The organism is Chryseobacterium elymi (assembly GCF_003385495.1).
Lineage (GTDB): Bacteria > Bacteroidota > Bacteroidia > Flavobacteriales > Weeksellaceae > Chryseobacterium > Chryseobacterium elymi.
The window spans coordinates 115343-173013 of the sequence record NZ_QNUH01000003.1 but is presented as its reverse complement, the minus strand read 5'-3'; the positions used below and the strand labels follow the sequence as shown (position 1 = coordinate 173013).

The window sequence follows — 57671 nt, the reverse complement described above, 5'->3', positions numbered from 1 at the left end:
TGATCTGGAATCTCAGCTTGAATTGACAAATGCATTGATCAATTTTATGGGTAAGCAGAATAACAGTCAGGTTTTGCCTACAAATATTGGTCTAAATAATACTACTGCCACTGCTAATATTTCCGCATATAATCAGTTGGTATTGGAAAGAAACCGATTGTTAGAAAATGCAACTCCTCAGAACCCACTGATTATAGATCTTAATAAGCAAATTTCATCTTTAAAAGGCTCTGTAATGGAAAGCCTGATTAAAAATAAAACTGGGATTCAGTTAGCTAAAAACCAATACGAAGGAGAACAAAATAAGATTAGTTCAAAAATCACAAAGATTCCTGCTCAGGAAAAAATGTTTAGAAGCATTGAGCGTCAGCAACAGATAAAAGAAAACCTTTATCTGTTATTGTTACAGAAACGAGAAGAGATAGCTATTTCCTTAGCTGTAACAGCTAATAAAGCAAGAATTGTTGATTATGCTTATGCTTCCCCTAAACCGGTTGCCCCGAAAAAGCTTCTTTTTTTGGGAGCAGCATTAGTATTGGGACTTCTCTTGCCTTTTATTGTTATTTATCTTAAAGAATTATTTAATAATAAAGTTAAAACTAAACATGATTTAGAAAAACTTTCTCATGGAAAATCTGTAATAGGTGAAATTCCAAGCTTAGAGAAAGGCGAAGATGAACTTATAAAAGTTAATGATCTTTCACCAATAGCAGAATCTTTCAGAATTCTTATCACCAACATGAATTTTATGTTACCGAAAAAGAAAGATGCGAAAATCGTTTTTGTTACATCTACAGTGAAAGGAGAAGGAAAGACTTTTGTATCAGTTAATTTGGCACTTACTCTAGCTACTCCAAGCAAAAAAGTAATTATCATTGGTTCTGATATCAGAAACCCACAACTTCAAAGATATAATCCTGCCAGAAAAGGTTTACTAGGACTTACAGAGTATTTATACGAACCAAAAACCCAGTTGAAGGATATTGTTCATGTATCTACATTTAATCCTTATTTGGATGTTATTTATTCTGGTAGTATCCCCCCAAACCCTACCGAGCTTTTAACGAATGGGAGATACGAAACCCTGTTGGAAGAACTGAAGGGTAAATATGATTACATTATTTTAGATACAGCACCATTAATGTTGGTGACTGACACATTCCTTTTTGCAGAAGCTGCCGATGTTACTTTATACGTAACAAGATCAGGATACACAGAAAAAACACTAATAGATTTTGCTAACAGTAGTATAGACTCTGGAAAAATCAGAAACGTAGGTTTTGTTTTAAATGATGTGAATAAAGATTATTTTGCATACGGAAACAAATACGGTTATGGTTACGGAGCCCATACAAAAAGTTGGTTTGAAAAAATGAAAGAAAAATTATAATGTCAAGAATCGTTAATGTAATTTTATCAGGAGGCGTTGGTAGCCGTCTTTGGCCGTTGTCACGAAAAAATAAGCCTAAACAGTATTTAAATATTTTTGGTAATAAATCTTTATTTCAACTTACAGCACTTAGAAATAAAAATCTGTCTAATGATATTTTAATACTTGGTAATATTGATAATTGTCTCCTGTCGCAAACAGCACTTTCAGAAATTGACATTGATCAGTATCAGCAGATTATCGAGGCAACACCCAGAAATACTGCTGCTGCAATAGCATTGGCTGCATTTGCGGCAGACGATGAAGATATTTTATTGATTACCCCGTCAGATCACTTGATTGAAAACCAAGTAGAGTATGAAAAATCAATCAATGAAGCGATACAATTAGCCAAAGAGGGTTACCTGATTACTTTCGGATTGGTTCCTACGCGACCGGAAACTGGTTTTGGCTATATTCAGGTGAAGGGGAATGATGTGGTAAGCTTTAGAGAGAAACCAAATTTAGAAACGGCTCAGGAATTTCTCGATAGTGGAAATTTTCTTTGGAATTCCGGAATGTTCTGCTTTAAGGCTAAAGTATTCTTAGAAGAGCTGAAAAAATATCAACCAATGGTTTTTGATACCTCAAAAAAAGCATTTGAAAAATTACATGATAATCAGCTTCCTCTGGAAGAAAGCAAGGAAATTCCCTCAATATCTGTAGACTATGCCGTGATGGAAAAAACAACCCGGTTAAAAGTTGTAAAATCTGACTTCAATTGGTCAGATATGGGGTCCTTTGAGTCTCTTTATGATTATCTGAAGGCTAATGGAAAGCCAATAGATAAACATGGTAATATGGTAATTGGCACAGATATTCACACAGAATTTTTAGGAATAAAAAAAAGTATTCTTATCATTACAAGTGATGCAATATTGATTTTGAAAAAAGATAAATCGCAAAAAGTAAAAGACGTGTATGAGCAATTATTTGTTGATAAAATAGAGCTTTTATAAAATTAAAATTTCTCAATGACTGTTTTTAAAAACTATATTTTCAATTTTTTGCTTCTTACAAGCCAATTATTGTTTCCATTAATTGTAATGCCCTATACAAATAGAATTCTGGGCCCTAAAACAGTTGGTATATTTAATCTTGTTGATAATTTTGCTCAATATTTTATCACAATTGCCGCGTTAGGAATTTCTGTTTATGGAGTTCGAGAAATCTCAAAAGCGAAGTTTGTTTCAAAACAAAATCTAAATGAAACTTTCTCAGAACTTATAAGTATCAATAGTATTTTGACTGTTTTCGTTTTAATTGTATACTTTTTTTTTGTTTTTTTTAATCCAACTGTTAAGGCTAATCAAACTTATTATTTAATAGGGAGTATTCAGGTGTTGGTTGGCGTTTTCTCATTAGAATGGTTCTTTCAAGGCACAGAAAATTTTAAATTTATAGCAGTTAGAACACTTATAGTAAAGATTCTCAGTATAGTAGCTGTTTTTCTTTTTGTAAAAGATGCTTCTGATGGTCTTATTTATTACTTTATTACAGTTTTAACATTTGTCTTAACATCAATTTTAAATATTATTTTTATCAATAAGACAATTGAGTATAGACTACCTTCAATAAAAAATCTTAAGAAGCATTTATCTCCATTACTTACTTTCTTTACTACTAAATTTATGATTAGTATTTATGTTACTATGACTACTATTTTATTGGGTTTTTTAAGTACTGAACAAGGTGTGGGATATTTTTCTTTAGCTTTTAGGGTTTTTAATATAGTTGTAATTTTGGTATCATCACTTACAACTGTTGTATTATCAAAAACAGCAATTATGGTAACTGAGGATAGAAAAGCTTTCCAAGACCTAATTAGTAAAATTGTTATTTTTAATATTTTTATGGGTTTACCGGCTGCAATTTTGGTTAATTTATATGCCAAAGAATTTATAGATGTTTTAGGAGGGAAATCATTTGAACCTGCTGTTTTTTCTTTAAAATTTTTTTCTGTTCTTATTTTTGTAATTCCATTTAGTAATTTATTTGCATTAAACATTTTAACGCCTTTAAAAAAAGAAAATGATTTTCTGAAAGCAACTATTATAGGAACTATTATAAGTCTAATCCTCAATTTTTCTTTAATTCCTTCGAAAGGTTATTTAGGGGCGACATATGCATTTTTAACTACAGAAATAATTGTTTCACTATCATTGTTCTATTTTGCTTATAGGAGACAAAAATTTAATTTACATTTATCTTTTCTATTTAAAACTTTTGTGGCTAGTAGTTTTTTTATCCCCATATATTATTTTCTCCCAGATATTAATACATTACAACGGTTACTATTAGGTATGTTTATATCAGGTGTATTTTATTTATTGTTTCAAATATTTATTATTAAGGATTCAATTATTATTTATTACATCAAGCCATTTTTGAAAATAAAACTAAATCAAAATGAGAAAAAATAATAATACTTATATATCTGTTGTTATTCCCTGTTATAACGTAGAACGTTTTCTCCATACGGCATTAGATTCAATTCTCAATCAAACTTATCCATATTTTGAGGTTATATGTATTGATGATTATTCAAGTGATAAAACATTAGAGATTTTAAAACTCTATGCAGAAAAAGATGAGAGAATAAAGGTATTTGCAAATAAAGAAAACTTAGGTGTAACCACTACAAGAAATTTGCTTATTAATTATTCACAATATGAATATGTTTTATTTATGGATTCGGATGATGTATCTGATATTCAGCGTATTCAAAAGCTAGTAGAAGAGAAGGACAAGTATAATGCCGACATTGTTTCGTCTAATTATACCTTTATTGATGAGAATGGTAGTCCACTTAAAACGAATGGGTTAGATCTATTGAAAACTAAGTTAGGAATAAAATTTGTAACTTTTTTCAATTCCCCAATTCCTCATGCACCCTCACTAGTTAGAAAAAAACTACTCACAGATAATAATTATAATGAGAATTATAAAGCTGCTGAAGACTATAAACTATTTTCAGATTTAATTTGTAATGAAGAGCTAAATGTTAGAATTCTTGACGAATCATTATATCTATATAGGATAAATCAAATGGGCATGTCAATGTCAAACAATCATTCACAAATAGAAAGTCATATTAGAATTGCTACAGAATTTATTTGTAAAGAGTTTGGGAAGTGTGATAATTATGATTTTTGGAGACTTTCTAAATTTGATATATCTTTGGAAGTATTATCTCGAAGTCACATAATATCTTCCTTGAAACAAATTAATCAAATTAGAGTATTATATCTAAACAAATATAACCTCTCAAAACAAGAGAGGGAAGAAGTAAATAGATATACGGCCCAGTATTATATTTTCAGCTATTATAGTTTGCTTAAACAAGCATTTAAAAATAAAAAAATTATCAAAGCTTTAAGTTGTATTTCTATAAGTTTTATAAACAATATTAATATACTAATAAATGTTAAAAATATAAAATGGATGATCAAGAAAATATAAAATTATCAATAGTAATACCCACAGTGGGTCGTACAGAAGAATTAGATAATCTATTGGGATCAATAGAAAAAGCTAAGCTGGATTTTCGATATGAGATAATCATTATTGATCAAAATGATAAGTGTTTTTTAGATAATATAATAAATAAATACAATAAAAGGCTACCAATTATTCATGAAATAGTTTCTTTTAAAGGGTTATCTAAAGCAAAAAACCAAGGAGTTAAGTTAGCCTCGGGAAAATTTATAAGTTTTCCAGATGATGATAGCAAAATTTTACACGATACATACCAAAATGCTTTTGTAGAAATTGAAAATAATAATCTTGATATGGTATTTGGAAAATGTATTGATGAGAAAGGAATAGATAGTGTTTTAAATTTCAAAAAAGAATCAACTTTTCTTAATCAACGAAATATGTTAGGAGGTTTTGTTGAAGCTACTGTAATAAGTAAGATAGATATATTGAAAAAATGGAATTTTGATGAAAATATGGGAGCTGGGTGTTTCTTTGGAGCAGAAGAAGGATATGATTGGTTGTACAGAATTCTCACAGAAGATACTTCCTTGAATATAATGTATTCGCCGAGAATTCAATTTTTTCATCCTCAGGTACTTTTATCTAAAGGTGATGAAAATTCTTTAAATCGTGTATTTAAATATCGATGTGGAACTGCATATCTTTGTGTAAAACATGATTTTAGACTTAAATTAAAAAAAAGAATTTGGCTTAGCCGTATTGCTTCTTTTATCTATTATCCACTGAATAGAAAAAAAGCAAGTTACTATAATGTAGAAAAAAATGCATTGCAACTAGGTAAAGAATTTGCTAAACTAAAACTAAATAAATGATACTATTCAAAAAGCTACTTTCATCCTTTGGGATATTTCAGTACTTTGTATTAATAATATGCTATTTGTTTTTAGTTGTATATAAAAATGATACATTATTAATTCTAGCATTTTTTTATAGTTTGTTTTTGGGTTTTTTTGTCATTAAAAATAGAGTTGATTATTTATTAGCAAATGGAAATGCATTAATATTTCTTATATTTCTCTTTTTGTATGGAATTTTTCAGGCTATGATAGAGAAAATACTAAATGGTGAAATATCAGATAACGTTTATATATCCAGTATAATTTATGCTTCAGCAATTCCAGCCTATATAATAGGTTGGTCTTTTAATAAAAAAGAACAATATGATAAATTGTACGAGTCTAATATTAAGGAATATAAAAATAATAATGGATATAATCTTTTTCTTATAATTATACTACTTATTCTAATTGGTTATGTTACGTATTTTTTCTATTCTATAGGGGCTCTTTTTAATCCATCGGTATTGGAAAAAGATCGTTCAACTTTATTCGAAGAAAGAGGAATGGGGAGCATTGTGATTGGATTGCTCATCTCGGGTATATTTTTACATTTTATTTACTATTTTAAGAAAATCCCAAAAAAAATTCGATATTTTGTTATAGCAATTTTGATATATTATATTTTGTTACAACTTAGTGCAGGAAATAGAAGAGATTTTATGCCAATGATTTTAGGTATTTTTTGGGTGGTTGTCAATATTCGTAAAATAAAATTTACATTTTCTTTGTTAGTTGGTCTCTTAATAGCAATATCAGTTTTTCAGTACCTAGGTACAATTCGAAGTAATTTATCCTCGGGATTAACGAATGTTTCAAATGAACAGAATATCATTAATACTTTACAAAGTAACGAATTTGTTTATCCATTTTACACATTAAGTTTTGATGTTAAAAATTATCAAAATAATCAATTAGATTTAAAATATGGTGAATCCTATTTATATCCCATAATTTTTTTTATTCCTAGAAATATTTATCCTGAAAAACCATATTCTCTTGCTGATCAATTTATCAAAAGAAATTTTGGAAGTAGATATACAATGGGATTTGCATACACTCCTGTAACGGAAGCATTTGTAAACTTTGGATATGTAGGTCCATTTTTCTTTTATTTATTTTTAGGCTTTTTAATTAATAAGGTTGCGAATAAAAAGAATCAGGTTTTAAATTTTATTTTTTTTACCATGATTCTTGATCTAAGTAGGGGAGAATCAGGCACGTTTTTCTATCAATTTTTTTTCGTTTCATTATTTTTGCTTATAATACCAGGTATAATAAAATTAATTCAAATGAGATGAAAATCGTATTCGATAATATCATATATTCACTTCAAAACTCTGGAGGAGGCTCGGTTTATTGGACTGAACTTATAAAAAGGTTCAGTGCGGACAAAAGATTGGATGCTGTATTTTATGAACAAAAAGAGCCCAATAATAATATTTTTAGAAGAGAACTTTCACTTCATAATGTAGAAAAAGAAACTTTTCTAAGTTTAAAGATTAGGAGATATTTAAACTTTACGAAGTCAATACAGGAAAAGAGTATATTTCATTCCAGTTATTTTAGGATTTCAGGATCAAAATATGCGATCAATGTAACAACGATACACGATTTTACAACTGAAAAATTTAGAACCGGTTTAGCCCGTTGGGTGAATTTGCAACAAAAAAAACATGCCGTTTTGAACTCTGATGGTATTATTTGTATTTCGGAAAATACCAAAAAAGATCTTTTGCATTTTGTTCCGAATTTAGATCCCAAAAAAATTAGAGTTATTTACAATGGTGTGAGTAATGACTTTTTCAAAATAAATGAGAATTTTGAAATTTCGCAGAAAACCCCAAAATTCGCGATTCTTGAAAATTATAAATATTTACTCTACATAGGCCACAGAACAGAGTATAAAAATTTTCCTATAGCAGTTAAAACTGCTGCGAAAGTTAAGGATAAATATAAACTAGTAATTATAGGAGAGCCATTTAATGATGATGAAAAATTGTACGTTGAATCTTTATTGGGAACACAATATATTCAGGTTTCTAGACTAAATAATGAGGATCTGAATTTTTTATATAATAAAGCCTTCGTGCTTCTATATCCATCATCATACGAAGGATTTGGTATTCCGCTAGTGGAGGCTATGAAAACACATTGCCCGGTTATTGCAAGTAAAAACTCTTCAATACCGGAAGTCGTTGGAGATGCAGCCGTATTGTATGATGATATCAATGAGAATTTGATGGCTGATGGTATTTTGAAATTAGAGGATGAATTATTTAGAAGAGAATTAATTCAAAAAGGAATTTTGCAATTTCCTAAATTTGACTGGGATAAAACTTATTTGAAATATTTGGAATTTTATAAAGAATTGTATGATGGGAGGTAAGCTGACACAATACGGTTTTTGGGGATTATGCAAAATGACTTTGAATCTGATTAGAACTAAATTTACCTTTTCAGATGCTCGTATCGTTCGTTTCCCAATCGATATTCGTGGTAAAAAGTTTATTAAAGTTTCAAAAGGTTTTACAACAGGTGTAGGATGCAGGATAGAGGCATATCCGGAAAATAAGCAACCCACTTTATTCTTTGGCGAGAATTTTCAGATGAACGATTATGTTCATATAACAGCAATGGAAAAAGTGGAAATAGGGAACAATGTCTTATTTGCGAGTAAAATTTATGTGTCAGACTGTTCACATGGAAGCTATGCGGGAAATGAAAATGATTCTTCTCCAGATTCAATTCCGCATGATAGAAAATTATTTTCAAAACCAGTTATCATTGAAGATAATGTTTGGTTAGGTGAATTTGTTTCTGTCTTACCCGGAGTAGTTATAGGAAAGGGTACAATTGTAGGAGCCAACTCGGTAGTTTCAAAAAGTTTACCTGCAAATGTTATTGCGGTGGGGACTCCTGCGAAACCAATAAAAAAATATAATTTTGAAACTCAACGTTGGGAAAAATATAATGATTAATAAATACAAATTATGAAAAATATATTAATTACAGGTGGAGCCGGTTTTATAGGCTCTAATTTAGCGTTAAAACTGATTGATAAAGGTTATAATATTACGGTTTTGGATAACCTTTCGCCGCAAATACATGGTGATAATCCTGCCGAAACTTCCCCTTTGTATCTTAGCATTAAAGATAAGGTTAAATTTATTTTAGGTTCAGTAACCAGTGAGGAAGATTGGAAAAAAGCTTTAGAAGGTCAGGATGCTATCATCCATTATGCTGCCGAAACCGGTACGGGACAATCTATGTACGAAGTAAAAAAATATATTGATGTTAATATTGGTGGAACTGCTATTCTTTTAGATTTATTGGTCAATACAAAACATAATATTAAAAAAGTAGTGGTGGCTTCTTCCCGTTCTATTTATGGAGAAGGTAAGTACATCAGTCAAGAGCTCGGTGCAGTCTATCCGACACAGCGTACTGCAGATTATATGGATAAAGGTGATTTCGAAGTGAAATATCCTGGTTCTTCTGCTCTTACTTTGGTAGGAACAGATGAAACTTCAAAAATTCATCCTTCATCTGTTTATGGTATTACAAAACAAAACCAGGAACAGATGGTGCTTACAGTTTGTCCTACAATTGGTATTGCTGGTGTTGCATTCCGTTACCAAAATGTTTATGGGCCTGGCCAATCTTTGAAAAACCCATATACAGGAATTCTTTCTATTTTTTCGACTCAAATTAAAAACGGTAACGGGATCAACATTTTCGAAGACGGAAAAGAAACCAGAGATTTTGTTTTTATTGATGATGTGGTAGATGCTACTATTTTAGGTTTGGAGAAAGAGGAAGCTGACAATCATGTTTTCAATGTAGGAACTGGTGTTGCAACTAATGTTCTGGAAGTGGCCAATGGTCTAATCAAAAACTACGGTGTTGATGTTCCGATAACGGTTTCAGGAAATTATCGTTTAGGAGATATTCGTCACAATTACGCTGATTTAACGAAAATTAATTCTTTATTAGGATTTGAGCCGAAGGTAAGTTTTGAGGAAGGGCTAAAGAAATTCACAGAATGGGTAAATACTCAGGAAGTGCAGGAAGACCAATACCAAAAGTCAATTGATGAGATGAAAGCTAAAGGTTTATATAAATAGATTATTTTGAAAACAATTGCCTTAATTCTTATTTTATTTTTAAATTCAATAGGATTATCCGGACAAATTTTGTCGGTGAAAGAATTTAATGCCAAGGGAGATGGTGTTACTGATGATACTAAAGCTATCCAGAGTGCATTAAATAGTGGTAAGCCAATACGTTTTGAACAAGGAGTTTATTTAGTGAGAACTTTAGTTGTTCCTTATAACTTTAAAGGTTTAAGTATGGAAGGTGTTGGTTTTAATCATTGGCACAATGATGTAGGAACAGTACTAAAATCAATAGGAAATGAGCCTATATTGAAGTTTGTAGACGGGTGTGATTGGGTGAAAATTTCTAATTTACGGTTCGATGGCAATAATATAGGGGGAATGGGTATTGATGGAACATTTGGTGGGGGATTGATTATTGATAATGTTGGCTTCTACAATTTCCAAACTATTGGTCTGAAATCGCGGCAAGGTTTGCTCAGGATTAGTAATTCGTTTTTTTATAAAAATAAAGTTGGTGTAGAGTTATTCTCAGACAGCACTATTACTAATACTGAAATTACTGGAGGAGATGTTTGTCTTAAAATCGTTGCAGGTGGAAACAGACTCTCCAATATTTGGCTAAATAGTGCAAGTGAATGTTTACTTCTTTTAAAACCATTAGATGAAAAAACAGGACATCAAAATACATCTATTACAAATGCATATATTGGGGAACTATTTAATAATAATGGTCGGGAAGCTTACCAGATAAGAATTGAAGGCAACACAATTAAAAGAGTTCAGCAGATTCAGATTACAAATTCTTTTTTTGTGCATGCGACAGATACAAAAAGTATTAATAGTTTCTTTTATTTAAATAATTGCGATGAAATTATTATTAGTAATTCAAATTTTCTTGGCCGCTATACCTATTATAATAAAAATTCTTATACAAAAAACTTCGTTGTAGGTGAGAACAGCAATAATATCAAGATAATTGGTAATATTGTTAAAGGAATAAATCAGGAAGCTGTAATAATTAAAAATGGAGCTTACGACTGGAGTATATTAAATAATGATTTTATAGATTGTGCAGGCCTTAATAACGTAAATGCCGTAATAAAGGTGATCCCTAATTCTAGATCAATTATTACAAATAATAAATTTTTAGATTATAGAAATACACCAAACGTAGTAGCATTGCAAGTTGATAAATCAGGAGGTATGCTTTTTAAAGATAATTATATTTATTATCCAAATAAGAGTATTATTGTTGATTCTAAGAATATAGAAATTCCACAAACTAATAATTATAGATAAATGAATTTAAAAGGAAAAAACATACTTTTAATTTCGGTTAAATTTTTTAATTACGAAGTTCTCATCAAGCATAAGCTTGAAAAAATGAGTGCTTCTGTGAGCTTGTTTGATGAACGGCCTTCCAATTCATTTTTCAGCAAAGCGATTATCCGTATAAAAAAAGAAATGTATTCCGTTAAAATCAATCAGTATTTTAACGAGGTCATTGAAAAGATAAGAGATGAAAAGTATGACTATTTCCTTTTGATAAAAGGAGAAGCCACACCAAAGTTTTTTCTTGATTTTTTAAAGGCCAATAATCCGGGGATCAAATTTATTTTTTATACCTATGACTCATTCAAGAATAATTCGAATGGATTGGATATTTTAAGTTATTTTGATGCTAAATTTACTTTTGACAGTCAGGATGCAGTTCAGTATCAAATGAATTTCAGGCCTTTGTTTTTTGCACAGGACTATGGAAATCTATACGGAAAGAATAAAGAGTTTCAGAATGATCTGGCTTTTATTGGAACGGCACACTCAGACCGTTATTTAATTAGTGAAAAAGCTAAATCATGGTGTAATGGACATCAATTAAAAATGTTTACATTTTACTATTCTCCCAGCAAGCTTCTTTTTAAATATAAAAAAGCAACAGATAAGAATTTTAAAAACTTCGATTATAAAGATATATCATTCAATAGTCTTTCTCATAACGAAATTATTGATGTTTACAGGAATACAAAAGTGATTTTGGATATCAACCATCCGGGACAGGACGGTCTTACAATGAGAACCTTTGAAACATTAGGTGCCGGTAGAAAATTAATTACCACCAATCCTAAAATAAAAAAATATCCTTTTTATGATCCGCAGAATATCTATATCATAGAAAGAGAAGCAATAAAATTTGACATAAGTTTTTTCCTGACCGATTTTAAAGAAATGAATTCTGAAATTAGAGAAAGCATGTCTTTAAGGGGATGGATAAATGAAGTATTCGGTCTTTCATCTATTAAACACTGGGAGCAGGTTTTAGAACAATGATTATGAATGTAGCCGTTTTTGGAGGTTCCGGTTTTGTAGGAAAAAATCTCATGAAATCAAGATTGATTGATGCAGAAATTAAGGCTGTCTCATTAAGGGATATTTCTTGGAGGGAAGATGTAGGCTTGGTGGATATTATGATTAATCTTGTGGGCAAGGCACATGATCATAAAGGAACTGCGTCTGAAGAAGATTATTTTTTTGCCAATGTGGAATTGGTAAAAGAAATATTTGATATTTTTTTTAAATCGGATGCCAGACTGCTTATTCATGTGAGCTCTATTGCTGTTGTAGAAGAATTTGAATCTGAAAAACCATTGGAAGAGGAATCTATCTGTAATCCGTTTTCCATATATGGTAAGACTAAAAGGCAGGCAGAGGAATGGCTGTTAAAACAAATACTTCCAAAAAATAAAAAAGTGATTATCTTGAGACCTCCAATGATTCATGGTCCTGGAGATAAAGGCAACTTAGGATTACTTTATAAAATAATTTCGAAAGGACTTCCATATCCGCTGGCATCTTTTGAGAACAGTAGATCGTTTTTGTCCGTTGATAATTTCAATTTTTTTATATCGGAAATTATTAAAAACGAAAATGAAATTGAAACGGGAATTTATCATATCTGTGATAATGAACCTGTTTCAACCAAGGATATCATAAGCATTATAAAAAAGGTCACAAATAAAAAAACACTCAATTTATCTGTCCCTAAAATATTTATACAAGGAATTGCAAAAGCCGGAGATATTGTACCTCTTCCAATTAATACGAAACGATTGAAAAAGATGACAGGCAGTCTTTTGGTTTCAAATGAAAAGATAAAAAACATATTAAAAATTACAGATCTTCCTGTTTCATCACAGCAAGGCCTTGAAAAAACAATAAAAAGCTTCAGTTAAAGTAATGGAATATATTCTTGTCACTGTCATCCTCCTTATTTCAATACTGATATATTTCAGAATTGCGGATCAATATAATATCATTGATAAGCCCAACCATAGAAGTGCACATACACAGGTTACTCTAAGAGGAGGGGGAATTATCTTTCCTATTGCATTTATTGTTTTTTGCTGCTTTAATATGCATATGGTTGCTGAGCATTATTGGTCTTTCGGCCTGGGACTTCTTGCAATCTGTACGATTAGTTTTATTGATGACGTAATAACCTTATCTAATAAAATCAGGCTTTCTGTTCATTTTATTTCCGTTATGCTTCTTTTATATTTTACGGGTGCTTTTATTCTAATGCCGTTTTGGATCTGGCCGATTTTATTTGTTTTAATAATTGGAACTCTTAATGCCTACAATTTTATGGATGGAATTAATGGTATGACAGGTGTATATAGCCTTGTTACTCTTTTATCTCTGGCTTATATCAATAAAGCCATTGTTGAGTTTACAGATATGGATTTTATTATGTATCCCGTTTTAGCCTGTCTTGTTTTTCTTTTTTTCAATTTTAGAAAAAAAGCAAAATGTTTTGCAGGGGATGTTGGGAGTATGGGAATCGGCTTTTGGGTAATAGGTCTCATTACTCTCCTTATCATGAGAACAGGAGAGTATAAATACATTCTGTTACTTTCAATTTATGGAATGGAAGTAGTCCTTACAATTATAGAAAGGATATTGTTGAAAGAGAATATTTTTGAAGCCCATAGAAGACACCTATATCAGCTTTTTGCTAACGAAAAGAAAGTTTCACACTTAGTAATAAGCTCTGTGTATGCTGCCTGTCAATTATTAATTAATATATTTTTAATGTATTCACAACTTCCAATTTGGTTTATAATTTTGATTATATTTATTCCCTTAGGAGGAATCTATCTGGGACTAAAATGGAAACTTAAAAAAGAACATAATTTATAAAAATACAAAAATGAAAATTAAAGAAACATCTTTAAAAGATTGTTATATTATAGAACCGACTATCTTCGAAGATGAAAGAGGATACTTCTTTGAAAAATTCAATGAAAAGAAATTTGAGGAACTAACGGGAATGAACGGTCATTTTGTTCAGGATAACATTTCAAAATCTTCATATGGTGTGCTCAGAGGAGTCCATTTACAGAAAGGAGAACATGCCCAGGCCAAACTGGTGTCATGCCTGGAAGGAAGAGTTTTTGATGTGGCAGTTGATCTGAGAAAAGATTCGGCAACATTTGGAGAATGGTTCGGAGTTGAACTTACACCGGAGAATAAGCTTCAGCTTTATGTACCCCGTGGTTTCGGACATGGCTTTTCGGTTTTAAGTGAAACGGCTATTTTCTCATATAAATGCGATAACTTTTACAATAAAGATTCTGAGGGAAGCGTTATATGGAACGATCCTGATTTAAATATCGATTGGAAATTGCCAGTTGAAGCAATTATTCTCTCTGAAAAAGATAAATTGTTACCCAAATTCTCTGAACGGAATTTTTAAATAAAGCTTTGAAAACCAATTTCCTAAGTTGGTTTTTATTTTTTGAGCCTAACTCTTTTATTATTTTGTATCTTTGCACACTCAAAATCAAAACGATGCGCACAAAATCTGTAGGGAAGAAGAAAATCAATGTGGTTACGCTAGGATGCTCCAAGAATGTATATGATTCTGAAGTATTAATGAGCCAGCTGAAAGCAAATGGAAAAGAAGTGGTTCACGAAGACCGCGGAGATATTGTAGTGATCAATACATGCGGATTTATTGATAATGCCAAAGAAGAATCGATTAATACAATTCTTGATTATGTAGACGCAAAAAACAGAGGTGAAGTCGAAAAAGTTTTTGTTACAGGTTGTCTGTCCGAAAGATACAAGCCGGATCTTATTAAAGAAATTCCGGATGTAGATCAGTATTTCGGAACAAGAGATCTCCCTATTCTCCTAAAGCACCTTGGTGCAGATTACAAACACGAACTGGTAGGAGAGAGACTCACAACAACTCCCAAACATTATGCATACCTGAAGATTTCAGAAGGCTGTGACCGGCCATGTTCTTTCTGTGCAATTCCTTTAATGAGAGGTGGGCACATATCTACACCTATCGAAAAACTGGTTTTGGAAGCTCAAAAACTAGCAAAAAAGGGAACAAAGGAGATCATCCTTATTGCCCAGGACCTTACTTATTATGGTCTTGATCTTTATAAAAAACGAGCGCTTGGAGAACTTTTAAAAGAATTGGCGAAAGTTGAAGGTATAGAGTGGATTCGTCTTCATTATGCTTTCCCAAGCGGTTTTCCAGAAGATGTTCTTGATATTATCCGTGAAGAACCTAAAGTCTGCAATTATATTGATATTCCTCTTCAGCATATTAACTCTGATCTTTTGAAATCAATGAAACGAGGAACTACCCATGAAAAAACCAATGCATTATTAGCTAAGTTTAGAGAAAAAGTTCCGGATATGGCTGTTAGGACTACTTTGATTGTAGGATATCCAGGAGAAACTGAAGAAAGGTTCCAGGAACTGAAAGATTGGGTAAGAGAGCAAAAGTTTGACAGGCTTGGATGCTTTACCTATTCTCATGAAGAAAATACTGGAGCTTATGTATTGGAGGATGATATTCCTCAGGAAGTAAAAGAAGCCAGGGTAGAAGAGATCATGGAGCTCCAATCACAGATTTCTTGGGAGAAGAACCAGGAGAAGATCGGGAAAACATTCAGATGTATATTTGATAGAAAAGAAGGGAATTTTTTCATCGGTAGGACAGAGTTTGATTCACCCGATGTAGATAATACAGTTTTAGTCTCAGCAGATGAAACTTACATTTCTATAGGAGAATTTGCTGAAGTGAAAATTACTTCAGCAGAAGAATTTGACCTGTATGCAGAATTAATCTAACAATCTGTTTCTATTGAAATTATAATTATATAGTTTTCGTATATAATTAAAAATATTAATAAAATTTAACACTCTTAAAAAAAGTTATTAATTTGTTTATTTGTTTGATTTTCAGATGTTTGTGGTTTTGTTAAGAAAAACTCTTTTATTTTTTTATATTAAATGAATAAAATTTGAAAATTATATCTTAAATTTGCGCAATAAGCAATGTTTTAAAATCAAATGCTTCAATAAGTTGACTATCTAATAAAGCTAAAATAGGTAACTTTGACGATTGGCACAAGTTGGGATGTATGTCCCATTGCAAATATTGATGGAAAATAATGTAATTTAAAATCTTTAAAAACTTATGAAAAAATTTTTATTAACAGCGACAATGCTCGTTGGCCTTTCGGCCGTTTCCAAGGCTCAGACAACGGGGCGTGTAGGTATTAACACAACCACACCAGCCGCAACATTGGATGTAGAAGCTAATACTACTGACAATGCTAGACCTGATGCCTTATTAGTCCCTCGTATGTCAAGAGCTCAGTTAGCAGCTAAAGACGCAGCTTATGCAGCCGCTCAAAATGGAGCCCTTACCTTTGTTACCACTTTAGATGGTACTGCAGCTGGTAAGACAGTAAATGTAATTGGAACTGGCTTCTATTACTATGATGCTCCAAATTCTGTTTGGGTTGCTGTAGGTGGTGGTGGTTCAACACCTACAAACTTCCAGATTCAGAAAGGTAGACTTCACTCTGTAAATGCTCCTATTACATGGGCACCGGATGATTATTCTGTCGTTACTACTGCTATGGGATCAACTAGCCAGCTATTATTGCCTGCAGCCACGTCACTGCCATTACACTCAGTAAGATGTGTATCTGCGAATGGCCCAGGTAACGTGGGTTGGGATCCGGCAGCGGTTCCAGGTATCACTAGAGGAATGAATAATATACCATCAACGATAACTTCAGGTGGATCTTTCTGCTTTATTGTAGTGAGTAATGCTGGTGTAAATAACTGGGGTATTCTTTCAGGTAGATAATAACAATCATTAAATTTTAGACAGATGAAAAAAATCATATTAGCACTGTTTGTATCACTAGGTACATTGGCAAGTGCACAGGCTTTATCTAACGGTGCGATTGCAAACACTTTCCCTAATGAAAACATCTTCTTAGATGCTTCAACAAATAACAATGCTGCAGTAAATGACGGTAAAGGTCTATTGTTTCCTACAACAGATCTAACGGCTTTTACATTTAAAGTAGCTAGTTTAGATGGTATTAACTTCCCTTCTGCTTATGATGGCATGATAGTTTTTAATATTGGTGTTGGTAATACGCTTACAAATGATGGTGTTGTTTCTACGCCAGTAAGCCGCGGTTTCTATTATTTTGATAACCCTAATAAAAGTACTGATGTTACCGGAGGTAGATGGCTACCAATAGGAGGAGGTAATGCAAAATTTGACGTAACCACTGCTGAAACAGCTACAAATACATTAGTAGCAAGCAAGCAGGTTTACGCTATTAAAGGAACATTTACTGCAACAGGTAATTCAACAGCTGTAAATATCCCATCTCCGGCAGGGATGACTGCTTTATATGGTATCACTATCTATAGAGCAGGTACAAACACTGTTTATGACAGAAGCTTGTATTCTTATACAATTGCAACTACTGCAGGGAATGCAATTACAGGTTCGCCAAGTATGTCAGTTGTATATCCTAATGGAACATATGACTATGTAATAGAATACTTAAAATAAGATTAATACAATACTTATTTATATATATAAACCAATGAGCAATCATTGGTTTATATTTTTATAAGAATGAATAGATCAATGGAGGGAATTTTAGTATTCAAAAAGCTTATCTGGTATTTAATTTGAATATAATGAAGAAGAATGTTCAAAAGGAAGATCAATAATTAGCCTGAGTTCGGGATAAGAAATTTTTGTATTGAACAAAGTAATGGAACCTGAAGCTGGAAGTGAGAAGTTTTTGAGGTTCTAAAAAAATAACTATCCCTCAGTTTTTATTAATCTTTTTAAGACTAATTAATTCAATTTTAAGAAACTATCTGCCCAATAGTAACTTCCAGCACCCCTCTTCCAGCACTCCAATCTTAATTTTCTTATCCCGAACTCTCAGGTTAATTACAACTTTTAAATAATAGAATTGATGCTCAATCCATTCTCCTGTTAAAAAACCATTGTTAAAATAAATATAGAGTGATATACACTATGGTCTTATTGGCTTCTATTAAACAGTTCTTTTCATTTAAGATCATAAAATTTTTGTTTTTTAAACAACTAGAGATGATATATTAATTATTTTAGTGAATATTTAAATTACTGATTATCAATATATTATTTAATTTACGTTTTGATTTTTTTTGAGAAAAAGTTAATTATGTTAACTTTTGAGTGTTTTTTTTAACGTTTTTTAACAGTACTACTTAAAACCCCTAATAATAGATACTTACAGCTCTTGTTAACATATAATTTTGTTTTGGTTAACGGTTTTTAACATATGGAATAGGGACTTTACAACATTCCTTATACTTTTGCTCCGTCAAAACCAATAAAATTCAAGATGATGAAAAGATTCATTCTCGTAATCATAATGATGATTTCAACCCTAGGTGTTTATTCTTTTACAAATAGCACTTTAGATGCGAAGAAAACAAGTTATGCATCGTACTACCACGATAAGTTTAATGGTAGAAAAACAGCAAGCGGAGAGATCTTTAGTAATTCAAAGTTCACTGCTGCAAACAGAACGCTTCCGTTTGGAACTAATGTTAGAGTTACCAATCTGAACAATGGAAAACAGGTGATAGTGAAGATCAATGATAGAGGACCTTTCCATGCATCAAGAGCGTTAGATATTTCTAAAGCTGCGTTCGATGAAATCGGGGATATCCGTCGTGGTACCATTCCGGTTGAATATGAAATTGTCGACTAAATTTATGATTTAAATTTATAAAAGCCAGCTAGTACAGCTGGCTTTTGTTATTCTAAATGTTTACTTCCAATAAAGCTGGGCAATGATCAGAATGTACAGCTTCTTTCAGAATGACAGCTCGTGAGAGCTTATCTTTTAAAGTATAAGTTGCGAAATTATAATCCAGTCTCCAGCCTTTGTTTTTAGCTCTTGAGTTTTGTCTGTAGCTCCACCATGTGTAATTATCAGGTTCATTATTGAAAAAACGGAAACTGTCTATCAGCTCACATTCTTCAATAAAACTGGTCATCCATTCCCTTTCCATCGGAAGGAAGCCGGAAACATTCTTTAAACGGACCGGATCATGAATATCAATAGCCTGATGGCATATATTGAAATCGCCGGAAATAACAAGGTTAGGAATCGTTTTTCTTAACTCCTTTATATAAGACAGGAAGTCATGGCAGAACTGCATTTTGAAATCCAGCCTTTCAATATTACTGGCAGACGGAACATATACCGAAATTACAGAGTATCCGTCAAAATCTGCACGGATGATTCTGCCTTCATTATCATAGCTTTCGATACCACATCCATATTCAATATGATTAGGTTTAATTTTAGACGCAATTCCGACGCCGCTGTAGCCTTTTCTTACAGCAGAATGCCAATAGCTGTGATAACCAACTTTTTCGAGACTTTCAATGTCTATCTGATCGTTTCCTGCTTTACTTTCCTGAATACAGACAATATCCGGATCAGCAGTTTTCAGCCATCCCAAAAAATCCTTAGTAAAGGCAGCTCTGATTCCGTTAACATTATAAGTGATTAATTTCATTAGTCTTCTATAAAAAGTTTAAAATTTTCATTGTATTTCGAAGGGATAGATTTAGTGACCTCATAGTCAGCAATCTGATGAATATAAAAAGGATCTTCAGAAATGATCTGTTCAATCTCCTTTTAGATGCTGCTTTTGCAATGATGATTCCACCTGTTCCGGATTCTTTTCTTCCTGAGGTAATAAACCTCCCGGATTCATAATGCTTGTTGAGGAAAATAGTATGTTGGGAATAAGTTTTTCTACATCTTCAATAGAACTCTTATAAGTAAGCGAAATAATAAACATGATTTATTTTTTACGAAGATATGAACTATAAAAAAGAAGCGAAAATAAAAAAGCCGGTTTTGAATTTCAAAGCCGGCTTGAGTAAGTGATTTTATTTTTTAAAAACTGTTTTACCGTCTTTCGTCAGTTCTATTTCTTCGCCTTTTCCTCTCAGTTCATAATGATCATTCTTATACCATATTCCTGATGCTGGCTTTTGTCCCTGTAATTCGATTGTTTCATTATTGAAAACTACAGTAGCTATATTTTTAGTGTTATTGAAAGTCATGTCCAACGTTTTTCCGCTGCTGTCCTTTGAAGTACTTTTTACAATTTCATCCTGAGTACCGGAAACAGCTGCTGAATCAGACGGCTTGGAAGCAACACTGTCTACAGGAGCAGGAGTGGAATCTGTTGTTTTCTTTTCTTTATTACATGAAGTTAAAAATAATGCTGCGAATGCTGCTGCAATAAAAATGTGTTTTTTCATAAATATATATTTAAGGTTGTCTTCTGATATGCAAAATGAGTGCCTTTAAACCCAAAATTAAATAAACTACTTGGGTTCTAAAATACTGATAGGAATAATACACTCTTCCAGTGAAATCCCTCCATGTTGGTAAGTCTCTTTATAGTAATTTACAAAGTGATTGTAATTCTTTGGATAGGCCAGGAAAATATTGTTTTTTGCAAAAATATATTTTGAGCTTAAATTACCTTTCGGCAGAAACAGTTTTTCAGGGTTGGTAACGGCCCATACATCACTGTCATCATAGGTTAAACTCTTTCCGGTTTTATAACGGATATTGGTTGATGTCTCACGGTCTCCAACTACTTTACTAGGTTTTTTAACGTATACCGTTCCGTGGTCTGTAGTGATCACAAGTTTATACCCGCTTTCTGCAGCCGCTTTAATAATCTTCAGCAATGATGAATTCTCAAACCAGTTAAGCGTAAGAGATCTGAATGTTTTATCGTCGCGGATCAGCTGGTCTACAATATGATTATCTGTTTTAGCGTGAGAAAGAATATCAATAAAGTTGTAAACAATTACCAGAAGGTCATTATTTTTATGCTGGTTGAAATCATCGTAAATCTTTCGCTCAAAATCCGCATTCAAAACTTTAAGATACTTCATAGATTTAGACCCTAAACCAATTCTTTTCATTTGATCTTCAAGGAAATCACGCTCAAACTCATTCTTATTTCCTTCTTCATTGTCATTGAACCATTTATCAGGAAAACGCTTCTCAATTTCAGAAGGCATCAGTCCGGCAAAGAAAGAGTTTCTAGCGTACTGAGTAGCCGTAGGAAGAATACTGTAATAATAATCTTCTGATATTTTATTGTAATATTTTGTGAATAATGGCTCAATAACCCTCCATTGATCAAAACGGAGATTATCCACCATAAGAAGAAGAACCTTTTCTTTCTCTACCTCAGGCTTTACTTTTTCTTTAAAAAGTGTATGGCTCATTAAGGGTTTATCAGGATCTGTAAGCCAGCTTTCGTAATTTTTTTCAATGAATTTGGCAAACTGGATATTGGCTTCCTCTTTCTGTGATTGCAGAAGATCAGAAAATTCATTATCCGCTACCTTATCAAATTTAATCTCCCAGCTCAGGATCTTCTTATAATATTCTGCCCATTCCTGATAAGTTCTGATATAAGAAAGTTCCATAGACAGGTTTCTGAACTCCTGTTGGTACTGGAGAATTGTTTTCTGCTCTACAAGATTATCCTCCTGAAGGTTCTTTTTTAACGATAATAAAATCTGATTAGGGTTTACCGGCTTTAGAATGTAATCAGCAATCTGAGATCCGATGGCTTCTTCCATAATATGTTCCTCCTCACTTTTTGTTACCATCACAATCTTTAAAGAATTATCTTTTTCCTTAATCATGGGAATGGCTTCCAATCCCGAAATACCGGGCATATTTTCATCAATAAGCGTTAATGCGAATTTCTCCGAATCCATTAGTTCCAGAGCTTCATTCACATTATTAACAGGGGTTACCTGGTAACCTTTTTTTTCTAAAAATACGATATGGGGCTTGAGTAAATCTATTTCATCATCTATCCATAATATCTTTTCCGACATATATTTATTTTTTACATGGTTATTGCATCAAAATGTTGACCAATTCCTTTTAAATTCTCACAAATTAGAGATAACAAAAGTTAAATATTAGTTAAATGAAAATTATGCTCATCATTACTGATATTCAATTCGTTTAAAAACCGGTCTTTATATAATTTAAAGCTCTTTCCAGAACTTCATCTTTTCCCTTCTTAACGCCTTTCACGGTGGGTTTTATGACAATGTCAGGGATAATTCCTATCCTCTGTGTTTCTCTTCCGTCAGGGTAATACGCTCCAAGTCCTGTAAAGCAGGTATCCAGATCCGCAATTTTAAATCTGATGATATCACCGTTAGCCCCTGAAGTATTACTCCCGATCAGTTTAGCTTTTGGGTGCTGCTTAAACATCATAGCGGTGGTTTCTGCCTGACTTTGTGTATTTTCATCTACTAAGACGATCACATTCCCTTTATAGTAATCCCGATTCTTTCTGCCGATACTGTTTTTTGCGATATAAAATTTACTCAAATAATCGGTCTCCGGGAAATTAAATTGATAATAAATTGATTTTTCAGGAAGAATCATCCTGCTTAAAGGAAAAATGGTTTGTTTAGGATAATTTCTTAAATCGAAAATAATAGACGCTGTAGATTTTAGATCCTTGTACATATCGTCCAGATCACTTTTTTCAATACTACCCATATTTACATACCCTGTCTTTTTGTCAGCATCAAGAAATTTCCACTTTTGCTGAACGATTGACTTTTCCCTGATAATATCCTGGAGAAGGTAAGTTTTAGCCGTTACGGCCAGGTTCTGTCCGTCCCGTTCAATTTTTAGAGTAAGAGAATCATTAGCGCTGAAAAGAAACAGGTTTTTCACCTTGGTAATCTTCCCCCAGGAATTCGAAGCCGGAATATATTTTCCAAAGCTGTTGACCATCTGAGGAATTGTCTTGCCATTGACGTCGTAAATTACATCACCAATTTTCAGAGGCATCTCTTCATCCAATTTATTTTTAATGATCTTGGTCACGACCAGTTTTCCTTCCGCATAAATATATTCTGCCGGAACCTTTCTCTTTCCGTATAGATTGGCATTGATTAAAGGCGAATATAAAAAAGCATGGGAGTCATCAATTTTTGCGACCAGTTCAGCAAGCGTGAGATGGTAACTTTCATCATTGCCGATTTTAAAGAATTTAGGGATCATCTCCGTTAAAACATTATTCCAGTTCTGATCTGTCAGATATTTGTATGGGAAAAAATATTCTACCAGATTCCAATACCTGAAGAGCTCCAAAAGACCTATTTTTTTGGATGTGAATTTTGAACCGTATGAATGTTCATTCCTAAAGTAAACTTTTTTCCCGCTTTTTCCGAAATAATAACTGCTGCCTATATTTCTGTTACTTTGAATGTAAAGAAGTTGCCCGGTTACGTTTTTATCGAATATCTGTTTATTCTCAATCCAGCTCAGATCAAAATTTCTCAGAAAATAAATTTTTTTATCTTCCTTCAGGCAGTCTTTACATTCATCAACTTTTCCAAGGCTGCTGATCCAATTGGAATAGAATTCGTTCAACTGATCTTTATCACAGATAGTATCAAGCTCATCAATTTTCTCAAAAAGCTGCTTGTCCCAATCAAGATCCCCTTTTGCAACATGAGGATGATAATATTTTAGAAATCCCCAGACCTTACAGAGTGATTCCAGCTTTTGGGTTTCCGATAAAGACTGTGCAGAGAAATGTAAGCTGTAAAAAAATAAGATGAAAAGAGAAATTTTTCCCATTAAATGTGAAGCGTTATTTATGATCAAAGATATATGTTTAAAACAAAATATGGTAAAAACATAGGTGGAAATTAGTGGAATTGTCGTTGAAAAATCAAAACAAAAATCTCACAAAACCCCCAATAATTATTTCACGGACAAAGCGTATAGTCTGTTTTGGTGGGTTTGAATCCTTTAATAGCAATTTAATCATGCTTAAAATTTAAAATCCCTAACTTTGTTTACTAATACCAAAGTTTCAATGCAGAATAAGCTAAAGATCATCAACGATCCCGTTCATGGTTTCATCAGAATCCCACACGAAATTTTATTTGACGTTATAGAACATCCTTATTTCCAGAGATTGCGCAGGATCGGGCAGACCGGGCTTCTGAATCTGATCTTTCCGGGAGCTACCCATACAAGATTTCATCACGCTTTGGGAGCGATGCATCTGATGTTTACGGCATTGGAAACCTTACGTCAGAAAGGAGTTAAAATCACAGAGGAAGAAGAGAAAGGAGCAATGCTTGCCATTCTGATGCATGATATCGGACATGGGCCATTCTCTCATGCCTTAGAAAATATGCTTATGGATGACTGGCACCACGAGAAACTTTCGCTACTGTTAATGAATAAGCTGAATGAGGAGTTTGAAGGACAGCTTTCTGTAGCTATCGAAATGTTTCAGGGAAAATACCATAGAAAATTTTTTAATCAGCTTATTTCCTCACAGCTTGATGTTGACAGGCTTGATTACCTGAACAGAGACAGCTTTTTCACAGGCGTTTCTGAAGGAAACATCAATACCCAAAGAATCATTTCCATGATGAATGTCTGCAGCGAGGGCGAATTAGTTATTGATGCCAAAGGAGTCTATTCTATTGAAAACTTTCTGACAGCCAGAATGTTCATGTATTGGCAGGTATACTATCATAAAACATCCGCATTGGCAGAGTTTCTTTTAGTTAAGATACTGGAAAGAGCAAAATATCTGATTTCCGAAGGGATGGATCTGCCTGCGGGGGAAAACCTGAAATATTTTCTGAATCGTGGAAAAAGTTCAGCCACTGATGAAGATATTTATAGATTTACGCAACTTGATGACAATGATATAATTCATGCGATGAAATCCTGGCAGGATTCGGAAGACTTTATTCTTTCCTATTGGTGCAGATGTGTGATCCAGAGAAACCTTCCGAAAACGGTTATTTCAACACGTCCTTTCAAACGGAAATTTATTGAGGAAAAAATAAATAAAACCAATGAATTTTTCGGAATCAATAATGGAAAAGAGCTTGTACACGAGATTAAAAGAAAATTACTGCCTTATGATACCAAAAAGCAGCCGATTTATTTACTCCAGAAAAATGGTAAAAAGATCAGGTTGGAAGAATCACAGGACCAGTTATTGTCTGGGCTTATGGTACACAAGACCGCCCGGTATATTCTTACCTTTCCAAGAGATATTTCCCACATAATATCTTAAATAATCTTAAAATTCACGTTCCTAAAATCAAAAAATGTTTGCGAATTACAGAATTTCTTATCTTTGCAGAATATGGAATTTACAGCTTCGCAAATTGCAAGTTTTATTGACGGACAAATAATAGGCGACGAAAGTACGGTTATTACAGGGGTTTCACCAATTGAGAATGGTGAATCAGGACATCTTTCTTTTATAGCACAGGATCGATTTTCACATTTTTTAAATACCTCAAAATGCTCCGTTATTATTGTTTCGGAAAAACTTATAGATAAAGTTAATTATAATCCTACCTTAATTGTTGTAAAGGATGCCTACCTTTCTTTTCAGGTTTTAATGAATCTGTACCAGGAAATGCAGGGAAGAAAAGAAGGAATCGAAACAGGTTCTTCTATTCATGAGACTGCAATGATCGGAGAAAGGGCTTATATCGGAGCATTTACCTATGTTTCCGAGAAAGCTAAGATTGGAGAAGGTTCGCAGATCTATCCGCAGGTCTATATCGGTAAAGGAGTTAAGATTGGTAAAAATTGTAAAATCGACAGTGGCGCCAGAATCTATGACTACTGCATTATCGGGGATAACTGTGTGATCCATTCCAATACAGTTGTAGGTGGTGATGGATTCGGGTTTCAGCCTACTGCAGAAGGATTCAAAAAAATTCCTCAGTTAGGCAATGTGATTATCGAAGACGATGTAGAGATCGGTTCAAACTGTAGTATCGATAGAGCAACCATTGGTTCCACTATTATAGGAAAAGGTACGAAGATCGACAACCTGATCCAGATTGCACATAATGTGAAGATCGGGCAGAATAATGTGATTGCGGCACAGGCCGGAATTGCTGGGTCTACGACAATTGGAGACTGGAACCAGATCGGTGGACAGGTAGGAGTCGTTGGCCATATCAAAATTGGGAATCAGGTGAAAATTCAGGCACAGAGTGGCGTGAATTCCAGTGTTAATGATAAAGAAACATTGTATGGATCCCCGGCGATAAGCTACAATGACTATCTTAGAAATTATGTCCATTTCAGAAATTTCACTGAAATTGTAAAGAGAATAAATAATCTTGAGGATATCTCAAAAGATAAAACTAATGAGTGATATGCAAAAAACACTCCAGGAAGAAGTAACACTTTCTGGAATTGGCCTTCATACCGGTAAAGAAGTAAAACTTACCATTAAACCCGCAAAAGAAAATACAGGTTTTGTGTTCGTAAGAACAGATCTGGAGGGACATCCCCAGGTAGAAGCTGATGTTAATTATGTAGTAGCAACAGAAAGAGGAACAACATTAGAGAAATTAGGCGTAAAAATTACTACTTGCGAGCACCTTTTAGCTGCATTGGTAGGATGTGATATTGATAATGCCATTCTTGAAATGGATGCTTCCGAGCCGCCAATTTTAGATGGATCTTCCAAATTCTTTGTAGAAGCTATTGAAAGTGTAGGAATTGCAGAACAGGGGATTGCCAGAGAATACCTGGTCATCAAAGAAGTACTGAGCTATGCAGACCCTGCATCAGGATCAGAAATTACCATTATTCCTTCGGATACCTATGAAGTGACTACCATGGTAGATTTTGGAACCAAAGTTTTGGGAACTCAAAATGCTACCCTTAAAAATATTTCAGAATTTAAGGACGAGATCTCTTCTGCAAGAACATTCAGCTTTTTGCATGAATTGGAAATGCTTCTAGATCACGGTTTGATCAGAGGCGGAGATATCTCAAACGCTATTGTATATGTGGATAAGGATCTTACACCTGACACCACAGAAAAATTGAAAAAAGCATTCGGAAAAGATAACGTTTCTATCAGACCGAATGGTATTCTTGATAATCTTACGTTAAACTATCCTAACGAAGCTGCAAGACACAAATTACTCGATGTAATTGGTGACCTGGCATTGGCAGGAGTAAAAATAAAAGGTAAAGTAATTGCGAACAAACCGGGACACTATGTGAACACCCAGTTTGCTAAAAAACTGAACCGACAGTGGAAATTGCAAAAGAAAAAAAATGTTCCGGATTTTGATTTAACCAAAGAGCCGGTTTTTGATATCAACGGGATCATGCGTCTTATGCCGCACAGACCACCGTTCTTATTGATCGATAAAATTCTTGAACTTTCAGATTCCCACGTGGTAGGCCTGAAAAATGTTACCATGAATGAGCCTTTCTTTGTAGGGCATTTCCCCAAAGAGCCTGTAATGCCAGGCGTATTACAAGTGGAAGCTTTGGCACAGACAGGAGGTATCCTTGTATTGGCCAGCGTTCCGGATCCTGAAAATTACTCCACTTATTTTATTAAAATAGATAAAGTAAAATTCAAGAGAAAAGTAGTTCCCGGAGATACTATGATTTTCAAAATTGAACTGATAGAACCTATCAGAAGAGGAATTGTACATATGCAGGGTTATGGATATGTGGGAGATACAGTGGCTGTAGAAGCAGAGTTAATGGCTCAAGTTGCAAAAAATAAAGTTGATTAAATGATTCATCAATTAGCCGCCGTAGATAAACGGGCGAAAATCAGCAAAAATGTTATTGTAGAACCGTTTACTACAATTGCAGGGGACGTGGAGATCGGAGAAGGAACTTGGATTGGTCCTAATGTTACCATCATGGATGGAGCAAGAATAGGTAAAAACTGCAGAATTTTTCCCGGAACGGTAATTTCTGCAATCCCTCAGGATTTAAAGTTTGATGGTGAAGATACCCAGGTAATTATCGGTGATGAAACAACAATCAGAGAATGTGTTACCGTAAACAGAGGGACAAAAGCTCTTGGATTTACTAAAATCGGTAAAAACTGCCTTATCATGGCAACTTCCCATATTGCACACGATTGTGTTATCGGAGATCACGTTATTATTGTAAACGGTTGCGGTATTGCAGGACACGTAGAAATTGGTGACTATACTGTAATGGGAGGTCTTAGTGCAGTGCATCAATTCGGGAAAATCGGGAAACATGTCATGATTTCCGGAGGAACTTTGGTAAGAAAAGATATTCCACCTTATGTAAAGGTTGCGAGAGAACCAATGTCTTACGCAGGAATCAATTCAGTTGGCTTGAGAAGAAGAGGATTTACTAATGAGAAAATTTTCGAGATTCAAAAGATCTACAGAACAATTTTTCAAATGAAGATGAACGTTTCTCAGGCTGTAACTTACATTGAAAAAGAAATGCTTCCAACAGCTGAAAGAGATGAGATCCTTCAGTTTATCCAAAATTCACCAAGAGGTATTGTAAAAGGATACGGAACAACCAAGGAAAGTAATTAAACTTTACCTGAAATAAAAAACTAAAATAAAAAGATAACATAAATTAATGGCAACAAGCAACGATATCAGAAAGGGACTTTGTATTGAGTACAGTAACGATATTTTTAAAGTAATAGAATTTCTTCACGTAAAACCGGGGAAAGGACCCGCTTTCGTAAGAACAAAATTAAAGTCAGTAACTAACGGGAAAGTGATTGATAATACTTTCTCTGCAGGACATAAAATTGACGAAGTAAAAGTAATCACAAGAAAGTTCCAGTATCTTTATGATGATGAGAACGGATTCCACTTTATGAATAATGATGATTTCTCTCAATTATACTTAAATAAAGAAATGATTGAAAATTCACAGTTCATGAAAGCAGGAGAAGAAGTAACGATCATTCTGAAAGAAGCTGACGAAACGCCACTTTCTGCCGAACTTCCTCAATCTGTTTATCTGGAAGTAGTTGAAGCTGATCCGGGAGTAAAAGGAAATACAGCAACCAACGCTCTTAAGAACGCAATCGTTGAAACCGGAGCTAGAGTAATGGTTCCTTTATTCATCGAGCCGGGAGACAAAATTAAAGTAAGTACAGAAGACGGCAGCTACTTAGAAAGAGTAAAATAATAATTAAATTTACATAAATTCGGTTTGCACCAGCAGTCCGAATTTTGTTTTTATAAGAAAACCAATTGTTATGAGATTCCACTCTCCACAAAAGCTCAAAACTATTGCCGATTTAATAGGCTCAGAATTTGTTGGTCCCGAAGACTTTGAAATCCTGGGTACCAATGAAATCCACATGGTTAAACCTGGTGACATCGTTTTTGTCAACCATCCGAAATATTACGATAAAGCATTAAATTCTGCAGCTACGATTATTCTGATCGACAAAAAGGTAGAATGTCCGGAAGGAAAAGCACTTCTGGTTTCTGATGATCCTTTCAGAGACTTCAATAAAATCAATACTCATTTTACAAGAATATATAATTTCACCGAAGAACTTCATGACGTAGAAATCGGAGAGGGAACAAAAATCCATCGTACGGCTGTTATCGGAAATAATGTTGTAATCGGAAAAAATACTTTAATTTTTCCAAACGTTGTTATTGGAGACAGAACGGTAATTGGTGATAATGTTGTCATTCAGTCAAACACGGTTTTAGGAGGTGATGCATTTTATTATAGAAAGCTGAATGGAAATTTTGACCGCCTTATTTCGGTTGGAAATGTAGTCATCGAAAACAATGTAGAAATTGGAAATGGTTGTACGATCGACAGAGGCGTTACAGATTCTACCGTAATAGGGGAGGGGTCTGTTTTAGATAATCAGATACAGATTGGGCACGACACCGTTATAGGAAAAAAATGTCTTATTGCATCACAAGTGGGAATTGCAGGCTGCTGTGTCATAGGAGATGAAGTAACGCTTTGGGGGCAGGTAGGTATCGCTTCCGGGAATAAAATTGAAGACGGATCTGTTATTCTTGGTAAAACAGGAGTCAACAGAGACCTTAAAAAAGGGACCTATATCGGAATGTTTGCAGAAGATTTCAAAGGCTATTTGAAAAAAGAAGTAAAGCTGAGAAATCTCAAATAAACTATTCACTTGGTTTTGTCTAAAATCAAAGAAAAATAAGTAAATTTGTGAGCATTAATAAAATATTTAAATAAATTAAAACATCAATAAAATGTCAATTTTAGTAAACAAAGATTCTAAAGTAATTGTACAAGGATTTACAGGGAACGAAGGTACTTTCCACGCGGGCCAGATGATTGAATACGGAACCAACGTAGTAGGAGGAGTTACTCCCGGAAAAGGAGGATCTGAGCACTTAGGAAAGCCTGTATTCAATACAGTAGCTGATGCCGTTCAAAAAGCTGGAGCCAACGTGAGTATCATTTTCGTACCACCTGCATTCGCTGCTGATGCGATCATGGAGGCTGCTGAAGCAGGTATCAAAGTTATCGTATGTATTACTGAAGGTATTCCTGTAGCGGATATGGTGAAAGTAAAATCTTACATCGCTGACAGAGACTGCAGATTAATCGGTCCAAACTGTCCGGGAATCATTACTTCTGAAGAAGCTAAAATTGGTATTATGCCAGGATTCGTTTTCAAGAAAGGTAAAGTAGGTATCGTTTCAAAATCTGGTACACTTACTTACGAAGCTGCTGATCAGGTTGTAAAAGCTGGTTACGGTGTTTCTACAGCAATCGGTATTGGTGGTGACCCAATCATTGGAACTACTACAAGAGAAGCTTTGGAACTATTCATTAACGACCCTGAAACTGAAGCGGTAGTAATGATCGGTGAGATTGGTGGTGGATTAGAAGCTGAAGCTGCAAGATGGTATAAAGCCAGTGGATCTACTAAGCCGGTTGTAGGATTTATCGCTGGACAGACTGCTCCTAAAGGAAGAACTATGGGACACGCTGGTGCTATTGTAGGTGGTGATGAAGATACAGCTCAGGCAAAAATGCAGATCATGAGAGAAAACGGAATCAACGTTGTAGATTCTCCTGCAGATATTGGTGTTACAGTTGCTAAAGTTCTAGGATAAGACATACAAAAACAAAACATATGAAAAAACTTTTATTAACCTCAGCATTGGCCCTTTCAACTCTGTCGTTTGCCCAAATTGATTTTGCAAATACAAGATTTGGTGTCACGGCAGGAGGTAATTACTCCAGAGTAAGAAATGCCCATAACCCGTCTGGCCCAAGATTCGCTTTCCAGGGTGGAGCTTTAGCTCTTATCCCGTTGGGGAAAGCTAACCAGTTCTTTATACAGCCTGAGGTTGTGTATTACGGAGCAGGAGAAACCGGAAAAGATAAAGAGGCTAAAGGAAAAGATGGTTATGATGCAGTATATGCTAACAATTATCTGAGTGTACCTATCTATTTTAAAGGATATTTTTCTGAAGCAGAATCAGAATTTTTCGGAATGATAGGACCAAGATTTAACTTTTTGATGAATCAGAATGTTAAAAACGCTCCTGTAGGCAGACCATATTATGATCCGGATGTTACCGATCCTTTATATCCGTCAGTAAGTGGAAAAGCTTCAAGCTTTAACTTTGCTTTAGGATTAGGAGTCGGTTATAGCTATAAAAGACAGCTGGAATTAGCTCTTAAATATGACCTTGGTCTTTCAGATACTTATCCTGATCTTGCAAAAGAAAAAGGAGGTACTGATAAGAAGAAGTCTGAGCAGGTAATCAGCCTTAGCTTAAGCTATATCTTCAAATAGAATAACTCGTTATTCAAATATAAAAAATCCCGGAAATTAAAATTTCCGGGATTTTTTTGCTTTTATATATTATTGACCTAGGAAGCTGTAGCGTTAAGAAAATTAATACTTGATCCGTTAAAAAAATTCCACTGTCTGAATGCGGACGAAATATTAATTTGAGACAGCAATAACAAATCCGCCCGAGTTTGCGGATTTTAGGAGCAAATTTTAATTTTTAGTGAAAGATTCCAGTCTTGAATTTTTGGTTCATTTTGTGTCAAAACAAAAGAACAATCAGACGAAATAATTAAATAAATATTTCCCTATCCTCTGATCCATTTCCAGATCTCCTTTAAAGTCGCTTTATTCCCATACATCAGAATCCCTACACGGTAGATCTTTCCGGCCAGAAATATCATAAGAATAGTGGTTCCCAGTAATAATACAATAGATAATGCAATCTGCCATGCAGGAACGCCGAAAGGTATTCTCGCAATCATCGCAACCGGTGAGGTAAACGGAATAATAGACAGCCAGAAGCCTAAGGGACCATCAGGATTGTTCATCAGTGAAAAACTCCCATACATTCCTAAAGTGAGGGGTAAAATAGCAAATAAGGTGAATTGCTGGGTTTCTGTTTCATTATCTACTGCAGAACCAATGGCTGCGTAAATTGAACTGTAGAAAATATATCCTAGAAGAAAAAATACAATAAATACAAAGATAATCAGTGGGAAATTTAGTTCTAAAAGGCTGTGGGAAACCTGAGTTGCAATCTGGGTAATATCCAGCTTGCTTGCCAGCTCTTCATTGCCCCCGGGAATGTTCTTTTGGAAAGAAGAAAATCCGGTATTCAAAACCAATGCACCTATAACAGACATAGAGATCCAAATCAGAAACTGCGTCAAAGCGACCAGAGTTACCCCTAATATTTTACCCATCATCAGCTCAAAAGGCTTAACAGATGAAATAATGATTTCTACCACACGGTTGTTTTTCTCCTCAAGCACGCTTCTCATCACTCTTACCCCATAAATGATGATGAACATAAAAGTTACATACATCAAAAGGATGCTTAAACCGCTTTTTACTCCAAAAGCAAGATCAGAATCTTCCTTATTATTATCAGATACATTAATGGTTTTTAAAGTAAAACCCTTGTCAAGGTTATTCAACTGGGCTTCCTCAATACCGAGCTGCTTAATTTTTTCCTTTTTGATCACGTCCGTAATATCAGAAACAATCTTCTGCTTCGTATCAAAGCCCATTTTGGCATTCACGATAAGTCTTGTGCTGTTTTCAAGCCCGGTATAGTCATGATCTTTCAGCTCAGGAAGGATCAGAATACCATCCAGAGATTCATTGTCTTTCAGGTTATTAATCTTTGCTTTCTCATCCGCTACAGAAACAAATATGTAATTCAGTTTATCATTAGATTTCAGTTGACCTTTGAAAAGTCCACTTTTATCCACAACCTCAATAATGCTGTGAGATTCATTGGCTTTAAACATTAACCCGATCACAGCTCCAAACCCAATCAATAAAAGAGGGGCTAGCAATGTTAATATAATGAAGGATTTTTTCTTAACCTGCGTAAGAAATTCTCTTTTTGTAATTAAAAAAATGTTGTTCATAAAAATTAAGAATGGTTACTTACGGCGTTAATAAACACTTCATTCATGCTCGGAATTCTCTCATCGAATGATCTCACTTTTCCTACGTTTACAAGGTCCAGAAGAATGTCATTCTGTCCGCTTTCATTTTTCAGATCAAAAGAAACCAGATTATTTTCATGAGAGAAATTAAAAATATCATAGCTGTTTTTGAAATTCTCAAATTTGGTTTCATCCACTTCAGAAAGAGTAACTCCGAAAATATTCTTCTTAAATTTTTCCCTCACATCAAAAACTCTTCCGTCGATAATCTTTTTGGAGTTATTGATCAGCGCGACATAATCACACATTTCCTCGACACTTTCCATTCTGTGTGTAGAAAGGATGATCGTAGTTCCGTTATTTTTAAGATCAATGATCTGGTCTTTAATTAAATTGGCATTTACCGGATCAAAACCTGAAAAAGGCTCATCAAGAATCAGAAGATGCGGACGGTGAAGAACCGTAACCACAAACTGGATCTTCTGTGCCATCCCTTTTGAAAGTTCCGAAAGTTTCTTTTTCCACCATTGGTCGATGTTCAGTTTTTCAAACCATTTCTTGGCTTCGTTTAGGGCATCACTTTTGTTCATTCCTTTCAGTTCCCCGAAATAAAGAATCTGATCGCCTACGCTCATGTTCTTATACAGTCCTCTTTCTTCAGGCATATAACCGATGTCTCTGATGTGGCTGGGATTAAGCTTGCTTCCATTAATGAATACATCTCCGGAATCCGCTTGTGTAATTTGATTGATGATACGGATGAAGGAAGTTTTTCCCGCTCCGTTCGGGCCTAGAAGACCATAAATACTACCCTGTGGTACATGGATGCTGAAATCATCCAATGCTACTTTCTTCCCGGTACTATAGGTCTTTCTGATATGTTCAGCTTTAAGCATTAAATTGTTTTTAACAATGAGTATAAAAAGTCCTTAAAGTTACGGAAATATTAAGGCAGAACTGATGTAAAAGAACAAATCCTGATGATTATCAGGATTTAATTTTATTGTTTTACAATTTGAGTAACCTTTTGGGTATTATTGCTTAAAATATAGCGGATCAGATATTTTCCGGGTTTCAGTTTTTCAATATTGATTTCTCCAGAATTCATGTTAACAGAGTAATTGGCTACCTGCGTTCCTAAAATTGAATAAAAGGTAACACTCTTGATCTTTAATGCAGAATCTTTTGCTTTGATCAAAAGAAAATCTTTTGCAGGATTTGGGTAAGCTACCAAAACACCGTCATCAGACTTCTGTGTGATGAAACCCGGCTCTCTCAGCTGTGCCTGCATATTGTTGGAAAAACCAACGAAAGCGCCCGTAAATAGAAATAAAAGTAAAAGTTTTTTCATCAAATTATAATTTCTCGAATGTATTAAAACAAAAATAAACAATTCTACAATTCTATACAATAGTTTTTTATATAAGTTGTAGTAAATTTGTAGAAACTTATTCAAAAAGTATTCCAAAATGATACATTCAAGAAATAGAAGACTTAGAGTTAATGAATCTATCAGAAGTTTAGTAAGAGAAAATATCCTTACAACTGATGATTTTGTAATGCCGATCTTCGTAATGGAGGGCGAAAACCAAGAGGAAGCGATACCGTCGATGCCGGGGATTTTCAGGAGGAGTATAGATTTAACGGTAAAAGAATGTAAAGAGTTATTTTCTTTGGGTGTAAAATCTGTCAATCTGTACATGAAAGTGTCAGAACATTTGAAAGACAATACAGGAAAAGAAGCCTGGAACAAAGACGGGCTGATGCAGCAGACGATCAAAGCCATCAAAGATGCAGTTCCGGAAATGATTGTGATGCCTGATGTCGCTTTAGATCCTTATTCGATCTACGGTCATGACGGAATTATTGAAAACGGAAAGATCGTGAATGATGCTACCAATGATGCACTGGCAAGAATGTCCGTATCTCATGCTGAAGCCGGAGCTGACATTGTGGCACCAAGTGATATGATGGACGGAAGAGTGTTGGCCATCCGTGAAGCTCTGGAAGAAAGCGGATTCACAGATGTAGGTATTCTGAGTTATTCTGCAAAATATGCAAGCTCTTTCTACGGACCTTTCAGAAGTGCTCTGGACAGCGCTCCGAAAGATAATATGGAAATTCCGAAAGATAAAAAGACCTACCAGATGGATTTCCACAATTCCCGTGAAGCGTTGAACGAAGTATTTAAAGATATTGAAGAAGGAGCGGATATTATTATGATAAAACCAGGACTTCCTTATCTTGATATCGTCGCTAAAGTTCGGGAAGCTATTGATCTTCCGATAGCGGTTTATAATGTGAGTGGAGAATATGCCATGGTAAAAGCAGCTGCACAGAACGGCTGGCTGGATAATGATAAAACGATCATTGAAAGTCTTACCTGCTTCAAGAGAGCGGGAGCAGATATGATCTTTACGTATTTTGCGAAAGAAGCAGCAATGATTTTAAATAAATAGAAAGTTGTTATAAAATAAAAACACCTCAGTCTAGTCTAGACTGAGGTGTTTTATTTTTTTTATCCGAAACAAGCTGTGTAATAAGGGCTTGATGGCGTTATTGGGTTTTCTCCGCCGTTGTCATTGACACAGACATTGGTTGGGCAAAGGTACCATCCTGCAGGACAATTACCGTTTGCATCAGGAAATCTGATATTTCCGCCATTGATGTTCTTGAGTTCTTTTTTCGTTAACTTTTTCATGACAAATATTTTATAGGTTAGTGAAACTAAAATAGTAAAAATTTGTCACATAATATTGAAATCTTTTCCTTTAGTGAATTTTGCAGCAAAAGGAGCCTGATTTCCAGAGTATTTTAAAACAAAATGTTTCTTGGTATCCGTATCTATTTTAGCATCCACTTCTACATTCTGAGTCTGGAAACTCACATCTAGTCCAACTCCCGATTCTTTTTCAAGAAAAATCTCTACACTTTCAGCATAAAAGAGGGAAGTGCTCAGATAATTGAACTTAATATTCTTTCTGTAGGTCTTAGATTTACTTTGCGTAAACAAAGAATAATTTTTCAGAATTTCAATTCCCGGAGAATCAATGTTGGTTACCCTGGATTTGGTTACGCCGTTTACCCTTACTGAAAAGCTTTTAGCATTTTTAATGTTTCCGTTAACCCCAATATTAAATAAAGAAGGAAGAGAAAGGCCATATTCAACCATGCTCTCTTTTGTGAATTCAAAATCCGGGATCAGTGCAGTATGCTTAGGCGTATTGATCAGTTGCTCTTTAACCTTATTAAGGGGATCTCCCGAAAAGAGATATCCTATAAGATTATTTCCGGTTGTTCTCCAGTTTCTCCCATTCCATTCGAAAATCTCGCAAAGCAGCGTATCTGCAGATGAATGGGGAAGAAGGTCCATATCCTGCCATTTGAAAATTTCCTTGGCATAAGGCCTTCTGTCAACAATATTAATACCCAGATCCAGCGCAAGAAGATCTGTCAGGTCTTGATTACTTTCCATATTATTTAATTCTTGATTTGGTTGTATAAAATTATGGAAATAAAATAATTCTTACAACCAGCCTTTTCTTCCATAAACATAAGTATCATCAAACTGCTTATCACTTATGAACAGATATAAAATCCCTTCAATAAAAGGAATGATAGAAGCTGCCCCTAAAGTGACAATATTAAGGACAAGCTGGATCACGCCTTCTTTTGTATAGCCAAGATAGAATTTATTCAAAGCCAGCCAGCCTACAAGAATTCCTAATATCGCCGCCGGAATTTTCTTTTCCGAACGGTAAGGAACATTATTCTGCTGATTTTGGGTGTCTTCTGTTTTTGTATAACCGTAATTTTCCATTGTTAATTTCTTTGTGATGAATAAAATGATTTTTCAATACGTCGGGCGAAACCATTAAGAGTTACAGATAGCAGCTTAAATAATTACTTTTTGCAGCACTTTTATGCTGAGTGAAGTTGAAGCTTTATAAAGCTCATTCTAAAAAACAATACAAAATTAACTCTGCCCGATTAAAAAACTACACAGGTACATTTCATAATCTAAAATTTGAATTCAAAAAAACTTTATCTTTGCTCCTATGATTTTACGAGGAGAAAACTTAATCAAAGAATACGGTCCTAAAAAAGTAGTAAAAGGCGTTTCTGTACAGGTTCAACAGGGAGAAATTGTTGGTTTGCTTGGTCCTAACGGAGCAGGAAAAACCACTTCGTTTTACATGATCGTAGGACTGGTTAAGCCTACTTCAGGGAAAATTTTCATGGATAAACAGGAGATCACTACCGATGCCATGTATCGCCGTGCTCAAAAAGGAATCGGTTATCTGGCACAGGAAGCTTCCATTTTCAGAAAGCTGTCCGTAGAAGAAAATATTATGGGTGTTTTGCAGCTTACAAAGCTCTCAAGACGTGAGCAGCAGATTAAATGTGATGAGCTGATAGAAGAGTTTTCACTGCAGCATGTACGTAAAAACAGAGGTGACCTTCTTTCGGGAGGGGAAAGACGTAGAACAGAAATTGCACGCTGTCTTGCCACAAGCCCTAATTTTATTCTTCTGGATGAACCTTTTGCCGGAGTAGACCCAATTGCGGTAGAAGATATCCAGAAAATTGTAAGAAGCCTGGTAGATAAAAATATCGGTATCCTGATCACGGACCACAACGTACAGCAGACCTTAGCCATTACCAATAAAACATACATCATGTTTGAAGGGAAAATTCTGAAAGAAGGACTTCCGGAAGATCTTGCCAATGATCCGCAGGTAAGAGAAGCCTATCTTGGTGAAAACTTTGTGTATCAGAGTATTTTGGACAAACCGAAAAAGAAAAAGTACATCTATAATATCTGGGCAGGTAACTTTGATTCAAAAGCTCAGTTCCAAGGATTTGTAGATGAGCATTTCGGACAGTATGATGATTTAAGATTAATGTACGGTTTCGAAGACATCAGCTTCGCATCGCTTGCCAATTCTGAAATTGAGCATATCTTTAATGATATTGTGGATAAGAATGCCAATAACTCATTTGTTTTCCAGAGAAAAGAAATTAATTCCCAATATTCTATGGAACAGGCAGAAGCAGAGTCCAAAGAAGCCAGCAGAAAAGAACTGCACTATCTTACAACATATGTCTTTGAAGGGTAATACATAAAAAATAATTAAACGTAACCATTGTCTCTTTGATGATGGTTTTTTTTTAATGTATCAAACATATTGAATAATTAATAATTTATATTAAATATAAAGTTTGGTTTGAGTTTTGTTATTTATAATGTTCTATTGGATTTCTATTATGTAGGCAATTTTTTTAATAATCTGTACAAAAAGTATAGTGTAAAAAAATCACAATCCAATTATTACACTTATATTAATTGGTAGGTGTTTCATTCGTACCATTTTTAGAGTTTGAAAGATTTCCAGAAAGATAATACTTCTGCAGAACTGTAATAGGTCTTAATTATAAATATCGATGAGATAATTTTCAGCAAAGGTAATTTTATTAAAAAACCGGCTACAAAGTTTTAGGTAGTATATAATTTTAGGTAGTATATAAAAAAAAGATTATCTTACTTTTCAATTGGAATACAATTGAGAACCATGTAAAAGCCAATCTCTATCAGTAGAAATTAATTCAGATATAGATTGTACAACCCATCAAAATAAACTAAAATGAAACATTAAAAGATTATTGACATTCTGCTGATTATCTTTCTCATGGTATTTATAATACAAAACTTGGAGGATGTGATGGTGAAATTTATTACAATGCAGTTTGAACTGCTTCTTATTGTATTGATATTAGCTGTTTTGCGCTAGGATACTCATAGAAGAAAATGAATCACAAAAACATATAAATATGGCATTAAAAGAAACATTACAAAAATTAGCAAACGAAAAAAATAAGCCGTGTGTTACCATTTCTCTCAACACACATCGTACTCATCCTGAAAATCAACAGGACGAAATTGTTTTAAAGAATCTTCTGAAAGAAGCTGAAAACAGGGTTATAGATGAATTTGGAAAAAGACTGGCGTCCGAAGTTTTGGAGAAAATAGGTGAAATTTCCGAAAAAATTAATCATCATCATAATCTTGAAAGTTTACATATTTTTTTATCTAATGACACCGAAGAGATCGTAAAATCAACTTGGAAAACTCGGGAAAATACTGTAGAAATTGATGAGAAATTTGCCGTTCGCCCCCTTATAAAAGCATTGGGAAGAAGTGAAGAATATTTAATCTTATTGCTTTCACAAAATGGTACGAAATTATTTGAGGCACTGAATGACAGTATTACAAAAGAAATTCGTGAGGAAGGATTTCCTTTTCCAAAAAATCCTTTCTACATTGCAAATGCAGACTTGAGAAGTGACGGAAAGCAGGTAGACAATCAGATTAAAGAATACTTCAACAGAGTAGACAAATCAGTAGTTGAAATTCATAAAAAGACAGGATTAAATGTCATAGTTATCACAACAGAAGATAATTACAGTAAACTTCTGGAAGTAGCAGATCTGCCAAATATTTATATCGGTCACGACAATAAAGATTATTCAGAAGCAGAGGAGCACCATATTGTAGAGCAAGCGTACGAAATCATCAAAGCTCAACAAAAAAAAGTAAGGGCTTCAGCAATTGAAGAAATCAAAGAAGCGGTACCTCTGGGAAAGGTCCTAACAGACTTGCAGGAAATTTATCAGGCAGCTATTGACGGAAGGGCAGAACTTTTTGTTGTTCATCAAGACTTTGAGCAAGCTGTTAAAATGATCGATGATCGTACTTTTGAGTATGTAGAAGATTCTAAAGAACCGGGCGTTTTGGATGACATTATCTCAACGATAGCGTGGGAAGTGTTTTCAAAAAATGGAACGGTACATTTTACCACTCAGGAAGAACTTTTTGATTTAGGAAGCGTTGTTTTGAAAACAAGATATTAAAGAACTTTTATTTTTGATACAAAAGAAGCTGCCTCAACAATGAGACGGCCTTTTGTTCGTTATTTACCACCTTACAATTCAGCAGCTAATGGGCAAACCTTTTAACAGGACAGTTACTTTGTTCGGAATTTATAAACAGCTTGTCCCCTTTATCAGACCTTACCGATTAATGATTTACGGAACACTGTCTCTTACTTTTCTCGGAGCTCTGGCAGCACAGGTTAACCCTATTGTTCTGAAATATACAGTAGATGAGGTCACCAAGCTTACCCATCTTCCGCATCCGATGTCAGAGGGGATTCATATTCTTATTATCATTTCAATTATTTTATTGGGAAAGGAACTTTTGAATATCTTTATCAATTTCGGACAGAAATTTTATGGGGAGAAAATCAGAATCAATGTCAGCTCGGTGTTGGCACAATCAGCGATTGATAAAATTTTAACGTATAGAGTTGCTTATTTTAACGATGAAAATCATGAATCCGGAAAATTACAGATTAGGATAGATCGCGGAATAGAAAGCCTGACAAGGCTGGTACAAAATTTTTTCATTGATATACTGCCGCTTTTTTCCAATGCCATTATCGCCCTGATCATCATGTATATGCAGAATGTATATGTGGGAATGGTTTCTACAGTCATTATTCCGATCTATTTCTATATAAGTTCATTACAGGCAAAAAAGCTTGGAGGGGTGCGCCGCCAGCTTAGAAACCAAAGGGAGAGAAAGACTTCAGGACTTTTGAACCTGATTAATTCTATTATGGTGATCAAAAGTTTTGTCCGTGAAAAATTTGAAGGTAAAAAGCAGTATGATTTGCAGATGAAGCTGATGGAAAGCCAGATGTTCACCAGAAAAACCAACTTTATTTATGATGGTTTAAAAACATTCATCGAACAGTTCGGTGTGGTTTTAATTATTCTTCTGACTGTTTATCTGGTGCTGGACCAGCAAATGACCATTGGGGCGATCATGCTTCATATCATGCTCTTCAACAATATATCAGCACCTATACGCCAGCTGCACAGGATTTATGACGATATGAATGATGCCATGATCTATGCTGAAGGCTATTTCGAGATCCTTAATGCAGAAGATGAAAAAGAACCGAACGGAACTTTTGTAGAAAAAGAAATCAAAGGTAATTTTGAATTAAGAAATGTAGATTTCAGCTATCCGAACGGAACAAAAGCCCTGCACGATGTGTCCATGAAAATAGAGAACGGAAAAACTACTGCATTAGTAGGGTTGAGTGGAGCCGGAAAATCAACGGTAATCAATCTTCTCTGTAAATTTTACCTTCCGGATTCCGGAGAGATATTACTGGATGGATTCAATTTAAATAATTATGATAATACCTTTCTGAGAGGTGATCTTGGTCTGGTATTACAGAAAAACCATATTTTTCAGGGAAGCATTGAAGACAATATCCGGTATGGTGATATGAATGCCAGTTTCGAGGAAATTCAGGAAGCGTCAAAAAAAGCTTATCTTCATGATCAGATTCTGGATCTTCCGGATGGTTATCAGCATGATGCTACCCAGCTTTCAGGTGGTCAGCAGCAAAGAATTGCTATTGCAAGGTTATTCCTGAAAGATCCTCCCATCATTTTCCTGGATGAACCAACTGCCAGTCTGGATGCCATTGCTACCGAACAGATCAAAAATTCATTGGATGCCATCAAAGAAGGCCGTACCGTGGTTATTATCTCTCATTCACTGTCGCAGATTCTGGATTCTGACACTATTTATGTGATGAAAAAAGGAAGAGTAGTGGAGAGCGGAACTCATGATGAATTAGTTCAAATGAATGGTACATACCGCGAAATTTTTGATGCATCAGCCAGAAGCTTGAATCTGGATAAGCTGGTAAATTCTTTTAAAGATAACTGATAGTAGAGAGCAGACTATACAGATTTTAATTAATAATGAATCTGCCAAATCTGCTCAATCAGCGAGAGAATATATTTTTTTCTATAGTAAACTTTTGAGGGTTTTAAACAGAGATTAAACGCAAAGTTTTATGGTAAGACTCCATATTTTAAAGTTTTCACCATAAAAACTTTGCGTAAAAAAATACAATCAATTTACTGTGCTTTTTCAGCAACCTGATAAGTACCCACATCCGCTCCAAAAGCAATATTGATTCTATTGTAACTGTTGATCGCAATCACAGCCATGGTAAGATCCAGCATTTCAGTTTCAGAAAAATATCTGCTGACTTCTGAATAGATTTCGTCAGGGATTTCTTTACCATTTAAAGAGGTTAAGCTTTCAGCCCAAAGCAATCCGGCTTTTTCTCTGTCTGTGTAAAAAGAGCATTCTCTCCATGCGCTTACCAGAAATATTCGTTGCTCAGTTTCGCCTTTGGCTCTTAATTCCTTAGAGTGCATATCCAGACAGAAAGCACATCCGTTCATTTGTGAAACACGGAAATACAGAAGTTCCAGAAATGAACTGTCCAGTGATGAATGCTGTACCTGAAAGCCCATATTGTGAAGAGCGTTCACAGCTTTGTTTCCCATTGCAAATGCATTGATTCTTTGTGACATAATAATTTGTTTTTTGATTAATTATGACACAAATGTAGACCGGAATTTTCCGGAATTTTTTAACATTTGATAAAAAACTATTTCTGTGCTCTGATCCTGCTTAAAGAAACCTGGGTGATCCCGATATAATCTGCCATGTCCCCAAGACTGATTCGCTGGATAAGATCAGGTCTTTGCTTCAGAAAATTGTTGTATCGTTTTTTACCGTCGTCCTCAAGCATTTCGCTGATCCGTCCCATCATATTGATCGGAGCTTTTGAATACAGTTTACTGAAAAGTGTTTCCGCTGTATGGTATTTCTTACATAGTTCCTCAATAACATTTTTGTGTATACGCAACACTTCACATGGCTCCAGTGCGACCATCATATATTTTGAAGCATTACCCGTCAGAAAACCATTCAGTTCTGTGAAAAAAGAATTTTCTGCAAAAAAAGTCATAATAAAATCTTTATCTCCGTTATCAAAAAACAGCTTTACCAGACCTTTTTCAAGGAAATAAAAATACCTGCAGGTTTCATCTCCTTTTAAAAGAAAGTCTCCTTTTCTGTAAGTTTTTGCTTCTAAATTTGATGTCAGAGCTTCCATTACAGATTGTTCCGGTTTTATAATACTTTCAATGGTTTGAGTGAAGCGGGGAGAATTCATATTCAACAATATTGTTTATAAAGAAATTAAATATAATAAAAAAGCACCTAAATTTATATTCTGTACACCAAAAAAGATTGATAGATTTGCCATAACAATATGAACGATCACTATCTTAAAAAACTCGACAGAGTAACGGCTATTCTCACACAATTACAGTCAAAACCGACCGTAAGAGCACAGGACCTTGCTGCAAAATTTGATGTAAGCATCCGAACCATCTACCGGGATGTGAAAACGCTGGAAAATGCCGGAATTCCCATTATAGGTGAAGCTGGAAACGGCTATTCCCTGATGGATGGCTATAAGCTACCACCTATTATGTTTACAAAAGAGGAGGTGTTGAGCTTCATCACTGCGGAAAAGCTGATGCAGAAATTTTCTCACCAAAGCCTTGGAAGCCATTACCAGATGGCCATGGAGAAAGTCCGCTCTGTGCTTCGGAATTCAGATAAAAACCTGATCCTGAATATTGAAAAACAGATCGATGTTTATAATCATCATCCACAGACAAGTGATACGATCAAAAATGTGATACCCACTATTCTGGAAAGTATTGCAGATAAAACACAGCTGATCATTGAATATAAAACAGTTGATTCCCGGGTGACGAACAGAACCATTGAAGCTGTCGGTATTTTCTTTGAATTCAATTACTGGTATATTATGGCGTTCTGTACCATGAGAAAAGATTTCAGGCAGTTTCGTGTCGACAGGATCCAGCAGATTTTCAAAACCCAGAACCCTTTTTCCCAGGAATACGGACAGATCAATGATTACAGAAAGTATTCAAGCGGAGAGAAAACCAGAGTCAGGCTTTTAGTTGAGAAAAAAATAATAGGACATATTGTAAATTCCAGAAGATATTACGGATTTATTGAAGAAACAGAAACGGAAAATGGAATGGAAATGATCTTTGATACAGAATGGATAGATGAAGGTTTTCCGAGGTGGCTGATCACTTTTGCAGATTATGCAACTATTTTAGAGCCGGAATCATTAAAAATAAAACTCAGAAACTTGGCGGAAAATATTTCAAAAAGAATGGAATAAAAAACATAAACTCGGGCTTCACATTCGTGAAGCCCGAGTTTTAGAAATTTATATAATTGAATAAGAGTTTTGCTTAACTGAATGACAAATCAAAAACAATAAATCTGCGGTGTCTATAATTAATGGATGGATAATTTGAATGATTTGTTCTATGATTCTGCCGTTTCCTCTTTTTGTCTGAGTTGAATCATCATTTTCAGTTTAAACAAAGGCATTAATGATCCTAGAATCTCTCCCAAAAAAAAGGAGGCTCAATTCCTAATGCTCTCAGATAGGTATAACCCTGTCCGCGGTGATGAATTTCATTATCTACGAAATAAAGAATATTCTGATATACCGGGAATTCATACTGTCCGAATAAATTGAAGGTTTCCTGAAAACGCTCTTCAGTAATCCGGCTGAAATAATGGTTGATTACTTCTGTTTCTTCATCCCATTTTTTCAGAAGTTCTTCTTTGGTTTTTGGGTTGAATCCTTCCTCATTGTATGCCTCCATGTTTTTGTCCACGATTCCTTTTAGAGCAGGTCCTCCGATGCTGATCAGTTCTACCGCCAGCTTTGCGAAAGGTCTCATGCCTCCTACAGAAAATTCAAATAATTCTTTCTCAGGAAAAGCGTCTATTACTCTTCTTGTCAGGTTTCTGTGTCCTTGCCAGTGCTCTAATAATTGATCAGATGTCATGAATTGTTTTGTGGCTGTTGCTGTAGTTGTCATAATTGTATTGTTTATTTGTTATTGTTGATACAAAGATATAACAGGGTTATGACAACAGTTTGTCAGTAGGATTTTTGATATTAAAAAAAATATTTTATTTCTTTACTGAAATATCTATACCTGTTTTTCCGTTAGAGAGAAAGTGTATGGGTAAAAAAGTAATTGATCCCTATTAGAATTTACAATGAAGAAGTATATTTTGCCTGTTATTTCTGCTCTTTTATTAATATCATGTAATAAAATCGAAGAAAAAATTGATCAGACCGTTCAGAAAACAACCGAAACTGTACAGCAGAAAGCTCAGCAGGCAGTTGAAGAAACGGTGAAGAAAACGGTAAGCGAATCAATTAATTCCTTAACGAATTCCCAGGATGTAAAATTCAGCCAGGTATTTCCTGATGGTGGAAAACCTGTAGTTTCCGAAGATACCGGAAAGAAATTTAAATTTCCTAATGGTTCCGAAGGCTATATTTTCAAATATAAATCGGATATCGCAATACTGCTTCCTTTTCTGGAAAAGCAGCCTTCTTCCGACGAAAACAAGTCAGATGAAACAGCCCGTAAAATAGACGGTCAAAGCATTATTGACAAAATAAGTTTTGTCTCAAAATTTCTTCCCGAGAATACTTTTGACACCAGTTTCTTAGAAGATATTAAAAGTGATAAGAATATAGAATATTATAAGCTGAAAAGGTTGCCCTACAACAGTACAATAATCTATAACCCTAAAAACCAGACCGTCATACAATATGTAGAGGTAAATAAATAATTTGTGAGTGACCGGATTTTTCCGGTCATTTTTTGTACATAGTCATTGCGCGCCATTTGCGAAGCAATCTCAACCTGTTGAAACCTATGTATTAGAAGGAATGAAATCATTTTTATTTCTAATGTCTACTAATCACTTTTTCAGACAGAATAGAAAGTTATTACTATTTTTCTTTTTCAGATGATTAATAAGCCACTTAATGTTTTGTAAATCAAGTCTTATTTTTTTATAAAATAATATGTATTGCATAAGTTGGGAAAAGGATTTTTATTATATTTTCATTTTTCTTGTTTAATATTTATATTTTTACTAGTTTTATTAAATTATTAACAATATATGAAAAGAAAATTATTTAATAAAAAAGTCTGTGCATTAGTATTAAGCGGAGCGGGTACTATGGTATATGCTCAGGAAGGTGTAAAAGAAAATAGTATAGATGAAGTTGTGGTTACTACAGGTAGAACTAAGCCCAGAACCATCATTACATCAGCAATTCCTATTGATAATATTTCGGCAGCACAACTAAAATCTACAGGTCAGGTTACTTTTGATAAAGCCTTGACATATGCTGTACCATCTTTTAATTCATCACAGCAGACTGTTTCTGATGCAACCGCTCATTTTGATCCGGCGGATTTAAGAGGCCTGGGTCCATCCAGAACATTAGTTTTAGTCAATAATAAAAGAAAAAATCAAAGTGCTCTAATTTATGTAAATGATACACCGGGAAAAGGTGAAGTAGGTACAGATCTGAAAAGTATTCCATCAGCAGCCTTACAAAACGTAGAGGTATTGAGAGATGGTGCATCTGCACAATATGGCTCCGATGCTATTGCAGGAGTAATTAATATTATTCTTAAGAACAGCGTTGGAAAAAGCACGGTTAATCTTTTTTCAGGTATTACTTCAGAAGGTGACGGATTTAATATCGGAGCAGATTTTAATACGGGAATCAGAGTTGCAAAAACCGGAAGCCTGAATCTTACCTTAGGATTTTCATCCCAAAATAAAACTAACCGCGCAGGTTCTGTTACAAAAGATGAACTTTTTGGTGTGGAGAATGCCTGGACGCAGGCTAATCCTGGTTTAGGAATGATTATAGGGCAGCCGGAGACAAAAGTGGCCAATATGTTTGTCAATTTTGAATTGCCAACAGGTGAAACAGGCAAGTTTTATGCTTTTGGTGGTACAACTTACAGGAATGGAACTAGTTTTGGCTTGTATAGAACACCCTATTGGGTAACTTCAGATTTTGGTTTATTAACTCCAAAAGGGCAACCTTATAATGGATTTCAGCCGGAATTTAAAACAGATGTTTATGATTATAATTTAACCTCCGGGTGGAAAGGCATGTTTGGAAAATGGAATTTTGATGGGAGCGCAACCTTTGGCTCTAATGCGGTAGATTATGTTGTAGGAAATACCATTAATACGTCTTTGGGTGCAAATTCACCAACCAGCTTTAAGGCAGGTGGGCATCAGTTCAGTAATATTATAGGAAACATAGATATCAGCCGAAATTTTGGTGCATTTGTTTTAGGAGCTGGTGTTGAAGTACGCAATGAAAACTATCAGGCGAAGGCAGGAGAAGAGGCATCTTATATAGGAAGTGGTGCAGAATCATTTCCAGGACTGCAGTCTCAAAATGAAGTCAATAAAAATCGTCAGAATATTGGAGCTTATATGAATGCTGAATGGGATGTTACGAAAAACCTGTTACTTGGAGGAACTGTGAGATATGAAAATTTCAGTGATTTTGGAAATAATGTTTCCTGGAAAGGAAATGCAAGATATAAGGTGTTAGATGATAAATTAGTTTTCCGTGGATCTGTTTCTACAGGATTCCGTGCACCTTCATTACACCAGATATATTATTCCAATGTTCAAACAAAAATTACAGGGAATACTGTGGCTAATCAGGGTACTTTTAACAATGACTCTCAAATTGTAAGATCTGATCTTGGGGTACAAAAATTAAATGCTGAAAAAGCCTTTAACATTACTGGGGGATTTGCCATAAAACCTTTTAAAAACTTGACGATTACAGCAGATTATTATAGAATAAGAATTAAAGACCGGGTACTTTTCTCAGGAGATATTGGTTACAAAACCGGTGCTCCGGGGAGTCCGGATATAACAAACCCTGTGGAAGTAATATTAGATAATAATAAAATAACTTCCCTGAAGTTTTTCACCAATGCTGTAAATACAGTTACTGAGGGAGTAGATTTCGTCGCTAATTATTATACTTCCGCTATTGGCAAAGGAAGATTGGGCGTTATTGTTGCTTTCAATTATAACGAAACCAAAATAGTAGATAATATTGCCGTTCCGCCTATTTTGGCGCAAAATGGTTATTCAGAAAACTTTTTTGATAGAAAGGAACAATCCAGAATTACCTCTGCAAGGCCAAAAACAAAAACGATTGTTAGTCTTTCGTATGACATTACAAAGTTTAATTTTAACCTTAATAATACTTACTTTGGTTCTGTTGCATGGCAGCACGCCACTGATCCTGCCAAAGATCAGACGTTTTCCGGTAAGGTAGTTACAGACGTAGTTTTAACCTATAAAATTACGAAAGACCTTAAAGTTTCCGGAGTCGTAAATAATTTATTTAATATTTATCCGGATGTCATAGAGAGCAAAGGAGATGTAGTAACAGATCTTGGAGGAAGGTTCAGATATCCCTGGGAGGTAAACCAGTTTGGATTTAATGGAACAACTTTTCAGCTCAATGTTAATTACACTTTTTAATCCAAAATAAAGAAATTAGCATTGCTTTGTCATGCTTAATACAGGGAAAGTAATCCCAAAAGATATGAAAACCATCTACGCAAATATTAACTGACATTGATTTCTAATGTCAGTTTCATTTTTTCAGATAGAATAGGACGTTATTACTACATTTTACTTTTTACATTGTACAAAAAAAAGTACTTTAGTAGTATGAAAATTTATACAAAGACAGGAGATAAAGGTCAGACTGCATTATACGGTGGCACAAGAGTTTCCAAAGCCAGTGCAAGAGTAGACAGTTATGGAAATATCGATGAGCTGAATTCATTTATTGGTATTTCTAAAAGTCATATTGAAGATGAAGAGGTTTTGAAGCAGCTCAAAAAAATTCAGTTTGATCTGTTTACGGTAGGCTCAGAAGCTGCAACGCCGGTTGATAAATTAATGCTGGCTAATGGCAAATCACGTCTGCCATTGATTATTTCAGATACTGAAATTGAAGAGCTGGAGCAGTGGATGGATGCTTTTGAAGAAAAGCTGGAGCCCCTTCAATACTTTATTCTTCCCGGTGGTGGAAAATCTGCAACATTTTTACATGCCGCAAGAACAATCTGCAGAAGAGCAGAACGTTCTCTGGTTTTCCTGAATGAATCTGAAGAAGTACGCCCTGAGCTTATCAAGTACCTGAACAGACTCTCCGATTATCTTTTTGTTTTGGCAAGATACATTTCAAAAATCAATAACGAACCGGAAGAATACTGGAATCCGAATGAAAGATAAAGCACTACTTTTCATCAACGGAGACCATCCCAAAAGCCTTCCGGATCCGGATCAGTATGGCTTAATTGCCTGTACGGATGGTGCTTTTCATTATTTGAAGCAGTTAGGTTTTTCCTTAGATAAACTCGACTTTATTTCCGGTGATTTCGATTCCCATTCAGGAGCAGATGAAGATGTTTACCTGGAAAAATTTATTCTTACTCTGGATCAGGACAAAACAGATTTTCATAAAGCTTTGGAAATTATTTTAGAGAGGGGATGCTTTTCTGTAGATGTTTTTGGAGGAAGCGGCGGCGAGCAGGATCATTTTTTAGGGAATCTTACCGTTGCTTATGCATTTAAAGACCGGTTGAGGATAAAATTCTACGACGAATTTTCTGAATATTATTTTGTCCCGAAAAACTTTAAGCTGAAACATGTTAAAAATAAAATGATTTCACTGTATCCGTTTCCATCAGTTGAAAATATAACAACAACAGGATTGAATTGGCCGTTGACCAATGGAAACTTAAACATCACTTCAAGAATAGGAACCCGGAATTTTGCGGTTGAAGATGAGGTATCCATTCAATATCAGTCCGGAGATCTGTTGTTTTTTGTAGGAATTAATGAAATAGAATATCCCGGAATATATTGAAACAATTCATAAAAATATCGATTCTGCTTATCGCGGCATTTTGTGTTTTCTCCTGTAAAACACAGGATTTTACCCAGCCTGAATATGGGAGAAATGAATCTGGCAATCCTGTTGAAGTTAAAAAAGTATACAATTTCAGGACGGTCGGGACCATTAAAAATACTGAAGGCAGAACTTTAAAAACAGGAAAATTCTACAGAAGCGGTCATCTTCATAAATTGAAGAAAAAATCATTCAAAGAAATTCAAAGCCTGGGAATAAAAGAAATCATTGATCTTAGAAATGCAAAAGAAATTTCTGATAAACCGGACCAGCTTCCCGATGGCATCATTTATAAAAAATATTCAGCCTTTGCAGATAAGGGAGACCAGCTGACTCAGGCCAGAAAGCTTGTTTTAAAAGGAAAAGTTAATGGTTCCGATGCTGATAAAAGAATGATTGATTTCTACCGTGAATATGTAACGGAAAACCCGGAAGTGATCAAAAAAATTATCACTGAAATCCTGGAATCCGACCAGCCGGTTCTCTATCACTGTACCGCAGGAAAGGATAGAACAGGAATCACAACGGCTTTAATTCTGACTATTCTAAAGTTTGATAAGCAAACAATTTACAATGATTATCTTTTATCCAATAATTACAGGGAAAAATTAGTCCTGAAAAGACTAAATCTCGCAAACAATCTGCATTTTCTGTATCCTAAAATGGACGTGAAGGTCCTTGAAAAACTGAGCTGGGTAGAAATCGCTTATCTCGATGCAGCTTTTGATGAAATCAATAAGAAATATGGTTCCACCGATGCTTATATTCAACAGGTGTTGGGAATTTCGGCAGATAAGAGGGAAGAATATATTAAGAAGTTTACAAATTAATAATCCGTTCAGGTTTTTGCCTGACCTTGATTTGAAATTTATAATAAATTTAACGCTTAAAAATCAAACTTTTTTAGCAATTTTGCATTTCGTAATTCACTTGTCAAGAAATGAAAATAAAGTACTCGGAACTTATTGATCAGACATTGTATTTTCCTACAGAGGAATTTAATGTTTCTGAGAACAATTTGTTATTTCACGATGTTCCTTTAATGGAAGTCGTTGAAAAATTTGGCACCCCGCTAAAAATTAGCTACCTGCCAAGAATTTCTCAAAACATCCAGAAGGCGAAAAGCTGGTTTAAGGAAGCTTTTGAGAAAGCCGAATATAAAAAGAATTATACCTACTGCTACTGTACAAAATCCAGTCATTTCAATTTTGTGCTTGAAGAAGCTCTTAAGAACGATATCTCTATCGAAACTTCTTCAGCATATGATATGGACATTGTAAAATCTCTTTATGAGAAAGGAAAAGTAGATAAAAATATTGAAGTCATTTGTAATGGATTCAAGACCGATGATTATCTGGTGAAAATTTCAGAAATGATCAACAGCGGGTTTGAAAATATTACCCCGATCCTGGATAACTACCGTGAGCTGGATAAGCTTACCGAAAGTATAGATACCACTTTCGATATTGGGATCAGAATTGCTTCAGAGGAAGAGCCAAAATTCGAATTCTATACTTCAAGATTAGGAATCGGGTATAGAGATATTATCCCTTATTACAGCCAGAAAATCGCTGAGCATCCGAATGCAAGGCTGAAAATGCTTCACTTCTTCATTAATACAGGGATCAAAGACACAGCTTATTACTGGAACGAATTATATAAATGTCTCCGTGTATACGCACGTTTGAAGAAGATTGCTCCGGAGGTGGATTCACTGAACATTGGTGGCGGTTTCCCGATCAAAACATCTTTAAACTTCGAGTACGATTATCAGTATATGGTAGAGGAAATCGTTTCTCAGATCAAAAAGTTCTGTGAAGAAGAAGGAGTAGAAGAACCTAATATTTATACGGAATTCGGAAGCTTTACAGTAGGGGAAAGCGGTGCAAACCTTTACAAGATCATCTCTCAGAAGCGTCAGAATGACAGGGAGAAGTGGAATATGATCGATTCTTCATTCATGACCACACTTCCTGATACATGGGCGATTTCAAGACACTTTATCATGCTTCCATTGAACAGATGGGAAGATACTTACGAAAGAGTATTCTTAGGAGGACTAACCTGCGATTCAGATGATTATTATAATTCTGAACAGCATACGAATGCAATCTATCTGCCGGTTTTCAGTGATACAAAGCCTCTGTATATCGGATTTTTCCATACGGGAGCGTATCAGGAAACAATTGGAGGATATGGTGGAGTTCACCACTGTCTGATGCCTCAGCCGAGACACGTCCTGATCCAGAAAGACGAAAACGGAGAGCTTCAGTACGAAATTTTCCGTGAAAAACAGGAACCTGAAGATATTCTGAAAATTCTGGGTTACTAGTTATAACGAGGAATGGGAGTGATAAAGCAATCTCATCTTAATAATCTTAACAACTTAAATTGCTTTTAATGTTTCAATTTTAACCATTAAGATTTTTGTTAAGGCTTAAGAATAATTAAGATGTTTCACTTCATTAAGAAACTTTGCTAATGCAATAAAAATAAAGTTCTCAACATTTGAGAGCTTTTTCTTTTAAAAATATTTTGAAAGCTTATCCAGCTCCAGTTCTTCATAATCTGTAACTACGATATCCGCTAAAGTATAATCCTGATTTTTTGAATGCGGGCTTCTGTAGGCAGCACAGAAAATTTTCGCCCTGTTGGCGGCAAGGATCCCGTTGGTGGAGTCTTCAATAACCATGCAGTTTTCTACCGGTTCTTCTGCCATTTGTGCCGCGAGAAGAAATACTTCAGGATGAGGTTTGGATTCCTTTAGAGCGGCACCGCTTATTTTCCCGCTGAAATAATCTTCAAGCCCGAATTTCTCAAAAACCATATTGATGGTCGTCATTGTAGCCGAAGAAGCGAGGATAAGTTTAATGTCGTTTTCATGATAATGTTGGATCAATTCCCTTACTCCCGGAATCAGATCGAATTCTTCATCATTATCAAAATAATCTTTGAAATATGATCTTTTAATAACAGCTATAGCTTCGTGGGTATGGTTTAAACCATATTTCTGGATCAGCGTTTCACAGACCCTTTTTGTGGAAGCTCCTGTGAAAGAAGTGTAAAGATCTTCGGAAACGGCAATTTCCAGTTCGTTGAAAGTGGCAAAATAAGCTTTTCTGTGCAGTGGTTCCGTATCTACAATAACCCCGTCCATATCGAAAAGAACAGCTTTTAAGGACATATTTTGTTTTTTACAAAAATAACTTTTAAAATTTAAACATTAAAAAGATTTTAGAATTAAAAAATTCGGAGCTTATCACTCTTGATTTATAACTCAACGACTATTTTGTATCTTTGTGAAATCATTTAATCTTTAAATCATTTAAATTTTTAAATAAAACATGAGAACATACGCAGGAATTCCTGAAGAAAATGCAACATTGGAAAACTCTAAAGTAATGCTGGTAACCGTTCCTTACGATGGGACTTCAACATGGGGAAAAGGAGCTGACAAAGGCCCTGAATTATTCCTTGATGCTTCCGAAAACATGGAGCTTTATGACATTGAAACAGGAACTGAACCTTATCTTGACGGCGTATACCTGGCTGGGGAAATTTCTGAAAATTCAAGTCCTGAAGCCATGACGGAAGCCGTTTACCAAAAAACAAAAGAGCTTTTGAATAACGAAGGGAAAGTATTTACCCTTTTCGGGGGTGAGCACTCGGTTTCTATAGGTTCTATCCGTGCGGTAGGAGAAAAATTTGAAAACCTTACTGTTCTTCAGCTGGATGCTCATACAGACTTACGTCCGGAATTTCACGGTTCTACTTCTAACCACGCATGTGCGGTTTTTGAAGCGAATCAGAAGCATAACTTAGTTCAGGTGGGAATCCGTTCCATGGATGTGGAAGAAGCTCAATATCTGCCGGAAGGAAGAGTATTTTTTGCCCATGAGATTGCGAACAATGACAACTGGATCAATGATGTTTTAGAAAAAGTTTCAGGAAACGTATATATCACCATCGACCTTGATGCTTTTGATCCGTCAATTGCTCCTTCTACAGGAACTCCGGAACCGGGTGGACTTCAGTGGTACCCGACTTTGGAATTATTGAAAAAAGTATTTGAAAAATGTAATGTAGTAGCGTTCGATATTGTAGAATTAATGGATTCTCCAATGGCTAAACCAACTGCTTTCCTTGCAGCTAAGCTATATTACAAAATGCTCGCTTACAACCATATTTATAATAACAACTAAAATTCCGCACGAATCAGATTTTTTCTGTCCTATATTCTTTGGAAATTTGTGAGGTAAAAAAGAAATAGTATGTCCGCACAAAGTCAGATAGATTATAACAGAATTGCCAAAGCGATAGAATATATCCAGAGCAATTTCAGGCTTCAGCCAAGTTTGGAGGAAGTGGCAGAGAATATTCACTTGAGTCCGGCTCATTTCCAGAAGATATTTACAGAATGGGCAGGAACAAGTCCTAAGAAATTTTTACAGTTCATCAGTCTTGAACATGCTAAAAATTTGCTGAAAGAAGAGAAAGCGACTTTATTTGATACCGCTTACGAGACGGGACTTTCCAGCACAAGCAGGCTTCATGACCTGTTTGTGAACATAGAAGGAATGTCTCCGGCGGAATATAAAAACGGCGGAAAAAGCCTGAACATCAATTACAGTTTTTCCAAAAGTCCTTTTGGATATGTAATGGCAGCATCTACGGAAAAAGGGATCTGCTACATGGCTTTTGAAGAAGATAAAGAGATTGCATTAGGAAATTTGAAACTGAAATTTCCCAATGCTTCTTTTTTTGAAATACAGGATGCCCTGCAAAAAAATGCCCTGTCCATATTTGATAAAGACTGGACAAAACTCAACACAATTAAACTTCATTTAAAAGGTACCGATTTCCAGCTTAAAGTCTGGGAAAGCCTGCTTTCTATTCCAATGGGAAAACTTTCCACCTATGGAAATCTTGCTGAAAAAATAGGAAACCCGAATGCCTCAAGAGCTGTTGGAACAGCGATTGGCAGCAACCCTGTAGCTTTTCTTATTCCATGCCACCGTGTGATTCAGTCTACCGGAAATATTGGAGGTTACCGATGGGGTAGCGGAAGAAAGCAGCTGATCGTGGGGTGGGAAAGCTCGCAGGTTTACGCTGGAGATTAGATTCCATGTTACCTTAATCTGATTTAAGTTTTGGCTAAAGCCAGATTGATATTTTTATGTATAAAACGGACTAAAGTCCGTTCCTATTGATGTAAATACTGCAAATCATATATTTAAAATATTATTACAGAATAAAAATCTTAGTTTTTTTCAAAAACTTAAGTGCACTTTATTCAATGTTTTAATAATAATTTAAAAAACTAAAGTGTTAAAAACTTTTGCGACTTTTGTGGTTGATTAATAAAAAGTCATTTATACATTATAGTTTTTACAAGCTCAAAATCATGAACAGCCTGTTTGAAGAAATATCAGAATATCCTTTGAATATTCTTCCGCATGACGGAACCGTCCATTATTATGGAAAAGTTTTTAGTAAGGAAAAATCAGATTTTTTCTATGAATATCTGCTGAGTCAGATCCCCTGGGAAAATGATGAGGCGATGATTTTTGGAAAATTAATTTTAACAAAAAGAAAAGTAGCCTGGTTCGGAGAAAAAGCTTTTGAATATACTTATTCAAAACGGACAAAATTAGCAAAATTCTGGACTCCTGAACTGTTGAAATTAAAACAGAAATGTGAAGAAGTTTCAGGAGAAACCTATAATTCCTGCTTGCTTAATCTATACCACGATGGAAGTGAAGGTATGGCGTACCATAGCGATGGAGAAACCGACTTGAAAAAGCACGGTGCCATTGCTTCATTAACTTTCGGAGCCGAAAGAAAGTTTTTATTTAAGCATAAGGAGACAAAAGAAAAAGTGGAAATTTTCTTGGAAAACGGAAGTTTACTGATTATGAAGGGAACAACCCAGGATCATTGGCTTCATAGGCTTCCTCCTACAACTAAAGTAAAAGCTCCAAGGGTAAACCTGACATTCAGAACGATTGAAGAATAAAAAAACGCTCACAGATTGAGCAAACCACGCAGATTTCAATACAATCATCTGCAAAACCTGCTTAATCCGTGAGAGCCAAAAACAAAAAAGCTGTTCATGTGAACAGCTTTTTCAATTTATTTCAATACATCAGCTTCAATAGAGCTGTCTCCGTACACTTTTATAAAAGCTTTTGTATAATCTTCTTTGGCAGCAAAATTTGGGTTCTCCATAAACTTCTGAGGATTTATCGCAAAAAGCGGCCACCAGGTACTGCTGATCTGGATCTGAATTTTATGTCCTTTTTTGAAAGTATGTACAACATCCTGAAGTCTGAAATTCACTGCCGTTTTCTGGTCAGGAACTAAAGCTTCTCCTTTTTCTTTTGTATTTCTGAATCTTGCAGGCATAATCTCACTTCTTACCATCTGATGATAATTTCCGTAAATAACACCGTCTTTCTTTTCAGCAGGTTTAAAATCTTCAGGGTAAACATCAATCAGCTTTACTGCAAAATCTGCATCTGTAGAAGTGGAAGCAATATTCAGTTTAGCCATGATCTCTCCTGCAAAAGTAATATCATCAGTCAATACATCGGTGGTGAATATGAGTACATCAGGTCTTCCCACGGCAAATCTTTGGTCTTCGGACATATAATTTTTAGGAGTAAAGCCATTGAAGTCTTTCAGATTGTCAGAGCTTAAAACCGGATTGTTCGGGTCGCTGTAGTATTCTGAAAAGCCTTGTCCTGCTGTTTTTTTCAATGTTCCGTCAGTTAAATAAAAACTGATTTTCTCGGCATTTTTCGGAGGATAAGAGGTAAATTCTTTCCATACTTTTGCTCCGGTATCGTACATTAAAGCTTCAGGAAGACCTGCATCTTCTTTTGCATTTCCTTTCAGATAGTGACTGAAGAATTTTGTTTCAACATTTTTTTGGTAATATGTAGCAATGCTATCTCCAAAATAGATTTGGTTGTGGAAATGTTTTCCCTGCTCCTGTGCCCATGCTCCGTGAGAGAAAGGACCCATCACAATGGTGTTTTTAGCTTTCGGGCTTGTCTTTTCTATGGTTTTATAAATATTCAGCGGTCCTGAAAGATCTTCTGCATCAAACCAGCCTCCAACAGTCATTACGGCATGGTTTACATTCTTTAAATGGGGTAGAAGATTTCTTTTCTGCCAGTATTCATCATAGTTAGGATGATTCATGATCTCCGTCATGAAGAAATTATTTTTAT

The 57671-nt window shown here is 34.8% G+C and carries 55 protein-coding genes and 1 pseudogene (2 of these 56 running past the window's edge); 40 read left to right on the top strand and 16 right to left on the bottom strand.

Going from position 1 to position 57671, the window contains the following annotated elements:
- The 18 genes from DRF60_RS04665 to DRF60_RS04580 form a co-directional block, all read left to right on the top strand.
- Positions 1-1390 carry the 3' portion of a GumC family protein gene (locus tag DRF60_RS04665; protein ID WP_116010950.1) on the top strand. 971 nt of this gene lie to the left of the window's left edge, so the window shows 1390 of its 2361 coding nt (coding positions 972-2361); its start codon lies beyond the left edge, outside the window; the stop codon is at positions 1388-1390.
- Positions 1390-2388 carry a mannose-1-phosphate guanylyltransferase gene (locus DRF60_RS04660; protein WP_167443704.1) on the top strand — a complete coding sequence of 333 codons (999 nt, stop codon included), beginning with the start codon at positions 1390-1392 and terminating at the stop codon, positions 2386-2388. Before DRF60_RS04665 ends, DRF60_RS04660 begins: the two co-directional genes overlap by 1 nt.
- A gap of 15 nt (positions 2389-2403) precedes the next feature.
- The gene (locus tag DRF60_RS04655; protein WP_116010948.1) at positions 2404-3852 is read left to right on the top strand and encodes a flippase; all 1449 of its coding nucleotides are present in this window, start codon (positions 2404-2406) and stop codon (positions 3850-3852) included.
- Positions 3839-4891, top strand: coding sequence for a glycosyltransferase family 2 protein (locus DRF60_RS04650; protein WP_116010947.1), 1053 nt, complete (start codon positions 3839-3841; stop codon positions 4889-4891). Before DRF60_RS04655 ends, DRF60_RS04650 begins: the two co-directional genes overlap by 14 nt.
- On the top strand, positions 4870-5742 hold the full coding sequence (locus DRF60_RS04645) for a glycosyltransferase family 2 protein (RefSeq protein ID WP_116010946.1): 873 nt from the start codon (positions 4870-4872) through the stop codon (positions 5740-5742). The genes DRF60_RS04650 and DRF60_RS04645 overlap by 22 nt, the downstream gene beginning before the upstream one ends.
- Positions 5739-7067 carry an O-antigen polymerase gene (locus tag DRF60_RS04640; protein WP_116010945.1) on the top strand — a complete coding sequence of 443 codons (1329 nt, stop codon included), beginning with the start codon at positions 5739-5741 and terminating at the stop codon, positions 7065-7067. Before DRF60_RS04645 ends, DRF60_RS04640 begins: the two co-directional genes overlap by 4 nt.
- On the top strand, positions 7064-8155 hold the full coding sequence (locus tag DRF60_RS04635) for a glycosyltransferase family 4 protein (RefSeq protein ID WP_116010944.1): 1092 nt from the start codon (positions 7064-7066) through the stop codon (positions 8153-8155). The genes DRF60_RS04640 and DRF60_RS04635 overlap by 4 nt, the downstream gene beginning before the upstream one ends.
- Positions 8142-8747 (top strand): LbetaH domain-containing protein, encoded by a 606-nt coding sequence (locus DRF60_RS21825; RefSeq protein ID WP_317125816.1) that lies wholly within the window; start codon positions 8142-8144, stop codon positions 8745-8747. The genes DRF60_RS04635 and DRF60_RS21825 overlap by 14 nt, the downstream gene beginning before the upstream one ends.
- A gap of 12 nt (positions 8748-8759) precedes the next feature.
- Positions 8760-9893 (top strand): NAD-dependent epimerase/dehydratase family protein, encoded by a 1134-nt coding sequence (locus tag DRF60_RS04625; protein ID WP_116010943.1) that lies wholly within the window; start codon positions 8760-8762, stop codon positions 9891-9893.
- 6 nt (positions 9894-9899) lie between these two features.
- Positions 9900-11186, top strand: a complete 1287-nt coding sequence (locus DRF60_RS04620; RefSeq protein WP_157967925.1) for a glycosyl hydrolase family 28-related protein — start codon at positions 9900-9902, stop codon at positions 11184-11186.
- A complete protein-coding gene (locus DRF60_RS04615; RefSeq protein ID WP_116010941.1) occupies positions 11187-12215 on the top strand; it encodes a CgeB family protein in 1029 nt (342 codons plus the stop codon).
- On the top strand, positions 12212-13117 hold the full coding sequence (locus tag DRF60_RS04610) for an NAD-dependent epimerase/dehydratase family protein (RefSeq protein WP_317125815.1): 906 nt from the start codon (positions 12212-12214) through the stop codon (positions 13115-13117). Before DRF60_RS04615 ends, DRF60_RS04610 begins: the two co-directional genes overlap by 4 nt.
- A 4-nt stretch (positions 13118-13121) precedes the next feature.
- Positions 13122-14084, top strand: a complete 963-nt coding sequence (locus DRF60_RS04605) for an MraY family glycosyltransferase (protein ID WP_116010940.1) — start codon at positions 13122-13124, stop codon at positions 14082-14084.
- Between the two features lie 10 nt (positions 14085-14094).
- Complete coding sequence (gene rfbC, locus DRF60_RS04600; protein WP_116010939.1) at positions 14095-14640, top strand: dTDP-4-dehydrorhamnose 3,5-epimerase; 546 nt, start codon at positions 14095-14097, stop codon at positions 14638-14640.
- A gap of 95 nt (positions 14641-14735) precedes the next feature.
- Positions 14736-16037, top strand: coding sequence for a 30S ribosomal protein S12 methylthiotransferase RimO (gene rimO / locus DRF60_RS04595; protein ID WP_116010938.1), 1302 nt, complete (start codon positions 14736-14738; stop codon positions 16035-16037).
- A 376-nt stretch (positions 16038-16413) separates the two neighbouring features.
- Positions 16414-17067 carry a hypothetical protein gene (locus tag DRF60_RS04590; protein WP_123902631.1) on the top strand — a complete coding sequence of 218 codons (654 nt, stop codon included), beginning with the start codon at positions 16414-16416 and terminating at the stop codon, positions 17065-17067.
- A gap of 24 nt (positions 17068-17091) precedes the next feature.
- Positions 17092-17793: a hypothetical protein gene (locus tag DRF60_RS04585; RefSeq protein ID WP_116010936.1), complete on the top strand. Its 702-nt coding sequence runs from the start codon at positions 17092-17094 to the stop codon at positions 17791-17793.
- 832 nt (positions 17794-18625) lie between these two features.
- Positions 18626-18997, top strand: coding sequence for a septal ring lytic transglycosylase RlpA family protein (locus DRF60_RS04580; protein ID WP_116010935.1), 372 nt, complete (start codon positions 18626-18628; stop codon positions 18995-18997).
- A gap of 52 nt (positions 18998-19049) precedes the next feature.
- Here the strand turns inward: DRF60_RS04580 and DRF60_RS04575 are convergent, their stop codons facing one another.
- The 5 genes from DRF60_RS04575 to DRF60_RS21440 form a co-directional block, all read right to left on the bottom strand.
- Positions 19050-19814: an exodeoxyribonuclease III gene (locus DRF60_RS04575; protein WP_116010934.1), complete on the bottom strand. Its 765-nt coding sequence runs from the start codon at positions 19812-19814 to the stop codon at positions 19050-19052.
- A gap of 111 nt (positions 19815-19925) precedes the next feature.
- A complete protein-coding gene (locus tag DRF60_RS21520; protein WP_238640018.1) occupies positions 19926-20102 on the bottom strand; it encodes a hypothetical protein in 177 nt (58 codons plus the stop codon).
- Positions 20103-20193: 91 nt separating this feature from the next.
- Positions 20194-20571 (bottom strand): MliC family protein, encoded by a 378-nt coding sequence (locus DRF60_RS04565; protein ID WP_116010933.1) that lies wholly within the window; start codon positions 20569-20571, stop codon positions 20194-20196.
- 66 nt (positions 20572-20637) lie between these two features.
- Entirely contained in the window at positions 20638-22182 is a 1545-nt protein-coding gene (gene porX / locus DRF60_RS04560) for a T9SS response regulator signal transducer PorX (RefSeq protein ID WP_111956614.1), read from the bottom strand.
- Positions 22183-22315: 133 nt separating this feature from the next.
- Positions 22316-23956 (bottom strand): S41 family peptidase, encoded by a 1641-nt coding sequence (locus DRF60_RS21440; RefSeq protein ID WP_116010932.1) that lies wholly within the window; start codon positions 23954-23956, stop codon positions 22316-22318.
- Positions 23957-24197: 241 nt separating this feature from the next.
- Here DRF60_RS21440 and DRF60_RS04550 point away from each other — a divergent pair, with 241 nt between their 5' ends.
- The 8 genes from DRF60_RS04550 (at position 24198) to DRF60_RS04515 (ending at position 31949) form a co-directional block, all read left to right on the top strand.
- Positions 24198-25424, top strand: coding sequence for an HD domain-containing protein (locus tag DRF60_RS04550; protein WP_116010931.1), 1227 nt, complete (start codon positions 24198-24200; stop codon positions 25422-25424).
- A 72-nt stretch (positions 25425-25496) separates the two neighbouring features.
- Positions 25497-26528: a UDP-3-O-(3-hydroxymyristoyl)glucosamine N-acyltransferase gene (gene lpxD, locus DRF60_RS04545; protein ID WP_116010930.1), complete on the top strand. Its 1032-nt coding sequence runs from the start codon at positions 25497-25499 to the stop codon at positions 26526-26528.
- Positions 26521-27918 (top strand): bifunctional UDP-3-O-[3-hydroxymyristoyl] N-acetylglucosamine deacetylase/3-hydroxyacyl-ACP dehydratase, encoded by a 1398-nt coding sequence (locus tag DRF60_RS04540; protein WP_116010929.1) that lies wholly within the window; start codon positions 26521-26523, stop codon positions 27916-27918. Before lpxD ends, DRF60_RS04540 begins: the two co-directional genes overlap by 8 nt.
- Positions 27919-28713: an acyl-ACP--UDP-N-acetylglucosamine O-acyltransferase gene (gene lpxA / locus DRF60_RS04535; RefSeq protein WP_111956625.1), complete on the top strand. Its 795-nt coding sequence runs from the start codon at positions 27919-27921 to the stop codon at positions 28711-28713.
- 46 nt (positions 28714-28759) lie between these two features.
- Positions 28760-29323 (top strand): elongation factor P, encoded by a 564-nt coding sequence (efp, locus tag DRF60_RS04530; protein WP_040997887.1) that lies wholly within the window; start codon positions 28760-28762, stop codon positions 29321-29323.
- Between the two features lie 70 nt (positions 29324-29393).
- The gene (locus tag DRF60_RS04525) at positions 29394-30296 is read left to right on the top strand and encodes a UDP-3-O-(3-hydroxymyristoyl)glucosamine N-acyltransferase (RefSeq protein WP_116010928.1); all 903 of its coding nucleotides are present in this window, start codon (positions 29394-29396) and stop codon (positions 30294-30296) included.
- 91 nt (positions 30297-30387) lie between these two features.
- Positions 30388-31260: a succinate--CoA ligase subunit alpha gene (sucD, locus tag DRF60_RS04520; RefSeq protein WP_111956630.1), complete on the top strand. Its 873-nt coding sequence runs from the start codon at positions 30388-30390 to the stop codon at positions 31258-31260.
- 20 nt (positions 31261-31280) lie between these two features.
- Complete coding sequence (locus DRF60_RS04515) at positions 31281-31949, top strand: porin family protein (RefSeq protein ID WP_116010927.1); 669 nt, start codon at positions 31281-31283, stop codon at positions 31947-31949.
- 305 nt (positions 31950-32254) lie between these two features.
- On the opposite strand, the gene DRF60_RS04510 is transcribed toward DRF60_RS04515, so the two are convergent.
- From DRF60_RS04510 to DRF60_RS04500, 3 genes are all read right to left on the bottom strand, one after another.
- Entirely contained in the window at positions 32255-33565 is a 1311-nt protein-coding gene (locus DRF60_RS04510) for an ABC transporter permease (RefSeq protein ID WP_116010926.1), read from the bottom strand.
- A gap of 5 nt (positions 33566-33570) precedes the next feature.
- Complete coding sequence (locus tag DRF60_RS04505) at positions 33571-34482, bottom strand: ABC transporter ATP-binding protein (protein WP_116010925.1); 912 nt, start codon at positions 34480-34482, stop codon at positions 33571-33573.
- 104 nt (positions 34483-34586) lie between these two features.
- Complete coding sequence (locus DRF60_RS04500; RefSeq protein WP_116010924.1) at positions 34587-34937, bottom strand: T9SS type A sorting domain-containing protein; 351 nt, start codon at positions 34935-34937, stop codon at positions 34587-34589.
- A gap of 118 nt (positions 34938-35055) precedes the next feature.
- Here DRF60_RS04500 and hemB point away from each other — a divergent pair, with 118 nt between their 5' ends.
- Positions 35056-36045, top strand: a complete 990-nt coding sequence (gene hemB / locus DRF60_RS04495) for a porphobilinogen synthase (protein WP_116010923.1) — start codon at positions 35056-35058, stop codon at positions 36043-36045.
- A 59-nt stretch (positions 36046-36104) separates the two neighbouring features.
- Here the strand turns inward: hemB and DRF60_RS04490 are convergent, their stop codons facing one another.
- From DRF60_RS04490 to DRF60_RS04480, 3 genes are read right to left on the bottom strand one after another with little or no spacing between them, the layout of a single operon-like run.
- Positions 36105-36287 (bottom strand): bacteriocin, encoded by a 183-nt coding sequence (locus tag DRF60_RS04490; RefSeq protein WP_116010922.1) that lies wholly within the window; start codon positions 36285-36287, stop codon positions 36105-36107.
- Between the two features lie 45 nt (positions 36288-36332).
- A complete protein-coding gene (locus DRF60_RS04485; protein ID WP_116010921.1) occupies positions 36333-37061 on the bottom strand; it encodes a hypothetical protein in 729 nt (242 codons plus the stop codon).
- Between the two features lie 51 nt (positions 37062-37112).
- Positions 37113-37406, bottom strand: coding sequence for a TM2 domain-containing protein (locus DRF60_RS04480; protein WP_116010920.1), 294 nt, complete (start codon positions 37404-37406; stop codon positions 37113-37115).
- A 238-nt stretch (positions 37407-37644) separates the two neighbouring features.
- Between DRF60_RS04480 and lptB the strand changes: the two are divergent.
- The 3 genes and pseudogenes from lptB to DRF60_RS04465 form a co-directional block, all read left to right on the top strand.
- Positions 37645-38370 (top strand): annotated as a pseudogene (gene lptB / locus DRF60_RS04475) (LPS export ABC transporter ATP-binding protein); the annotation flags it as partial.
- A 1048-nt stretch (positions 38371-39418) separates the two neighbouring features.
- Complete coding sequence (locus DRF60_RS04470; RefSeq protein ID WP_116010918.1) at positions 39419-40498, top strand: baeRF3 domain-containing protein; 1080 nt, start codon at positions 39419-39421, stop codon at positions 40496-40498.
- A gap of 169 nt (positions 40499-40667) precedes the next feature.
- On the top strand, positions 40668-42395 hold the full coding sequence (locus tag DRF60_RS04465) for an ABC transporter ATP-binding protein (protein ID WP_116011083.1): 1728 nt from the start codon (positions 40668-40670) through the stop codon (positions 42393-42395).
- Positions 42396-42589: 194 nt separating this feature from the next.
- Here DRF60_RS04465 and DRF60_RS04460 read toward each other — a convergent pair whose 3' ends face one another.
- Both DRF60_RS04460 and DRF60_RS04455 read right to left on the bottom strand, forming a co-directional pair.
- Entirely contained in the window at positions 42590-43054 is a 465-nt protein-coding gene (locus DRF60_RS04460) for a carboxymuconolactone decarboxylase family protein (RefSeq protein ID WP_116010917.1), read from the bottom strand.
- A 77-nt stretch (positions 43055-43131) separates the two neighbouring features.
- Positions 43132-43701 (bottom strand): Crp/Fnr family transcriptional regulator, encoded by a 570-nt coding sequence (locus DRF60_RS04455; protein WP_116010916.1) that lies wholly within the window; start codon positions 43699-43701, stop codon positions 43132-43134.
- Between the two features lie 99 nt (positions 43702-43800).
- On the opposite strand from DRF60_RS04455, the gene DRF60_RS04450 reads away from it, so the two are divergent.
- Positions 43801-44754 carry a helix-turn-helix transcriptional regulator gene (locus DRF60_RS04450; protein WP_116010915.1) on the top strand — a complete coding sequence of 318 codons (954 nt, stop codon included), beginning with the start codon at positions 43801-43803 and terminating at the stop codon, positions 44752-44754.
- A gap of 223 nt (positions 44755-44977) precedes the next feature.
- Here DRF60_RS04450 and DRF60_RS04445 read toward each other — a convergent pair whose 3' ends face one another.
- On the bottom strand, positions 44978-45469 hold the full coding sequence (locus DRF60_RS04445; RefSeq protein WP_116010914.1) for a DinB family protein: 492 nt from the start codon (positions 45467-45469) through the stop codon (positions 44978-44980).
- Positions 45470-45653: 184 nt separating this feature from the next.
- On the opposite strand from DRF60_RS04445, the gene DRF60_RS04440 reads away from it, so the two are divergent.
- The 6 genes from DRF60_RS04440 (at position 45654) to DRF60_RS04415 (ending at position 52768) form a co-directional block, all read left to right on the top strand.
- A complete protein-coding gene (locus tag DRF60_RS04440) occupies positions 45654-46238 on the top strand; it encodes a hypothetical protein (protein ID WP_116010913.1) in 585 nt (194 codons plus the stop codon).
- Positions 46239-46574: 336 nt separating this feature from the next.
- A complete protein-coding gene (locus DRF60_RS04435; RefSeq protein WP_116010912.1) occupies positions 46575-48995 on the top strand; it encodes a TonB-dependent receptor plug domain-containing protein in 2421 nt (806 codons plus the stop codon).
- 192 nt (positions 48996-49187) lie between these two features.
- Positions 49188-49757, top strand: a complete 570-nt coding sequence (locus DRF60_RS04430) for a cob(I)yrinic acid a,c-diamide adenosyltransferase (protein WP_116010911.1) — start codon at positions 49188-49190, stop codon at positions 49755-49757.
- Positions 49747-50394, top strand: coding sequence for a thiamine diphosphokinase (locus DRF60_RS04425; RefSeq protein ID WP_116010910.1), 648 nt, complete (start codon positions 49747-49749; stop codon positions 50392-50394). Before DRF60_RS04430 ends, DRF60_RS04425 begins: the two co-directional genes overlap by 11 nt.
- Positions 50391-51266: a tyrosine-protein phosphatase gene (locus DRF60_RS04420; RefSeq protein WP_116010909.1), complete on the top strand. Its 876-nt coding sequence runs from the start codon at positions 50391-50393 to the stop codon at positions 51264-51266. The genes DRF60_RS04425 and DRF60_RS04420 overlap by 4 nt, the downstream gene beginning before the upstream one ends.
- A gap of 110 nt (positions 51267-51376) precedes the next feature.
- On the top strand, positions 51377-52768 hold the full coding sequence (locus tag DRF60_RS04415) for a type III PLP-dependent enzyme domain-containing protein (RefSeq protein ID WP_111956668.1): 1392 nt from the start codon (positions 51377-51379) through the stop codon (positions 52766-52768).
- 192 nt (positions 52769-52960) lie between these two features.
- Here the strand turns inward: DRF60_RS04415 and DRF60_RS04410 are convergent, their stop codons facing one another.
- The gene (locus DRF60_RS04410) at positions 52961-53620 is read right to left on the bottom strand and encodes an HAD family hydrolase (protein WP_116010908.1); all 660 of its coding nucleotides are present in this window, start codon (positions 53618-53620) and stop codon (positions 52961-52963) included.
- Between the two features lie 160 nt (positions 53621-53780).
- Between DRF60_RS04410 and speB the strand changes: the two genes are divergently transcribed.
- The 3 genes from speB (at position 53781) to DRF60_RS04395 (ending at position 56452) form a co-directional block, all read left to right on the top strand.
- Positions 53781-54638 (top strand): agmatinase, encoded by an 858-nt coding sequence (speB, locus tag DRF60_RS04405; protein WP_116010907.1) that lies wholly within the window; start codon positions 53781-53783, stop codon positions 54636-54638.
- 69 nt (positions 54639-54707) lie between these two features.
- Entirely contained in the window at positions 54708-55556 is an 849-nt protein-coding gene (locus DRF60_RS04400) for a bifunctional helix-turn-helix domain-containing protein/methylated-DNA--[protein]-cysteine S-methyltransferase (protein WP_116010906.1), read from the top strand.
- Between the two features lie 284 nt (positions 55557-55840).
- Positions 55841-56452, top strand: a complete 612-nt coding sequence (locus DRF60_RS04395; protein ID WP_116010905.1) for an alpha-ketoglutarate-dependent dioxygenase AlkB family protein — start codon at positions 55841-55843, stop codon at positions 56450-56452.
- Between the two features lie 116 nt (positions 56453-56568).
- Here DRF60_RS04395 and DRF60_RS04390 read toward each other — a convergent pair whose 3' ends face one another.
- On the bottom strand, positions 56569-57671 hold the 3' portion of the coding sequence (locus DRF60_RS04390; RefSeq protein ID WP_116010904.1) for a CocE/NonD family hydrolase. The gene runs 757 nt beyond the window's last position; the window shows 1103 of its 1860 coding nt (coding positions 758-1860); its start codon lies beyond the right edge, outside the window; the stop codon is at positions 56569-56571.

Coding starts and splice junctions, on each gene's coding strand:
- DRF60_RS04660 (WP_167443704.1), top strand. CDS start 1,390: ATGTCAAGAATCGTTAATGTAATTTTATCAGGAGGCGTTGGTAGCCGT.
- DRF60_RS04655 (WP_116010948.1), top strand. CDS start 2,404: ATGACTGTTTTTAAAAACTATATTTTCAATTTTTTGCTTCTTACAAGC.
- DRF60_RS04650 (WP_116010947.1), top strand. CDS start 3,839: ATGAGAAAAAATAATAATACTTATATATCTGTTGTTATTCCCTGTTAT.
- DRF60_RS04645 (WP_116010946.1), top strand. CDS start 4,870: ATGGATGATCAAGAAAATATAAAATTATCAATAGTAATACCCACAGTG.
- DRF60_RS04640 (WP_116010945.1), top strand. CDS start 5,739: ATGATACTATTCAAAAAGCTACTTTCATCCTTTGGGATATTTCAGTAC.
- DRF60_RS04635 (WP_116010944.1), top strand. CDS start 7,064: ATGAAAATCGTATTCGATAATATCATATATTCACTTCAAAACTCTGGA.
- DRF60_RS21825 (WP_317125816.1), top strand. CDS start 8,142: ATGATGGGAGGTAAGCTGACACAATACGGTTTTTGGGGATTATGCAAA.
- DRF60_RS04625 (WP_116010943.1), top strand. CDS start 8,760: ATGAAAAATATATTAATTACAGGTGGAGCCGGTTTTATAGGCTCTAAT.
- DRF60_RS04615 (WP_116010941.1), top strand. CDS start 11,187: ATGAATTTAAAAGGAAAAAACATACTTTTAATTTCGGTTAAATTTTTT.
- DRF60_RS04610 (WP_317125815.1), top strand. CDS start 12,212: ATGATTATGAATGTAGCCGTTTTTGGAGGTTCCGGTTTTGTAGGAAAA.
- DRF60_RS04605 (WP_116010940.1), top strand. CDS start 13,122: ATGGAATATATTCTTGTCACTGTCATCCTCCTTATTTCAATACTGATA.
- rfbC (WP_116010939.1), top strand. CDS start 14,095: ATGAAAATTAAAGAAACATCTTTAAAAGATTGTTATATTATAGAACCG.
- rimO (WP_116010938.1), top strand. CDS start 14,736: ATGCGCACAAAATCTGTAGGGAAGAAGAAAATCAATGTGGTTACGCTA.
- DRF60_RS04590 (WP_123902631.1), top strand. CDS start 16,414: ATGCTCGTTGGCCTTTCGGCCGTTTCCAAGGCTCAGACAACGGGGCGT.
- DRF60_RS04585 (WP_116010936.1), top strand. CDS start 17,092: ATGAAAAAAATCATATTAGCACTGTTTGTATCACTAGGTACATTGGCA.
- DRF60_RS04580 (WP_116010935.1), top strand. CDS start 18,626: ATGATGAAAAGATTCATTCTCGTAATCATAATGATGATTTCAACCCTA.
- DRF60_RS04575 (WP_116010934.1), bottom strand. CDS start 19,814: ATGAAATTAATCACTTATAATGTTAACGGAATCAGAGCTGCCTTTACT.
- DRF60_RS21520 (WP_238640018.1), bottom strand. CDS start 20,102: ATGTTTATTATTTCGCTTACTTATAAGAGTTCTATTGAAGATGTAGAA.
- DRF60_RS04565 (WP_116010933.1), bottom strand. CDS start 20,571: ATGAAAAAACACATTTTTATTGCAGCAGCATTCGCAGCATTATTTTTA.
- porX (WP_111956614.1), bottom strand. CDS start 22,182: ATGTCGGAAAAGATATTATGGATAGATGATGAAATAGATTTACTCAAG.
- DRF60_RS21440 (WP_116010932.1), bottom strand. CDS start 23,956: ATGGGAAAAATTTCTCTTTTCATCTTATTTTTTTACAGCTTACATTTC.
- DRF60_RS04550 (WP_116010931.1), top strand. CDS start 24,198: ATGCAGAATAAGCTAAAGATCATCAACGATCCCGTTCATGGTTTCATC.
- lpxD (WP_116010930.1), top strand. CDS start 25,497: ATGGAATTTACAGCTTCGCAAATTGCAAGTTTTATTGACGGACAAATA.
- DRF60_RS04540 (WP_116010929.1), top strand. CDS start 26,521: ATGAGTGATATGCAAAAAACACTCCAGGAAGAAGTAACACTTTCTGGA.
- lpxA (WP_111956625.1), top strand. CDS start 27,919: ATGATTCATCAATTAGCCGCCGTAGATAAACGGGCGAAAATCAGCAAA.
- efp (WP_040997887.1), top strand. CDS start 28,760: ATGGCAACAAGCAACGATATCAGAAAGGGACTTTGTATTGAGTACAGT.
- DRF60_RS04525 (WP_116010928.1), top strand. CDS start 29,394: ATGAGATTCCACTCTCCACAAAAGCTCAAAACTATTGCCGATTTAATA.
- sucD (WP_111956630.1), top strand. CDS start 30,388: ATGTCAATTTTAGTAAACAAAGATTCTAAAGTAATTGTACAAGGATTT.
- DRF60_RS04515 (WP_116010927.1), top strand. CDS start 31,281: ATGAAAAAACTTTTATTAACCTCAGCATTGGCCCTTTCAACTCTGTCG.
- DRF60_RS04510 (WP_116010926.1), bottom strand. CDS start 33,565: ATGAACAACATTTTTTTAATTACAAAAAGAGAATTTCTTACGCAGGTT.
- DRF60_RS04505 (WP_116010925.1), bottom strand. CDS start 34,482: ATGCTTAAAGCTGAACATATCAGAAAGACCTATAGTACCGGGAAGAAA.
- DRF60_RS04500 (WP_116010924.1), bottom strand. CDS start 34,937: ATGAAAAAACTTTTACTTTTATTTCTATTTACGGGCGCTTTCGTTGGT.
- hemB (WP_116010923.1), top strand. CDS start 35,056: ATGATACATTCAAGAAATAGAAGACTTAGAGTTAATGAATCTATCAGA.
- DRF60_RS04490 (WP_116010922.1), bottom strand. CDS start 36,287: ATGAAAAAGTTAACGAAAAAAGAACTCAAGAACATCAATGGCGGAAAT.
- DRF60_RS04485 (WP_116010921.1), bottom strand. CDS start 37,061: ATGGAAAGTAATCAAGACCTGACAGATCTTCTTGCGCTGGATCTGGGT.
- DRF60_RS04480 (WP_116010920.1), bottom strand. CDS start 37,406: ATGGAAAATTACGGTTATACAAAAACAGAAGACACCCAAAATCAGCAG.
- DRF60_RS04470 (WP_116010918.1), top strand. CDS start 39,419: ATGGCATTAAAAGAAACATTACAAAAATTAGCAAACGAAAAAAATAAG.
- DRF60_RS04465 (WP_116011083.1), top strand. CDS start 40,668: ATGATTTACGGAACACTGTCTCTTACTTTTCTCGGAGCTCTGGCAGCA.
- DRF60_RS04460 (WP_116010917.1), bottom strand. CDS start 43,054: ATGTCACAAAGAATCAATGCATTTGCAATGGGAAACAAAGCTGTGAAC.
- DRF60_RS04455 (WP_116010916.1), bottom strand. CDS start 43,701: ATGAATTCTCCCCGCTTCACTCAAACCATTGAAAGTATTATAAAACCG.
- DRF60_RS04450 (WP_116010915.1), top strand. CDS start 43,801: ATGAACGATCACTATCTTAAAAAACTCGACAGAGTAACGGCTATTCTC.
- DRF60_RS04445 (WP_116010914.1), bottom strand. CDS start 45,469: ATGACAACTACAGCAACAGCCACAAAACAATTCATGACATCTGATCAA.
- DRF60_RS04440 (WP_116010913.1), top strand. CDS start 45,654: ATGAAGAAGTATATTTTGCCTGTTATTTCTGCTCTTTTATTAATATCA.
- DRF60_RS04435 (WP_116010912.1), top strand. CDS start 46,575: ATGAAAAGAAAATTATTTAATAAAAAAGTCTGTGCATTAGTATTAAGC.
- DRF60_RS04430 (WP_116010911.1), top strand. CDS start 49,188: ATGAAAATTTATACAAAGACAGGAGATAAAGGTCAGACTGCATTATAC.
- DRF60_RS04425 (WP_116010910.1), top strand. CDS start 49,747: ATGAAAGATAAAGCACTACTTTTCATCAACGGAGACCATCCCAAAAGC.
- DRF60_RS04415 (WP_111956668.1), top strand. CDS start 51,377: ATGAAAATAAAGTACTCGGAACTTATTGATCAGACATTGTATTTTCCT.
- DRF60_RS04410 (WP_116010908.1), bottom strand. CDS start 53,620: ATGTCCTTAAAAGCTGTTCTTTTCGATATGGACGGGGTTATTGTAGAT.
- speB (WP_116010907.1), top strand. CDS start 53,781: ATGAGAACATACGCAGGAATTCCTGAAGAAAATGCAACATTGGAAAAC.
- DRF60_RS04400 (WP_116010906.1), top strand. CDS start 54,708: ATGTCCGCACAAAGTCAGATAGATTATAACAGAATTGCCAAAGCGATA.
- DRF60_RS04395 (WP_116010905.1), top strand. CDS start 55,841: ATGAACAGCCTGTTTGAAGAAATATCAGAATATCCTTTGAATATTCTT.